The sequence below is a fragment of the Chryseobacterium sp. CFS15 genome (assembly GCF_031118795.1).
Taxonomy (GTDB): Bacteria; Bacteroidota; Bacteroidia; order Flavobacteriales; family Weeksellaceae; genus Chryseobacterium; species Chryseobacterium indoltheticum.
In genome coordinates, this window is the sequence record NZ_JAVHYL010000010.1 from 1 (window position 1) to 57,671 (window position 57,671).

46 protein-coding genes and 1 other RNA gene (1 of these 47 running past the window's edge) are annotated in these 57,671 nt (G+C 34.5%); 15 read left to right on the plus strand and 32 right to left on the minus strand.

The window, feature by feature from the left end:
* Nucleotides 1-104: 104 nt before the first annotated feature.
* The 3 genes from OH814_RS15235 to rpsU all read right to left on the minus strand — a co-directional run bounded on the left by OH814_RS15235 (nt 105) and on the right by rpsU (nt 1,559).
* Complete coding sequence (locus OH814_RS15235) at nt 105-395, minus strand: HPF/RaiA family ribosome-associated protein (protein WP_076560148.1); 291 nt, start codon at nt 393-395, stop codon at nt 105-107.
* Nucleotides 392-1,279: a tyrosine-type recombinase/integrase gene (locus OH814_RS15240; RefSeq protein WP_076560150.1), complete on the minus strand. Its 888-nt coding sequence runs from the start codon at nt 1,277-1,279 to the stop codon at nt 392-394. The genes OH814_RS15235 and OH814_RS15240 overlap by 4 nt, the downstream gene beginning before the upstream one ends.
* An 82-nt stretch (nt 1,280-1,361) precedes the next feature.
* Nucleotides 1,362-1,559 (minus strand): 30S ribosomal protein S21, encoded by a 198-nt coding sequence (rpsU, locus tag OH814_RS15245; RefSeq protein ID WP_034702010.1) that lies wholly within the window; start codon nt 1,557-1,559, stop codon nt 1,362-1,364.
* A gap of 368 nt (nt 1,560-1,927) precedes the next feature.
* Here rpsU and OH814_RS15250 point away from each other — a divergent pair, with 368 nt between their 5' ends.
* Together OH814_RS15250 and ssrA are read left to right on the plus strand one after the other, a co-directional pair.
* Complete coding sequence (locus OH814_RS15250; RefSeq protein WP_308828754.1) at nt 1,928-5,758, plus strand: T9SS type B sorting domain-containing protein; 3,831 nt, start codon at nt 1,928-1,930, stop codon at nt 5,756-5,758.
* A gap of 462 nt (nt 5,759-6,220) precedes the next feature.
* Nucleotides 6,221-6,622, plus strand: a transfer-messenger RNA (tmRNA) gene (ssrA, locus tag OH814_RS15255).
* 175 nt (nt 6,623-6,797) lie between these two features.
* On the opposite strand, the gene OH814_RS15260 is transcribed toward ssrA, so the two are convergent.
* From OH814_RS15260 to OH814_RS15280, 5 genes are all read right to left on the minus strand, one after another.
* Nucleotides 6,798-7,229 carry an energy transducer TonB gene (locus OH814_RS15260; protein ID WP_308828755.1) on the minus strand — a complete coding sequence of 144 codons (432 nt, stop codon included), beginning with the start codon at nt 7,227-7,229 and terminating at the stop codon, nt 6,798-6,800.
* Nucleotides 7,230-8,347: 1,118 nt separating this feature from the next.
* Nucleotides 8,348-8,695: a hypothetical protein gene (locus OH814_RS15265; protein WP_308828756.1), complete on the minus strand. Its 348-nt coding sequence runs from the start codon at nt 8,693-8,695 to the stop codon at nt 8,348-8,350.
* On the minus strand, nt 8,692-9,192 hold the full coding sequence (locus tag OH814_RS15270; RefSeq protein WP_308828757.1) for a hypothetical protein: 501 nt from the start codon (nt 9,190-9,192) through the stop codon (nt 8,692-8,694). Before OH814_RS15270 ends, OH814_RS15265 begins: the two co-directional genes overlap by 4 nt.
* A gap of 183 nt (nt 9,193-9,375) precedes the next feature.
* Complete coding sequence (locus OH814_RS15275; protein WP_308828758.1) at nt 9,376-9,690, minus strand: hypothetical protein; 315 nt, start codon at nt 9,688-9,690, stop codon at nt 9,376-9,378.
* Nucleotides 9,683-10,042 (minus strand): DUF6864 domain-containing function, encoded by a 360-nt coding sequence (locus OH814_RS15280; RefSeq protein ID WP_308828759.1) that lies wholly within the window; start codon nt 10,040-10,042, stop codon nt 9,683-9,685. Before OH814_RS15280 ends, OH814_RS15275 begins: the two co-directional genes overlap by 8 nt.
* Nucleotides 10,043-10,544: 502 nt before the next feature.
* Here OH814_RS15280 and OH814_RS15285 point away from each other — a divergent pair.
* Nucleotides 10,545-10,715, plus strand: coding sequence for a hypothetical protein (locus OH814_RS15285; RefSeq protein WP_308828760.1), 171 nt, complete (start codon nt 10,545-10,547; stop codon nt 10,713-10,715).
* Between the two features lie 158 nt (nt 10,716-10,873).
* On the opposite strand, the gene OH814_RS15290 is transcribed toward OH814_RS15285, so the two are convergent.
* Nucleotides 10,874-11,155, minus strand: coding sequence for a helix-turn-helix transcriptional regulator (locus OH814_RS15290; protein WP_308828761.1), 282 nt, complete (start codon nt 11,153-11,155; stop codon nt 10,874-10,876).
* A gap of 378 nt (nt 11,156-11,533) precedes the next feature.
* On the opposite strand from OH814_RS15290, the gene OH814_RS15295 reads away from it, so the two are divergent.
* On the plus strand, nt 11,534-12,349 hold the full coding sequence (locus OH814_RS15295) for a sigma-70 family RNA polymerase sigma factor (RefSeq protein ID WP_308828762.1): 816 nt from the start codon (nt 11,534-11,536) through the stop codon (nt 12,347-12,349).
* Between the two features lies 1 nt (nt 12,350).
* Nucleotides 12,351-13,445 (plus strand): hypothetical protein, encoded by a 1,095-nt coding sequence (locus OH814_RS15300; protein ID WP_308828763.1) that lies wholly within the window; start codon nt 12,351-12,353, stop codon nt 13,443-13,445.
* A 304-nt stretch (nt 13,446-13,749) separates the two neighbouring features.
* Here the strand turns inward: OH814_RS15300 and OH814_RS15305 are convergent, their stop codons facing one another.
* From OH814_RS15305 to OH814_RS15360, 12 genes are all read right to left on the minus strand, one after another.
* Complete coding sequence (locus OH814_RS15305) at nt 13,750-14,910, minus strand: hypothetical protein (protein WP_308828764.1); 1,161 nt, start codon at nt 14,908-14,910, stop codon at nt 13,750-13,752.
* Nucleotides 14,911-15,207: 297 nt separating this feature from the next.
* Nucleotides 15,208-16,191, minus strand: a complete 984-nt coding sequence (locus OH814_RS15310; RefSeq protein ID WP_308828765.1) for a toprim domain-containing protein — start codon at nt 16,189-16,191, stop codon at nt 15,208-15,210.
* Nucleotides 16,192-16,457: 266 nt separating this feature from the next.
* A complete protein-coding gene (locus OH814_RS15315) occupies nt 16,458-17,696 on the minus strand; it encodes a DUF5906 domain-containing protein (RefSeq protein ID WP_308828766.1) in 1,239 nt (412 codons plus the stop codon).
* Nucleotides 17,697-17,767: 71 nt separating this feature from the next.
* Nucleotides 17,768-18,046 carry a helix-turn-helix domain-containing protein gene (locus OH814_RS15320; protein WP_078674355.1) on the minus strand — a complete coding sequence of 93 codons (279 nt, stop codon included), beginning with the start codon at nt 18,044-18,046 and terminating at the stop codon, nt 17,768-17,770.
* 78 nt (nt 18,047-18,124) lie between these two features.
* Nucleotides 18,125-18,346 (minus strand): hypothetical protein, encoded by a 222-nt coding sequence (locus OH814_RS15325; protein ID WP_308828767.1) that lies wholly within the window; start codon nt 18,344-18,346, stop codon nt 18,125-18,127.
* Between the two features lie 807 nt (nt 18,347-19,153).
* A complete protein-coding gene (locus OH814_RS15330; protein WP_308828768.1) occupies nt 19,154-19,582 on the minus strand; it encodes a hypothetical protein in 429 nt (142 codons plus the stop codon).
* Nucleotides 19,583-19,592: 10 nt separating this feature from the next.
* Nucleotides 19,593-23,213, minus strand: a complete 3,621-nt coding sequence (locus OH814_RS15335; RefSeq protein WP_308828769.1) for a DUF6443 domain-containing protein — start codon at nt 23,211-23,213, stop codon at nt 19,593-19,595.
* Nucleotides 23,214-23,222: 9 nt separating this feature from the next.
* Nucleotides 23,223-26,786 carry a DUF5977 domain-containing protein gene (locus OH814_RS15340; RefSeq protein WP_308828770.1) on the minus strand — a complete coding sequence of 1,188 codons (3,564 nt, stop codon included), beginning with the start codon at nt 26,784-26,786 and terminating at the stop codon, nt 23,223-23,225.
* Between the two features lie 6 nt (nt 26,787-26,792).
* Nucleotides 26,793-28,406 carry a T9SS type A sorting domain-containing protein gene (locus tag OH814_RS15345; RefSeq protein ID WP_308828771.1) on the minus strand — a complete coding sequence of 538 codons (1,614 nt, stop codon included), beginning with the start codon at nt 28,404-28,406 and terminating at the stop codon, nt 26,793-26,795.
* A 389-nt stretch (nt 28,407-28,795) separates the two neighbouring features.
* Complete coding sequence (locus tag OH814_RS15350) at nt 28,796-29,530, minus strand: hypothetical protein (RefSeq protein ID WP_308828772.1); 735 nt, start codon at nt 29,528-29,530, stop codon at nt 28,796-28,798.
* Nucleotides 29,531-29,545: 15 nt separating this feature from the next.
* Nucleotides 29,546-30,787, minus strand: coding sequence for a tyrosine-type recombinase/integrase (locus OH814_RS15355; RefSeq protein WP_308828773.1), 1,242 nt, complete (start codon nt 30,785-30,787; stop codon nt 29,546-29,548).
* A gap of 221 nt (nt 30,788-31,008) precedes the next feature.
* Nucleotides 31,009-31,503: a hypothetical protein gene (locus OH814_RS15360; RefSeq protein WP_115621118.1), complete on the minus strand. Its 495-nt coding sequence runs from the start codon at nt 31,501-31,503 to the stop codon at nt 31,009-31,011.
* A 317-nt stretch (nt 31,504-31,820) separates the two neighbouring features.
* Here OH814_RS15360 and OH814_RS15365 point away from each other — a divergent pair, with 317 nt between their 5' ends.
* From OH814_RS15365 to pyk, 5 genes are read left to right on the plus strand one after another with little or no spacing between them, the layout of a single operon-like run.
* Nucleotides 31,821-32,060 (plus strand): acyl carrier protein, encoded by a 240-nt coding sequence (locus OH814_RS15365; RefSeq protein WP_002976354.1) that lies wholly within the window; start codon nt 31,821-31,823, stop codon nt 32,058-32,060.
* A 31-nt stretch (nt 32,061-32,091) separates the two neighbouring features.
* Nucleotides 32,092-33,336 (plus strand): beta-ketoacyl-ACP synthase II, encoded by a 1,245-nt coding sequence (fabF, locus tag OH814_RS15370; protein WP_076560156.1) that lies wholly within the window; start codon nt 32,092-32,094, stop codon nt 33,334-33,336.
* A gap of 10 nt (nt 33,337-33,346) precedes the next feature.
* Nucleotides 33,347-34,111 carry a ribonuclease III gene (gene rnc, locus OH814_RS15375; protein ID WP_076560158.1) on the plus strand — a complete coding sequence of 255 codons (765 nt, stop codon included), beginning with the start codon at nt 33,347-33,349 and terminating at the stop codon, nt 34,109-34,111.
* On the plus strand, nt 34,089-34,562 hold the full coding sequence (locus OH814_RS15380; protein ID WP_076560160.1) for an IPExxxVDY family protein: 474 nt from the start codon (nt 34,089-34,091) through the stop codon (nt 34,560-34,562). The genes rnc and OH814_RS15380 overlap by 23 nt, the downstream gene beginning before the upstream one ends.
* Nucleotides 34,555-36,000 (plus strand): pyruvate kinase, encoded by a 1,446-nt coding sequence (gene pyk / locus OH814_RS15385; protein ID WP_076560162.1) that lies wholly within the window; start codon nt 34,555-34,557, stop codon nt 35,998-36,000. The genes OH814_RS15380 and pyk overlap by 8 nt, the downstream gene beginning before the upstream one ends.
* A 77-nt stretch (nt 36,001-36,077) precedes the next feature.
* Here the strand turns inward: pyk and OH814_RS15390 are convergent, their stop codons facing one another.
* The 4 genes from OH814_RS15390 to hutI form a co-directional block, all read right to left on the minus strand.
* Complete coding sequence (locus OH814_RS15390) at nt 36,078-37,370, minus strand: aldehyde dehydrogenase family protein (RefSeq protein ID WP_308828774.1); 1,293 nt, start codon at nt 37,368-37,370, stop codon at nt 36,078-36,080.
* Between the two features lie 133 nt (nt 37,371-37,503).
* On the minus strand, nt 37,504-38,418 hold the full coding sequence (gene hutG, locus OH814_RS15395; RefSeq protein WP_308828775.1) for a formimidoylglutamase: 915 nt from the start codon (nt 38,416-38,418) through the stop codon (nt 37,504-37,506).
* A gap of 7 nt (nt 38,419-38,425) precedes the next feature.
* Nucleotides 38,426-39,532: a DUF695 domain-containing protein gene (locus tag OH814_RS15400; protein WP_308828776.1), complete on the minus strand. Its 1,107-nt coding sequence runs from the start codon at nt 39,530-39,532 to the stop codon at nt 38,426-38,428.
* A gap of 232 nt (nt 39,533-39,764) precedes the next feature.
* Nucleotides 39,765-40,988, minus strand: coding sequence for an imidazolonepropionase (hutI, locus tag OH814_RS15405; protein ID WP_308828777.1), 1,224 nt, complete (start codon nt 40,986-40,988; stop codon nt 39,765-39,767).
* A gap of 287 nt (nt 40,989-41,275) precedes the next feature.
* On the opposite strand from hutI, the gene ruvB reads away from it, so the two are divergent.
* From ruvB to coaE, 5 genes are read left to right on the plus strand one after another with little or no spacing between them, the layout of a single operon-like run.
* A complete protein-coding gene (ruvB, locus tag OH814_RS15410) occupies nt 41,276-42,298 on the plus strand; it encodes a Holliday junction branch migration DNA helicase RuvB (protein ID WP_115621113.1) in 1,023 nt (340 codons plus the stop codon).
* 34 nt (nt 42,299-42,332) lie between these two features.
* A complete protein-coding gene (locus OH814_RS15415; RefSeq protein ID WP_115621112.1) occupies nt 42,333-42,704 on the plus strand; it encodes a four helix bundle protein in 372 nt (123 codons plus the stop codon).
* A gap of 28 nt (nt 42,705-42,732) precedes the next feature.
* A complete protein-coding gene (locus OH814_RS15420; RefSeq protein WP_308828778.1) occupies nt 42,733-43,344 on the plus strand; it encodes an FMN-binding negative transcriptional regulator in 612 nt (203 codons plus the stop codon).
* 26 nt (nt 43,345-43,370) lie between these two features.
* Entirely contained in the window at nt 43,371-44,237 is an 867-nt protein-coding gene (locus OH814_RS15425) for an MBL fold metallo-hydrolase (RefSeq protein ID WP_076560188.1), read from the plus strand.
* Nucleotides 44,238-44,245: 8 nt separating this feature from the next.
* Nucleotides 44,246-44,881, plus strand: a complete 636-nt coding sequence (coaE, locus tag OH814_RS15430) for a dephospho-CoA kinase (RefSeq protein WP_308828779.1) — start codon at nt 44,246-44,248, stop codon at nt 44,879-44,881.
* A 118-nt stretch (nt 44,882-44,999) separates the two neighbouring features.
* On the opposite strand, the gene OH814_RS15435 is transcribed toward coaE, so the two are convergent.
* The 7 genes from OH814_RS15435 to OH814_RS15465 all read right to left on the minus strand — a co-directional run.
* Nucleotides 45,000-48,749: a fibronectin type III domain-containing protein gene (locus tag OH814_RS15435; RefSeq protein ID WP_308828780.1), complete on the minus strand. Its 3,750-nt coding sequence runs from the start codon at nt 48,747-48,749 to the stop codon at nt 45,000-45,002.
* Between the two features lie 382 nt (nt 48,750-49,131).
* A complete protein-coding gene (locus OH814_RS15440; protein WP_308828781.1) occupies nt 49,132-52,092 on the minus strand; it encodes a reprolysin-like metallopeptidase in 2,961 nt (986 codons plus the stop codon).
* A gap of 204 nt (nt 52,093-52,296) precedes the next feature.
* Nucleotides 52,297-52,959, minus strand: a complete 663-nt coding sequence (locus tag OH814_RS15445) for a DUF6048 family protein (protein ID WP_076560197.1) — start codon at nt 52,957-52,959, stop codon at nt 52,297-52,299.
* Complete coding sequence (locus tag OH814_RS15450) at nt 52,925-53,395, minus strand: DUF6452 family protein (protein WP_123886805.1); 471 nt, start codon at nt 53,393-53,395, stop codon at nt 52,925-52,927. The genes OH814_RS15445 and OH814_RS15450 overlap by 35 nt, the downstream gene beginning before the upstream one ends.
* Nucleotides 53,396-53,405: 10 nt before the next feature.
* The gene (locus tag OH814_RS15455) at nt 53,406-55,880 is read right to left on the minus strand and encodes a zinc-dependent metalloprotease (RefSeq protein ID WP_308828782.1); all 2,475 of its coding nucleotides are present in this window, start codon (nt 55,878-55,880) and stop codon (nt 53,406-53,408) included.
* Nucleotides 55,881-55,923: 43 nt separating this feature from the next.
* On the minus strand, nt 55,924-57,330 hold the full coding sequence (gene rlmD / locus OH814_RS15460) for a 23S rRNA (uracil(1939)-C(5))-methyltransferase RlmD (protein ID WP_308828783.1): 1,407 nt from the start codon (nt 57,328-57,330) through the stop codon (nt 55,924-55,926).
* Between the two features lie 168 nt (nt 57,331-57,498).
* Nucleotides 57,499-57,671: the final stretch of a TlpA disulfide reductase family protein gene (locus OH814_RS15465; RefSeq protein WP_115622141.1), read on the minus strand. It continues 1,363 nt past the right edge of the window; only the last 173 of its 1,536 coding nucleotides appear in the window; its start codon lies beyond the right edge, outside the window; its stop codon occupies nt 57,499-57,501.

Below are 57,671 nucleotides of genomic sequence, written 5' to 3' on the forward strand. Positions count from 1 at the left end.
ATTAAAAAGATTTCAAAAGATCGATGTTCCTTTTTGCGAGTGCAAATATAGAACAGATTTTTTGAAATCTCAAACTTTTTATTAAAGTTTTTTTACTTTTTTTATTAAGCTAATTCTTTTTTCTTGATTAACAGTTTCTTAGCAGTTTCAACACATAGATCTAAACTTTCTTCAAAGCTTGCAGATGTCTTTTTTACAACGATATCGTCACCTGGAACTACCAAAATCAATTCGGTGGTCTTATTTGCTTTATCTGAATTGTTTTCAACTTTTAGGAAGACTTTGCATTCCTGAAGTTTGTCATAAAACGTACCTAGTTTACTTACTTTCTTGTCTACATGTGACTCTAGTGGTTCGTGTGGAGTTAAGCCGATTGCTTGTACTGAAATCTTCATAATTCTTCTTTTTTAATTGCTCTTGGATGAGACTGATTAAACACTTTTTTCAACTGTTCAATATTGGCATTAGTGTACACTTGTGTGCTTGCAAGACTAGAATGACCCAATATTTTTTTAACTTTTGATATCTCTGCCCCATTGTCTAAAACATGCGTCGCGAAGCTGTGTCTTAAAATATGAGGACTTCTTTTTTGCTTAGAAGTAACAAGACTAAGGTACTTATTAACTACTACATAGACAAATTTTTCCGTTAGTTTTTTTCCCTTTTTATTGATAAAAAAATAAGATTTAAATTCCTCTTGTGGTTTCCGTATCTTAAGATAGTCTTTAAGCAACGAACTCAAACTTTCAGAAATGGGAATATATCTTTCTTTATTACCTTTTCCTACGATTTTCAGTTGGTTTTCTTCTAAGTTTACACTTTCAAATATTAAGCCACAAAGTTCAGATTTTCGAATTCCTGTCTGATATAAAATTTCGACAATAGATTTCTCAAGCAAATCTTCGACTTCAGAAAAAATTTCATTTTGCAAAACTCCCATCTCATCCTGCGAGAGCGGAATTTGTTTTTCAGGATAAAATTTCAGTGATGATACCGTTTCGACCGGAGAAACTTTAATTTCACCCAATTTTAGAAGAAATAAATAAAAACTACGAAGCGTGGAAAGCTTCCGGTTAACCGTTCTCTTTGAGATCCCGTTTTCACTCAGTTCAACGATAAAATTTCTTATTACTTTTTTATCAGCATTCAGAAGATTCTCGGAAGATTCGGTTTTAAGATAAAAAGAATAAAAATCGTCAAGATCACGACGATAACTTGTAATGGTATGAGGCGAATACCTCTTTTCGAACTGCAAATAATCCAAAAATTTATCTCGCATTGTTGTAAAGTATAAAACGAAAAAATCACTTCTCAAATATAACTATTTAAGAAGTGATTTAGTATGTGTTTAAGAAAATTTCTTAAGCTTGCTCTTCCTTGCTTAATCCTCTTTGCTTATAAGCCGCTTTTAATCTAGCTTGTCTAAGAGTTACAGAAGGCTTGATAAACGCTTGTCTAGATCTTAATTGACGAACTGTACCCGTTTTATCAAATTTTCTTTTATATTTTTTAAGTGCTCTGTCGATAGACTCTCCGTCTTTTACTGGAATTATTAACATATATTACATCTCATTTTGGATTGCAAAACTAAAGGTTTTTTATGAAACTACAAAACTTTAAGATTAAAAAAATAAAAATACCCATTGTATATTATTTATTTCATTTAATAAATAAGGTGTTTTACACATTTATTAATCTTAATAAACATTAAAAAAATGTAATTTCATTAAAAAAAGAACCTTAATTAACATTATTTATATAAATTTGTAACTAATCCAAACAAAACACAATGATGAATAGCTATTTACTCTATCCTGCCGACTCTTACGGCAATTAAAAAATCACACCAAAATCACTTTAAGAACTCTTTATTTAACGATATTGAGTTATTGATGGCTTAAAAAAAAAACACTCTAAATTTTTAGATATGATAAAAAAATTACTCTTTTCTTTATTATTGGTTTTCCATATTTCAGTTTTTGCTCAGGAAGACTGTATCTCTGCGATTACCGTTTGTGGAAATTCAAACATCAACTATACTCCTTCAGGAATAGGAAATATTAATGAAACACTTGGCGGTTGCCTTATTTGGGGTGAGAACCATTCAGTTTGGTATAAATTTACTATTGCAACAAGTGGAACACTTACTTTTGATCTTACTCCGACCGGGCCTGTAGATTATGACTGGGCAATTTATGGACCGAATGTCAACTGTAATAATCTAGGATTTCCCATAAGATGTAACGCTTCAGGAAATCTAGGAAGTACCGGAATGAATCTCACCAACATCAATACATCTTCTGCAGGGGGAAACACAAACCGATACTGCAAATATATGGATGTTGTTGCCGGACAAACCTATTTCTTATATATTGACAACTGGTCTCCTACCGTTTTTACATTTAATTTAACTTGGGGAGGAACAGCAACATTTATCTCTCCTTTTACCAATAGTACAACTGCTCCGAATCCCTTTATTCCACCAGGAACGGCCGGACCAAACGCAAACTCACCAAGAGAAATTGGAATTTGTGGAAATACCGCAACTTTTAACTTTAGTACTCTATCTGCAGGAATTCTAAATGGAAATCCTAATTTCACAGTAAATTATTATAATACCGCAAACAATGCTGCAACAGGAACAAATCCTATAACCACCCCAACCACAGTAAATACAACAACAACTTATTACTACAGTATTAGTTATCAAGATCCTAACAACCCAACAAGTACAGCAAGCTCCTGCAAACAAACCAATGCTGTTGTTTTTAAAGACAAGAGTTTAACCGCTTCAATATCCTCACCCACAACAAAACTTTGTCCGGCAGGAAGTATTGTTCTAACCTCTAACAATGCTACAGGAAACACATGGTCAACAGGAGAAACTACACCATCCATCACAGTAACAACTCCCGGTACTTACACTTTAACAAGCACAAATGGAATCTGCACTAGTCCACAAGCTTCAATAATTATAACTCAAGATACCGACGCAAATCCTGAGATTACCGGTAATTTAACTTTATGTGAGGCAAGCTCCACTACTCTTACTGCGACATCAACCGGCACAGGAAATACGTATCTATGGTCAACGGGAGCCACAACAGCTACCATCAACGTGACAGCTCCAGGAACTTACACCGTAACTGTAAAAACTTTAGCAAACTGCCAATACACTAAATCTGTAACGGTTACACAAGGCGTTGTTCCGATAGCTCAAAATGCAACATTAGCAAGTTGTTCCAATACAACCACCGCGGTTTTTAATTTAACTACTGCAGAACCAAATATCAGTACAACTTCAGGAGTAACGTTCGACTATTATTTGAATCAGGCAGATGCTATTGCCGGAAACACAAGCACAATAGCTACCCCGACAACTTTTACTTCAGGAAATGCTACAATTTACGTAAGAGTAAAATCGACAACCTGTGCAAAAGTCATTACACTGCAATTAAATGTTACCCAACTTTCTGCTCCAACAATTACAAGCTCATCTTCCACAATCTGCTTTGGAGGAAGTGTAACATTAACGTCCAGCTCAGCAACAGGAAACACATGGTCAAACGGGGCTACAACACAAACCATCACCGTAACAACTGGCGGAACTTATTCAGTAGTTGTTTCTAATGGAATTTGTACAAGCGCACCTACTTCAGTCACTTTAGCAACGGAAGGCGATCCCAATCTTCAAATTTCAGGGAATCTGATTACTTGCGGATCTCCCTCTAACTTAACCGCAACTTCCAACGGAACAGGAAACACTTATGTATGGTCAACCGGAGCTACAGGAAATATAATTTCAGTTTCTACCCCCGGAACATACACTGTAACTGCTACAACTGCTACAAACTGTCAGTATACAAAATCTGTAACAGTTACTCAAGGAGCTGTTCCGGTAACGCAAAACACATCTTTAAGTTTATGTTCCAACTCAAATACGGGAACATTTAATTTAGTTTCAGCTCAACCAAACATAAGCACCACTCCCGGAGTTACCTTTAGTTATTACCAGAATCAAGCTGATGCTTTAGCAGAAAACAGCAACACAATTACGGTTCCGACAACTTATACCTCCGGAAATACAACTATTTATGTTTTAGTTAAAACCGGTTCTTGTTCTAGAATTGCAGAATTGCAGTTAATTGTTAATTTAAAACCAATTCCTACCATTACAAGTTCATCCAATATAATTTGTAATAACACTCCTGTTACTTTAACATCAAATTTTGCAACAGGAAATACCTGGTCAAACGGCGCAACAACACAAACAATAACCATCACTACGCCTGGAACATATACTTTAATTCATAATAATGGAACGTGTACAAGTGAACCTGTTTCAATAAATATTGTTCAGGGAACAGATCCTAATGTTCAAATTTCCGGAACATTAAATTTCTGCGAAGGCGCTTCAACAACATTAACAGCGACAGCAAACGGAGCAGGAAACACATTTTTATGGTCAAACGGAGCAACGACAGCAACAGCAATAATAAATACTCCGGGAATCCATACCGTAACAGTAACTACTCCAGATGGTTGTCAATACACAAAATCTGTAACAACAATTATAGATCCTGCAATTTTGGTTAATATTAATATGCCGGGAGAAATAAACTGCATCAATACACAGATTACTTTAAATGCAACACTTTCTACTTTTCAACCCGGAGCTACGTTTTTATGGACAGCAACCGGAGGGGGAAATATTGTTTCAGGAGCAAATACACTAACTCCAATTGTAAATAATGCAGGAACCTATACTTTAACCATTACGAGCGCAACTGTAAATGGATGTACAAAACAGGCTTCTGTAAATGTTATTAAAAACACCACTCCTCCTGTAATAAATGTTTCAGCAATCAAAACAACAATTTGTAAAGGTGAATCTACTACTCTTACCGCAATTGGAGCAAATACTTACACATGGACAGGAATAGCAGGCAACGGCAACACACAAACTGTTTCACCAACCACCACCACAACCTACACCGTAACCGGAATAGGAGCAAATGGGTGTGCAGCAGCAAATCCAGCAACAATTACCATTACTGTAGTGCCGGAAATCGTTTCAACATTACACAGTATTGAAATTTGCAAAGGCGACAAAGGAGTTTTGGACGCAGGAGCCGGACCTAACTACACCTACATCTGGAACACAGGAGCAACAACACAAACAATAAATACAACAACAGCCGGAACTTATACAGTTACCATAAACAATGGAGTTTGTTCAAAAACTTTCACCGCAACCGTAGGATATATTGTAATTCCAGAAATTACAGAAATCACATATAATAACAATCTATTAACAATAATTATTAAAAACACCGGAACTTTACCTGTAGAATACTCGATAGACAATGGCGTCACGTGGCAAAATTCAAATGTATTCAGTGTAATGAAAAACACTCAATATTCTATAAAGGTAAAATACCAAGGTGCAACGTGTGAAACTTCAGCTGAATATTACACGTTCTTTATGGCAAATGTCATTACACCAAATAGTGATGGTAAAAATGATGTTATCGATTTTAGTGAAATCAGCAAATATGGAAATTTTGAAGGAGGTATTTTTGACCGATATGGAAAAACAATATTCAAAGCATCACCCAAAACACCTGTTTGGGATGGCAAATACATTGGCAGACCTTTACCTACAGGAACATACTGGTACAAATTAAGCTGGGAAGATAGAGTTACCCAAAAACCAGTACAAATATCTGGTTGGATTATGTTAAAAAACAGAGATTAATGTTCGGTTTAGGATAAAATTCAATTTGAATATAAGTGTCGGAATTATTTTCGGCACTTTTTTGTTGTTCATGGCTAACCAATCTTTCGTTTTTGATAAACTTTCAAAGATTGATAGGAATTTTATATTTTAAAATATCCCGCAGATTTTGCAGATGGCGCAGATTTTTTTTGATTTATTCTGTAATAATAATAATAATAATAATAATAATGAATATGTGTTAAAATAATCTACACCAAACTTTGTAGATGCTGCCAAGTATTTAAATTACATACTAATAACCCTAGCCCCGATTGCAATGAAAATCCCGCAATGGAGCGGCGGAACGAAGTGGAGCCGCGTAATGAGGAATTATAATGAAAAGCGGGATAAAGCTCCAAATAAAAAGTTTAATTAAAAAAGCTTTCATCAATATTAATGGAATTTAAACAAAAACCGTATCTTTGCATTCACTTTAAACATGGGGTTGACTGGTTTCGACAGCAAGACCAATGGGTAAGTAAGCATGCAGAGAACCGTAGCGCGATCTCTTAAATCCCTTGCTACAAAATTTTAACTGGCAACGAAGAGTTCGCTCTTGCAGCTTAATATCGAAGTATAGTAGATCAAGCGTTTTCCCGAAGATTTCAGTAGGGAAGCAAGATATTCCACAAATGCTCTGTTCTGCGGCGTTTGATTCTGGGATATAGTAATGCGGAAATAAGGTTTTAGACGCTTCGGCTAAAACTCGAAAACCTTAGAAGATAAGCTGGAAGTTGGGCGTCTGCTCTCTGCCTCCAGTCGAAAATTAATAGTAGAATAAGCATGTAGAAATCTTATGTATTGCTTGTTTGGACGAGGGTTCGAATCCCTCCAACTCCACACGAAACCCTGTAAATTATTAATTTACAGGGTTTTTTATTTCAAGGTGCTAGTTTAGGTGCTAGTTTTAAATAATTTTTTTTTGAAAAAAACTTTAGACCAATAATTATAACCACTTAAAGAAAAATTGTTTTTCTACTATACATATCTCTTAAAGTATTTCTACCTAATAGCAACATCACTCAAAAGCCATTCTCAATGGCATTTTAAAAGTAGAACGAACATAACCTCCATCCATCTTACCTGGAATCCATTTCATTTTAATCGATTTAACTGCAGCTATAACCGAAGAATTAAATTGTGCATTTTTTCCTTCAGCTTTTAGATCAGTCAATGTTCCATCTTTTTCAATAGTAAAACTAAGTTCACTTGATACTACTCCTTTAGCTTCGATTTTAGAAAGATCCAGATTCTCAGCAAACTTCTTCCTGAATGCATTAATTCCTCCTGGAAACTCCGGCGCTTGTTCTACGTCAGTGTAAACTTTGTTGTTATTAGTTTTTGATTCTTTTGTATTTTGGGAATATGTTTGAACTCCAGTTGTTGGCAGTTCCTGAGCATAGGAAATGATTGATAAAAGCAATCCTATAAGTGTTATTTTTATTTTCATTTAAATAATTTTTACAAGTAATTGATCGTTTTTTGAGACTTAGTTATATCTATTACAATAGGAAAAATTATTGCCGAACGTTCCGCGGCTTGTCGCATTGGTGTCTTTTTTATTGATTTGTTATGAAGATAAGCAAAAGTTCACTTAGTAATTTCTGACTAAGAAAAACTAAACTAGCCATTGAGCCAAACTACTGTTATAAGCAGTTTTTATTTTAGATTATTTTCCTTTTTCAAATTTTCAATATGACTGTGGACTTTTGTAAATGTTGAATCAATTTTCACAACTTTATCACTGCTAATATTTGTCAATTCTGTTATCATTTTATACTGCGTTATGATATGCTCCATTAAAATGTTATATACAAAACAAATCGCAATTATTATGAAAAATCCAATATTCCGAAAACTTGGCTCTGTTTTTTCGATCAACATTGAAGCCATACTCATGACTGGAATCACATAAGCAATAACGAAGCGAAGAATTTGAGAAAAATTTGAATTAAAAAATTTGAATTCTTTTTAGCTTTAATAATTGAAAATTTGATTGCGTCGTAAATTCCGCAACCAACAACACTTATAATACCAGAAATTATTATGTCTTCTGTGGTCATTTTATCAATTTTGATTGTAATTTATCTTCAACATGTCGGTAAATTACTCATAACATCCAAATTTACACATTGCGTTAATACTAATCATATAAAAGTGTGCTAATCCTTTTTTCAATAAAATGTAATTACCTTAAATTATCACACCGACTAATTTAAACAGTTGGACAGCATCCTTGTCCTCCACTATATTTTTTTTTCTTTTGAGCAATAAGTGAAAAATTCAAACAAAGAATTATAAGAATTGTTGTTTTTGTTATGAATAATTATATTTTTTTTTCATTCATATCGATTAACTTTTTATTGGTTTAAAAAGAATGGGAACTTTAGAAATTACTTTATAAAAGAATTTATTTGCATTATACGTTTTTTGAGATCTTAGTTCTATAAAATTAGCTTGCCGAATCATAGCTACCATGATATAGTATAATATTGTGCAAAATATTAAAAGAATATTATTTAAATGCTCGCTGATAATTAAAATTGACTTCAAATCTTACTTTTTCATCTAAATTATTAATCTTTGCTCTGCTTCCGGAAACTTTTTGACAATATTTTTAATCATTATATTAGTCATTAAGTAGGAGTAGAAGAGCATAAGATATAATGTTTCTTTCATAAAAGGATGATCCTTCAGATGTTTTGCCTGTTTTAACTGTAGAGCCAGAATTCCTTCAGAATGTGCATAAACTGATGCAATAAAATATATTTTTGAGAATACCCCTTTAGGATTAAATTTTGATTCAGTAAAAAGAGTATCCCACGTTTTAAATAGTTTTCCTGATCCGTTTTCTAGTAAACTTATCTGCTGTTTCTCACTGAGTGTTTTAAAGATTGGATTGCTTGATATACTCACTTTAAAATTATCAATTGCTTTTTTTTCATCAATAATCCTCTCATTATCAATTTTTCTGCGTCAGAAAAAACTTTGGATCTTAATATCATTGAAGACATAATCCAAGAATCAAAGCGTAATTTATGCTCTTCCTTAACATCTGAATTTAAATATAAATGTTGATACATTAACAATGACTCATATTGCGATCTTACAATAGTTATTATAGAAGATATATCGAGAAACTTAATATGAGCTGCATTATTTTTATAATACTTTGACTTTATCGATTTTCCTTCAGATAGATTGATTAAACTTAAATTTTGTAGATGTAACTTTAAGACTAATTGTTCAGAATAGATGTCATTTTCTTCAAGTTGCACATTTTTCTCAGCTAAGATTTCGTGTAAATAAACTAAAAGATCTGTGCTATCAAACAACTTATATTTGATTTCATTAATATTTTTTGTTGTATACAACTTATAAAGTTCTGTAGCCCATATATTTTCTTTATCCATTATTCTTTTTAATTAAATTTACGAAAAACAGGTGTAGCTGATCAAACAATGATCGTTTTTTGAGATTATATTATTGTTGTAATAGTAATTCCACCCCAAACATTCAGCAAACAATTTAAAAGAATGGATTCAGGCACTAATAATTTACATCAAATTCCAAGTTTTCTTAAAATCTAAATCAAATTATTTTTTTAAGCGTTTATCACCAAATAAATAACCTATCGACAATGTTATCAATGGCGTTATGATAGCCCAAAAATCTTTTATAGACAAATTTAAATCTTCGTTTTTCATTTGAGAAGTTGAAATTGTATAAATTATACCTACTAAGATTAAACATATTACTGTTAAGCCAGCAATATTATTTGGAGCATTTGAAGAGTTTCCCCAAATTTTCCCTAGCCAGCCTTGATCAATTGCTTTAGCAGCAGCTTCACTTTGCGATTCAATCACCTGCTTTGCAAGTTCTTTATCTTTTGGTAGAGTAACGTTATTCATTGCCTGTTGATTCTCTTCGGTACCATGTATAATTCAAAACTCTTCTATCATTGCCATATATTGAGACATAAAAGTTCAAATATATATTTCGGCCATCAAGATGTCCTAAGAGTAAAGGTTCAGCATTTCCTCCGCCAAGAGTTTCTGCAAAATTTATTAATAATATTGACATACAGGTTTCATCTAGTATTTTAAAGTCCATCCTTTCGCTTTTATCTTCGAGGTCTGTGACAAATTTGAGTCTATATTTTAAATTTTCAGCAAAATCAAAGTTTATAGTTTCATCATCATACGCAATTACTGTCCCTGAGGAAATAATATCAAAATTATTAATACCTGTTGTTATTTTCATGATTATTTTTAAAAGAACTTTTGTAAAAAGTTAATTAAAGCAAATATAATAAAAAGTAAAGTTATCATAATATCTTGGGGATTCAATTTTCAGATGGCATAATTGATATGGAACTTGGAAAGGAGAATTTTGGAGGCAAAGTTACTTTTGCTGACGACATTATCAAATTTAAAAACACAGAAGTATTTAAGCTTTATAATTCCATACGCTAATTCCACAATAATTTGTAATAAATTGTCAATCCTATAATATCTGACATAAAATATCCAATTTAGTTTAAATTGGTTTGAAGGCGTACAGGTGTACCTTTGCTAGAGTAGCTATAACAATAAATTATAAAACTAGTGCAGCAAAAAAAGGTAGTATCTCATAAACTGTGTAAGTATAAAATTTATTCTGAAAAATATTGAGCCCTTAAAAGCTCAAAAAAATTTTCGGAAACCTAACGAAGTGGTTCGGCGAAGCCAAATAACTTTTTACTATTTTTAAACCTTATATAGTTATGATCGACAAAGAAGATTTACTAAACAACAAGGATTTCGACAAATCCTTCAAGAACGGAAGATTTAACATCGTTCTTCAAAGAACTGCAAAAAAAGCAGTAGAACATATGCTTGATGCCGACTTAGACAGCCATCTTGACAATATAAAAACACGAAAAAACAGTAGGTGAAAACTACCGTACTTCTTAACATGTATTATCAAATTTCTTAACCCATTTCCTCACTAATATAATCTCTTCACCAAACACTAACTCATTTTAAAAACAAAAATCCCAACACTGGACTACCCCCAAAAAGTGTCTAAACTTTTGGGTGCAGTCTACACACGTCAGGATTTTTTACTTTTAATTTCTTTAATATCGTATTTTTTATCTCGAATCGGTTCGTCAGGAAGGAATTCCTTAATGGAACACCCTAATGCGATTGCAATTAAATTTAAATGAATTAAATTATATTTTGCTTTTTTGGATGGAGCTTCTATTTGTGAAATAAATCCAATGTTCTTCCCAATAGAAAGAGAGAGCTCCTCTTGGGTAATACTCTTAGATTCTCGTACTTCTTTAACACGTCTTATAACATATCTTTCTATTTCGTCTAATGATTCATTCATAAATCAAAGTGAATGAAAAACATCAAAAAACATTATGTACTATGGTACATATTTTAATAAACTTTATTATATTTGTAAAATAAGTTATTGAAAACGTAACTTTGCAATACTTCAATATTAATAATCGAAGCTATTGCTTAGATTCTCGACTAGAAAACTGGTAATTTTATGTGTACGAGAAGATAAGTAAGTTAGCTCACGACCGCGGCGTGGGCTCTCTTATCGTACACGGGTATACCAGTACCTCTAGTCAATAAGTTGAGTTCCACGCTTTTTCATTTACGCAATTTATGTAGTGATTTAGCATTTTAAGCAGAGATTCATCTTTTTTATCTAAGCAGTTCCTTCCAGCAATAATTTTGCTTAAACACACTGCTTATGAAAAGAACAAACACTTTGCCTCGAAAGTTAACCGATTTTCAGCTGTACAAATTGCTGAAAGAAGGTAATCCCGTTGCTCTCGAACATCTTCATTTACGCCACAAGAGACTTCTTTTCTGGCTTGGATGGCAAGTGCTTAAGGATGATTTTGTAGTTGACACTATTGTTCAGGACACCTTCCTCAAATTGTGGCTGCACCGCGACACCATTGAGACACCTGATCATATTACCGGCTTTTTACGATTTGTTATGAAAAGGGATTGCATTGCGTATGTCAGTTCTTCCAGAAATAAATTCAGCCGCTTAATGGCTTCTCTTGACAGTTTTGAGAATTATCAGGATTATCTTGCAGGCTATGATCCGTTGAAAGATAAAGAGTATTTAAATAGCCAGGAATCTGATCAAAACAAATTCGATGAAATCACAAAGGTTTTACCTGTTCTGAATCCCAAAAGAAAACACCTGATAGAACTCTGCCTTGAATATGGCTTTCAGTACAAACCCATCGCAGAGGCTATGGGAAGCAGTGTGACAGGCATCAGCACGGAGATAAGCAAAGCCATAGATGATCTTCGGAAGATTCTTAAAGTCACTTCTTTTGAGCAGCCACAGGAAAAAGTTTTTGATAAACAAGAGCAGTCCGAACAACTCAGCAGTCAACAGCTTGAGATTATCAGAAGAAGGTTTGAACAGAAATCTTCATTTGCAGTGATTGCAAAAGATCTCAAACTACCTGAAAAGGAAGTCCATCGGGAATTTCTTTACGCCTATCAGCATCTGCAAAATAAAAACACTTCTCAAATACCCCTGTGATATGGAAAAATTCACGATAACCCTGACTCGGAAAATTCAGCTGGTGATTGATGTTCCATCCGACGATAAAAGCCAGATGTGGGAAAAGCTCTACCGTTATCAGAACCGCTGTTTCCGTGCAGCTAATCTGATTGTTTCCCATCTGTATGTACAGGAGATGATCAAGGATTTCTTTTACCTCACCGAAGAAATCCAATATAAGTTAGCTGATGAAAAAAAGGATGAAATGGGAATCTTCGACCGTTCGAAAACAAACACCACAGCACGCCTGGTCTTTGACCGTTTCAAGGGAGAAATCCCCACAGACATTCTGGGATGCCTGAACAATACGATACAATCTACCTTTTCCAAAAACAAAGCCGACTACTGGCAGGGCTCAAAATCACTACAGAATTTTAAAAAAGACATTCCCATTCCGCTTCCGGTCAAGTGCATCAGCAAAATGAAGTATGATGCGGAAAAGAGAGCGTTTAGCTTCAATATGTTTGCGATCCCGGTCAGAACCTATTTAGGGAGAGATTTCTCTGATAAACATTTGATTCTGGAATGCCTCCTAAGAGAAGAGATCAAGCTATGCAATTCACAGGTACAACTGAAAGACGGTAAAATATTTTGGCTGGCCGTCTTTGAATTTCAAAAAGACAACCACGGTTTAAAACCCGAAATTATTGCTGAAGCTTCTTTGTCATTAGAACATCCTATCGTGGTTAAAGCCAACAATGTGCGGATGACTATTGGTTCGCAAGAGGAATTCCTCTATCGCAGATTGGCCATCCAAGCCAGTAATAAAAGGATTCGAGCGGGGGTCGCTTATTCCCGTTCCGGACATGGAACCAAACGGAAACAAAAGGCACTGCATAAAACAGAAAATCTGGAAAACCGTTTTGTCAGTCATCATCTTCATCTGTACAGCCGTAAGCTGATTGATTTCTGCATCCGGCAGCAGGCGGGCACACTAATTCTTAAAGATCATGAAGACAAGATAGGGATTGCAAAAGAACAGGAATTTGTGCTTCGCAACTGGAGTTATTATGAATTGCAGACCAAAATAAAATCCAAAGCAGAGAAAGCCGGTATCGAATTGATCATCGGATAGCTAAAAAAAATGAGGGTGCTTGTAAACCCGTAGGGTGAGGTTTTGAACACTCACTAAATACTGGAAACTGAATACTTTTTCTGGTGTATACAACGGCGTGGGTTTCTTTTTTTTCAAAAATGAAGAAAGCATAACCAAAAAGGCAAAGTATAGCAATAGAAATCCTACACTAAAAGGTATCATCAATCAATCTAGCGAGATTGCTTGCCTGATTGGCTGCTGCCCTGACTCCTTGCTTTCCTGACTTCTTGCTTCCTTGATTGCTGTCAATCAAAAGAGATTACTCTGCAATATGTTGCGGTTATTAGAGTCTTTTTCTCTTTCTTTTATTTTGAATTGGAATATCCTCTGCCTCATAAGTTGAATTGTTATTACCGAATTGCAACAGAGAGAAAAGCTGATTTGTAATCTCATTATCTTTAAAAATCTCATTGAAGACTGAAAATGGAACCGTATTTTCTTGTGAAATTTTTTGTGCTATTTTTTCCATTTCTGATATTAACTTTTGCTTATCTGTTCTGTCGACATGTGGACTTCTAAATCTCGCAAATTTGATTTCCCTTTCAACAATATTAATAACAGAATCCAGATATTTTTTCTTTTCAGATGCAAAGACTGTCGGGTTGGACAATAGAACAGCGTTTTTGTTTTTGAATAGATGTACCTGCTTTTGTAAATCAATAACCTTTATATTGAGCTCAGTAATTTGCTTTGACTTAGATTCCAACTCCGTTTTATTTTTTAGAATTGTGCTTTTGTAATTTCGAAATGCTTTTTCATAATTCTCAATGGTCTTGTCAGTCTTAATTTTTTTAAAACCTAAAAAATCATTTTCCTTAACAACCAGCTCCTCCGATTTCTTCGAACTCAATTCAGATTTCATTAGGTCGTACCTTTCTTCCAAAACTTTGAGATCCTCTTCTTTCTGCTGAATCTTAAACTCAATGGCTTCCAATCTTCCCCTGGAACCAGAGATACCTCTTTCCATATTCAGGCATTCTGCTGTCAGATCCTGCATTTTTGAATAATGAAAGGATTGGTGTTTAAGTGTTTTTCCTGTTTGCAGATCCTGCCAGTCAGCAACCAAATGAGCGTGGTAATTTGGTTTCCATTCTTTCGTATCTTTGTCGGTATGACCTTCGTCTTTGTGAATAGCAATTTGAAAAACACGGATTTTCAATTCTTCTTCTAGCCTCTTCGCCAAGTTTTGAAGTTCCAGCATCGTTGTATTCTCTTTAATAACAACAACTGCTTCCCGAACTGGCATTGCATTCTTCTGTAATTTTCTTCCGGACTTTTCTTTACAATACGCTTCAATCTTTTGGATCCTGTCAGCTATCTTCTGTTCCATCCAGTATTCATTCTTTGGCGTCAGGTCTTTACGGATGTAATCAAAAGTTTTCTTCCTGAAATTATGGGTTTCAGAATCGGACTTAACAACTTTGAAATTGATAGAGGTCTTCATTGCTTTTACATCTTTAAAGTTTTACACTTTTATTGTTTTACTCTTTTAAATTTTTGTTGAAGGTTGCTGTAATTAAATTACGAAGCATTATTTTTTACCTGTGTTTATTTTACACACCTTCGATAAAAATAGGCCTAGTATTTTTTACACAGGTTCAAGAAGCTAACCTGATATTATTTTACTAAGGTTAAAAGCCTCGCAGAGCGTATTAGAAACTTTGTTGGGAGGCACGACCTTCAAAGTTGCGAATGCGCTCCTAACTTCTGCGGGTAGTTGGTAAAAAATACAGCACGCCTATCAACGTTTCCTTTTAAAACCATTTGAATTTTTGATTTCCGGCTCCTGATTTCTTACGTGTTGTTTATCCTGTTGTGGAAATTTTTCAGATTGTTTTGCTGTCTTATTTGATACATTATTTTTCATTCTGTGAATCAAAAATTCGTTGAGATCTTTATGGTTTGAATAGATACCGGAATGATCTTTTGCTTCCGGAAAAGATTTTATGATCTCTGATTTACATTTTATTCCGGCAGTATCGTTGTCCAAAAACAGATTGATATGATGATAGTTTTTCAGATGTTCTACAGATTTATTTAAAAGAGCAATGGAATTCATCACAAGAATATCTCCTGCAAAAGACTTTTGCAATTCAATAAAAGACAGTGCATCCATAAAACCTTCAAAAACGGCTATAACTCTGACATCTCTATCTTGAATGTTTGATTTACCCTGACCATTGCTGCTGAGATTTATTAGTGAACAATCCTTTTTCAATAATGAACCTTTGTAAAAAGCATTACGCAATTCAAAACCGCCAGATAAGTTCTCAAAACCAATGGCGTAGAGTTTCTTGCTTCCTATGGTAAATCGTACTTCTTTTATGTAATCATAGACTTTAGGACTTAATGCTCGTCCCTTCAAATATTGTTTCAGGTTAAGATTCTGGAGATTGAGTATTTCATCGATTTTGTAATTTGGTTCAGGCTTTTTGATCTGTTGTTGCTGATGAAAAGAAGAAAAATTTTGCTTCGCTGCCCAATCCAGAACTTCATTGACCGAAGTGTTCAAATATTTTTTCATAAAATCGGTGTTGTTACCACCTAGACCCTCTGAGTGAAGGTACCAGGCATTAATTCTTTTATCCAATTTAAAAGAGGCTTGGGATTCGCTGGCAAAGGGGTTGAGATACCAAGCTTCTTTTTCATTTTGTTTCGTTGGATGGTGTCCGAGAGAAAGGAGGACTTCTTCCAACGATATGCTGTTGAATTGTTTGCAGTTCATTTTTGTAATTTTTACTGTTTTTAGTAATAAATAGTACTTGTCCTGTCGGTTCAAGTGGACGGGTTTGGTTTTGATTAACTATTGATGAATTGATGAGAAAGCCTTATAATTATTTGAATTGTAACATTTTACATCCTCATCAAAGTCTCATCATCTCATCAAAGTTGAAATATTCCTTTCATCACTCACTCATCAAAAACTAAGGTTGAAAAGTTTGATGAGGCTTTTGATGAGATATAACTAATTGATTTTATTTTGATTATCAATTAATTCATCATTTCATCAAATCTTTGAAGAATAAAATTTCTTTCTATTGTAAAATACCGTCCTGTTTTGTTCTGTTGGAAAAAACTTAAACCATAATCGAGGTCGTATTTGATATAGGAAAGAGAATTACTTTGAGGTTCGAGTTTCCAGTTTTCTTTCAGTATTTTCCGGACATCATTAACCGTCCAGTATTGTTTGCTAAACATCTTACCAAGCATATTGAAAATATCCTGAGGAATACAGTTGATAATTTTATCTTCGGTATTTTCGAAAAACTCATATAAAAGTTCGATGATCTTAGTTTCCAGTTTATTGTTGTTTTTCCAAACCAATTTCTGAAGGGCTTTTGTTCTGATCTGGGAATCAGTGAACCACATTCTTGTTTCCTTACGGCTGTGAAAAGGTCTTTGGATTAGGTAACGAAGGAAATAGGGAATCTCCTTGTTGAGATTGTGCAGAAATTCAGTGTTCTCGCTTTTGATTGATTTCACTTTGATGATCCAGAATCGAATTTCATTTTCATCGATCTGAATGAAGTTGTCTTCATTATTGGAACAGAGAATGAATTTGCCAAAGAATTCTACCTCTTCACGGTCTTTTCCTTTGGCTTCCTTCTTGTCTTTGTCGGTCGTAGAAAGGTATTTTAAGCGTTCCGTAATTTCCTTTTTGTCGAAGAATACTTCATCAATAGCTACTATCAGCATCGAAGTCCAATCTGAATTAAACTGACTGCTGAATGAGTCTCCTTTGATGTAGGTCATATTTAATCCAAAGATGGATTTCAGCCATTTAATGAATGTAGATTTTCCGGTAGATCTTTCTTTGCTTACAAGACAAAGTATTGGAAGAATCTGTGTTGGATATTGCAGGAGGATTTTAATATAATCAAGACCCAATTCCAATTGCTCTCCGAAAATATGTTCCATAAATTTTAGTGAGAATGGAATTTTGTTTTCTAAAGCTTCAGAACTTGTATTTTCATTGATTGGTTGATAAGGAATCTCATTGTACATATTGTAGAATCCGTCGATGATTTGCTTATAGTCAAGATGAGAAGGAATACAGCAGAAACCATCGTACTTTGAAACTTTTGAAACGTAGATTTTTCCGTGGTCGCTAATAATAGTTTCACGATTCCATCGCACCAAAATTGAGATCTTGTCTCCGGAGATCAATGGTTTCTCGATAGTTTTATAATACGTAGTGCCTACTCTGAGATATGGGATTTTTTCGCTCATATTTTTAAGGTTTGATTCTGTACAGGAAGTACAGAAAGGTGAATTAGAATGCTTGATAAATAAAGTCTGATCTATCTTCTATACTTAAGCGATTTGACTTCATTTAAAGCCTCCATCAGATCAAAATGGTTGACCCTGTAGAATCTTCCTATTTGTTCTGCTTTAATGTTACCTTTTAATATGTGTGAGCGCACGGTTTGATAATCAAGTTTTAGAATTTCTGAACACTCTTTGATAGAGTATAGTTTCTTTTTCAACTCAATTTCAGGTTCTTTTTTTAGGGAATAGAGTAAGTCTTTAACTTCTCCTAATTCGTCGAGAATGGTTTGGAATGGATTTGTTGTCTGCATAATCTGTGATATTTATTTGCAGACAAAATTGAATGATTGAAATAACTAATGATGCAATTCTACTCAATTGCGTGAAGTTTAATGCTTGATATTAAACAGCTTAGATAATTCGTGATAGATAGTTTCCTCAAAATCATTAGGTTTCACAGTTTCTGCCCTTGAAAATATTCCTTTGTCAAAATTGGTATTATATTCATTTTCCATAGCCTCAATAATTGTGGTGTCTTGAAAATCTTGGTTGATGATGTGTTTGTCCTCCAGAAAACGGTGAATTCTTATAAATGAAGATTTCTGAGTCACGATAAGATTATGATTTTATCGTGGATTTTTTATACTTCAGAAATATAAATATGGAAAATAGATTTATAGAATATAATCTAAATCCGAATCATGAATTTAAGGTAGCTTCGAAATCATGATAAATCGTGTGCTGCCTAAATTTGCCAAGCGATATTAAATAATTCAATCGAAAATCATGGTAATTTGGAAATATTTTGACTAATATTAAACTAATTGATTACACTATTCAAAATTTTAAATAACCAAACAACCCAGCGCAATGCGCTGGGTTGTTTGGCATTGATTACGGATTGCAAATCCGCAACATCTGGTTATACTATTTATTGTAGCCGAATGTTATTGTTTCATTAAAGAAAGGAATTATCTTAATAGAATTTTAACAGCCAAAATTTACAAGAATAGCTCTTTTTTTTTATTAAATAATCCAATTCTCTTTGATTAATTATTAATAATTTACTCATAATACTTATTTTGTAGGTAACTTATAGTTTAACCCATAATTACTAGGATTAACGATGAATTTCTTTTTCCAATCGTGCTAAGTCTGATAATGAAATCCATATTTCCGAGACAATTCTTTTGCTGTTTGTCCCGACTCATACTCCTTTTAAAATAGCCAAAATTTGGCTGTCTGTAAATTTGCTCGTTCACATAAACTAAAATTAATCGTTTTTTGTTAATAATTTTAGGATTATAAAAAGTCCGGTTCTATAGGGAGACTTATATTTCCAAAAAACGTTTTAAAGATTATCTTCAGAAAAATATTGCTGCACTATAAAAAAAACCTCGCAATTTTGCGAGGTTTTTTTATCTATATTTACTCCAATCTATCTGCATCATAAGATAAAAGGAGAAAATTAAATTTAGTATAATAAATACTGTTATCCCAAAAACTATCCAACCTCCTTTTTTATTAACTTCTGTGGGTAAAGCATCAAACTGTTGATGGTATGAAAACCATTGTTCTTTTGAAGAAAAGTTTTTCCATTTTAATAAAATAATAACTATAAAAGGAATATATATCAAAGGGTTTTTAAATGATAAATGCAGATTCTGTTTTGTAATTATAGTATAATAATTATAAATGGATAGAAGTGACCATATTTCAAAGGCTATAACTGTAATTCCTGCTTTAAACTCCGTGAGAAACTTACCACCCATTTGTTCCGATGTATATTCTATAAAGCGGTAAATTTTATAATAGAAGTACTGATAATATCTTTTTATTTTTTTCATAATATTATCTTTATTTAGGACCTCTTGGGATTATATACACCCTGTTAGGACCTGCTTTATTCACTCCGTTATCTAATTCTGACTGAAATTTAGCATTGTCATTCAGCGCTCCTTCAACACCTCCAGGATATAATGCTTCCATTCCACCATAAGCAGCAGACACCATAACTCCATAAGGACCGCCTAATATTCCCCAAGCTGACATTCCTGTGTTGGTGGCAGCTTTTGTAGGAGTAACTGCATCCGGTGCATTTGGATTTTGACTATAGTTGTAAACACCAATACCATCGATTAGCAAGCCTGCTCCTGCCGCAACATATCCTATTCCTGTTCCAACTTTTCCAATATTATAAGTACTAATCCTTGCACGGCTTCCGCCAGCCCAACCGCTTCCATAATATTTAGGACTAAACGCACTTCCGTTAGCTAATCCATTGGTTAACCTAAATGAACCCGGCGCTTTTTCTGTTGCGATACCTCCTAAAATTGTTCCATAATTAAGAGCACCATAACCTCCTGTTGAATTTGAAGCCATAATGGTTGTTCCTCCTCGAGTTGTATGGTCGAATCTATTATCTAAAGCTCCTATATCACTACTTACCGTTCCGTTATTATGGAATGTATACTTTGAAGTTGTTTCTCCGTTTACTTTTGTAGTTAGCGTACTACCTTCTCCCAAGTGTTTAGCATTTTCTCCATAAGTAGCTGTTGCATGTGCTTGAGATTTAATTTTATCATCAAAGAAAATTTGACTACCTCTTTGAACCCAATCCATTCCCTCCCTTCCATCTGGATCAATAAAGCGAATCGGATTATTAAAAGCATAATTGAAAGGACTATGACGAGTCATTTTCTCCGCCAATGGATCAATCACCCCCCATCTACCAATATCCGGCATATACATTCTCGCTCCATAATCATACATCCCAGTCTCCTGGAGTTCTTTACCGTTATACTTGTAGTTGTAATAACCACCCAAGTTCCCTTTTAATCCTCCAATATGATTAAGACCGAATGCATAATAATCATTTTTATCAGTGATTTCCAATGTTCCATCTATTTTTTTTGTATAGCTTAATCTGACATTTCCTAAATGATCCTTATATTGGTAAATATATCGATTTTCTGCAAAGCTGTAAAAGCCCTCTGCTGTAGGTACAAAATTTAATCTCCAGATTGGTGTTAAAGGAGGTTTGATACCACCACCAGGATCAAAGATGATGTCTCTCTTCTGATAAGCCTGCTCCTCAAAAGCAAACTCGGTACGACACCAGGCACAAGGTGCTACCGTTTGTTCGGAACTGTAATTGAAGCCATCCAAATAATCAGTCATACTTGTAGTCGTAGTCTGCCCTCTTCCCCCTCCACTAATATAAGATTTACGAAGTTTTACCCCATCTGATCTATAAAGGTAGTTAATATAAATAGGAACCATCAGTCCAGACATATTGGTTTGAGGAGCAAAGAAACTATTAGGTAGATTGAGATAGTTGTAACTGATACTTTGGATACTTTTATCTTTCATATTGGTCATATTACCATTAAGGTCGTAATCTATCATATTATTTCCACCTTCATAACCTGTACTGTTCTGCTGGTTTTCAATTATCTGAGTCAGACGGTTTCCTTCATAGATATAATCCAGATTATCTACCATTGTTGCCGTAGGTGAAAATACCTGTGGAGCATTTCTCTTCAGGCTGAGGATATTTCCGTTTAAATCATAGGTCAGATATTCATCAAAAAAAGTACCGTTCCCTGTCGTTGGCTCATTATAAAAAGCGTTTTTTAGCCTGTTCAAATGATCATACTCATAGTTATAGCGCTTCAAAAGATCTTCGGAAGAGTTTTTCCAATCGATCTCTGCAATATTGCCATTGTACTTTCCTGATGCAGCATTGTTATTGGCTGGGTTGTTATATTTGATTTTATATCCAAAAAGATCCCCATTGCTTAAATCTGCAGGATCATTGATATTGGTCATCCAACCACGGATGTTGTAGGTATAATCTACTTGTTGAAGCCCGCTTCCTAAGCTTGTACCGCCCACTTTTTTGTTTTTTAGCTGTGAAAGCTCGGTATACTCATTCTGCGCAAGGTATTCCATAGGATTGCTATCAACCTGATGTGTATGGGTTTTTAATCTGTTCTGATGATCATAGGTGAAATTTTCTGTAATCACTCTTTCCGGATCACTATCCAGTCTTTTATGTTTTGTAACAACCATCTTTGCCATTCCTGAAAAATCAAGCTCAGATTCTGTCTTTGTATAACCTCCCAAATGGTTAATGGACTGACTTCCGATCGGTCTTCCTTTCTGATCATACCAAGTGTAATTCTTTGTCCAGTTGTCGTCCTCAATGTTTTTTACATATGACGCTACCGGTAAACTTTTGGTACTAACATTTAAACTTGAATCATCGGTCAACAAAGGTAAATTAGTAACTGTAGGGATAAATGACGGCGTAGATGGAGGATAGGTGTCGTAATAATTAACGGATAATATACTTTCTATATTTTGAGGATACGCAGTATTGGCATAATAGATTTGTAAACCGCTTTGAGTGTATGTTCCCGCAGTTTCTATATTGTGTCCGTAGGTATTTGTAATCCATTCTTGTACTGCATTTCTGTCGCCGTTATCAATTGAAATTCCAGTGTATAAAATTCTTCCAAACTTATCATATTTTGTAAAAAACCATTTATTGAAAGATTTTTGATTGGTATCCTGCGTTGCGACTAATCGGTCTGCTTTGTCATACACCATATACTCCCAACCTTTTCCCGGAAGCTTCTTCTCAACAAGACGGTTTCTACCGTCGTATTTGTATTGATAGCAAAGATTGTTTAATGTTACATCAGGAAATGTACCCGTAGTTAAACTTTTAACCGCTTCTACTGCTAAAGGTGGGATGACATAAGCCAGCTGGTTATAATCATTGTAAACATAATAAGTATCGGCATTTTCTGTGGCACTGATTGCCTTTCTTACCATTAAAACCTGGCCCTGACCATTTTTATATTCAATGGTCGTATTTCCGTCTTCATCCGTTACCGTATTTTTGTATAACCGAGCACTACCATACGAAGGTGATAAAGTAAGTTGAGATTCGAAAGTTGTATAGTTAAATATAGCTGTAAACTTTCTCACCTCTCCGTCAACATTCGCATCGTAATTAAACGTCACAGGATGGGCTTGCCAGTCCGTGCCGGGCTGTACCTGAGATAAAACCCTGTCTAAAGGTGATGCTTCCAGGTTGGAGTGACCAAAGGCAAAATTATCACCATAATACGTCGTGGCTGAAGATTTTACTCCTGCTTGAATGCCGCCATTCAAGGTATTCATCGGGGCGGGAAGCCAGGAATCGACCTGTCTGCCGAAACCGTCATATTCAATATGATTTACCATATCTTTTCCTGTAGGTGATGCTTTTACATTCACAACCTGTTTAGCTCTGCCTAAACCGTCAAAATACTGTACTGTTTCTGCTGTCTTTGAAGCGCTCGCTCCATTATAATCTAAATAGGTTTTAGAATAAACATAGTTTTCATTTGTGCTCAGGTTCAAAGTCTGACCGTAGGCAAGCCCCACGACAAACAATGAACTGATCGGAAGGATTATTTTTTTCATGATTTGTTTTTATTTGTCGTATTCAAAATATAATGTTACAGAACCTGAAGGGGCGCTGCCGCTTGTAGACATTAACGTTACACCTCCACTTGGTGCTATAGATACGTTCCATGAACCATTAAAAGTAGATACACTAATACTTTTATAAGAATTGGGTCTGCATAATGCATCTAAAGTCCCGATGAAAACACCGGAAGACCAACTGGGCGCTGCTCCACCACTAGTATTTGTTAGAGGAAGACTTAGGGTTACTTTAATATGATTTGCTGAAATTTCTTGGAATGAAGAGTAATATATATCTGCAAGATGAGTAGGTGTTATTGTACAAACATATGGAGTACAACTAACGTTAGTATTTACATAATTTTGCCCATTAGCATAAACGTCGTCTTGTGCTTTCTGATCGGCATCTGCCTGGCTTATTGTAGATGAATATGTACCCATAGGAACAGCATATTCTCCAGATGCTGGAAGGGTTCCGGGAGCACAATTATTTGTCATGAAAGCCAGTTTTTTTCCATTATTATAATAGATAGTAGGAGCATAATTATATTTATATTCCTTCACTTTTTTACCATCAAGATCTCTTATTTCTTCTAATCTGTTTGCAGTATCATATTTGTAACTTTCCTTTTTCCCTGAAGGAGGATTAATACTTTTGACACCAATAAGAGGAGCATGAGTATAGGTTGATATGTTAAAATCTTTTAGTTCTGTTTTACTTCTAAACTCTTTAATTTTTGAAATGAACTGAGTCTCAGAAGTGTCATCAAAATGTAAATCAGATTTTTTTACAATTTCTAAATTGAGATAAGCATTATTGTCATTTGCATTCAAGCCAAAAGCCTGCATTACCTGAGAATAGGTTGCACCTTCTATTTTTGCTATCGGCTGGCTTTGTCGGTATCCCCAAATAACAGTTACAGGAATATTATCTTTCGCTGTATACTGCAACAGGTTGCCTTTAGCATCATATTTATCATAATTAATTTCCGTTCCCATTAAGCTTGTACTTATATCATATGACAATTCGGAACTTGGAAATATATTTGAACTATTTTCGTATTTAACTTCTTGCTTGCTTAATGTCTTTCCATTTTTTTTCTTTTCAACTTCAACAGGCTTATCTAAGATGTTTGCATCGATCAATTTCTGTATAGATTTATCTTTTGCATTTCTGTAATATTCCTCTACTATTTCACCACTTGAAATAGTTTTCTTATATGTTAATCTTGCATCATCATAAGAGAAAAAGTTTTCTTCCTTTACAATATTACCCGAAAAGAAATCTTCTTGGCTTTTGGAACTTGTATTATTAAAGTATCTCAATAAGTAGTTTGATGCTGTATAGCTATTAGCAATGTCATTAGTAAAGGTATCATAGGAGCTAAAAATCTTTTGAACTTTTAAAGAATCCTTTACCTGATAATTATATGAATATTTTACTTTTCTTATAGGATTAGCAAGCCCTTCTTTGTAATAATTTTCAACTATAGGCTTTCCTCTTCTTTCATCAAGAGACTGAACATACGAACTTGGAAATTTGAGAAATTTCAAGAAATTTTTTGTTCCTTGATCAGAGAAATTATGATCTGAGGTCATCAACTTATCTGGATAGTCATTAAAATTCGTATATTTTCTTTCTATATAACCTTTCCCCGTGACTTCTTCAAGAATTCTCGAATAGCCTACGATTGCGTCTGAACCAAAACCTATTCCTGAAGAAATTTCAGTACGGGCTGAATTAGCAGGAGTTTTAAAGAAATTAATTTGTCCGGAAGACTTATTATCCTCATTAACATATTTGTAGTTAATTTCTTTACTTACAATATTTTGTGAATCATATAATTTCATCTTACTAACTCTAGTGCTGCCCAGTATATATTTCTCTCCTTCATACATAAAATCATCATTTTCATAATTTATTTCTAAAAATCCATTGGTAGGGTACACGATCCTATGCAATAGTCCTAATTGAGAAATACTTTTTGACGATCTATCCACTCCATTTGTTATTTGATAAGCCTGTTTATTAGTTAATTGAAATGGAAAAAGTTGATCCTTTATAAGATCTGGATAAAAATAAATTTTAGTCCCAGGATAATAATTCTGACTTTCATGAAAATTATCTTTCGAAAAAACAATATTCGAATCATTATTATTATAGTATCCTAAAAAATCAACTTTTGATGAATTTCTAGATGGGAAAGTATTGGAGTCATAATAAAGTCTATAGGTTCCTAAATTGGAGTCTGTTACTGAATTTAATTTCAAACGTTTACATTCATAATCTCCTGAGGAGCAGTTTAAAGAATTAAAATAATCATAACTAAAGCCTGTTTGTTTAATAATACTGCCATTTTTGTTTTTTACCTGAATATTTGTCAATCCATTTCCTGGATAATCTATTCTGTTAAAAGAATATTGGAAATCTACAACTTCTTCATCTGTCGTTATTTTTTTTATTCTTTTTGGATACAGTTGAGAAGTAGTGACTTTATTATACACATAAGGATATATCATGTTAGAACCCATCCTGCCTAATTCATAATTATAAGCCATAGGATAATTTCCAAAGTTAACATCTCCTAATGTTGTTAAAGAGGGGTGCTCATAGTTATTGTAATAACTTTCATATTCAAAATTCATCTCACGCCCAGAATATGGATCTTTAATTTTTGTGAGATACCAGTTGCTGACTTGAAAAGCATCATGACTTACCATATATTGAGGATATTCTCTCAATCTAGCATATTCAAAATCATTAAATGTATAGATATATCCGTTTTCTCCCACAATCTCAAATTTATCAATTTGATAATTTACACTTGCACTCCCTTTATTACCAAAACCGGTACTTTCAAAACCGGTGCAATTTATTCTTGGTATAAGGTTAATTGTATTCTTAAGTTTAGCATTCGTAGAATTTAAAAAATGAGCAGTATATCGTGGTACTTCATCATATATTAGTATCTCATTTTGAGTTAAATAGAATTTGTCATTAAAACCGGGGGCATTAACATAATAAAAATCGGGTGCTGCATCTTTAAAAAAATCATCATTTGCCCCAACTTTAGTATTTATACAAAGTCCCCAACCACCGTTACTACTATTATTAGCAACAGCAACCATAGAGAAATCTCTCGTTAAATACCCCTTTGACTGCCTATACCATTCCAATGATAATTCAGGTTCAAAAGTTGCGGTGGTATAATAACTATATGACTCGGTAAAGTCATTCATATCATTTACTTTTACCGTAAGATTTCCGCCTGCATTTAAGCTCCAGCCTAAACCAACTGATGTAGCAATATCTGCGACTTTATTTCCTTTAGTATTATAAGAAAGTCCTATAGGCAATTGAATTTTACCAAAATTGATAGTATATATTGGAATAGATACATCCGTTTTTCCTATATATCCCAATGATGGAAAATCACTATACTTCATCAGACTTGCTACTTCAGGGGTAGCGACATTTTGTGTCTGATTATCGATTAAATTTAGCTGTGCGATATATTTTGTACTTATCAGTAATGATAAGAACAGTGATATCTTATATATCTTCTTCATTTGTTTTTATTTTTTAATCAATTTAGCATTCGCAGTTTTCTCAGTATCCGTTTTTATCACAATCAAATAAGCTCCTTGGATTAGATTCTGCGTATTTATTTTAGTTACTTTATTCGTGGTTTTCAAGCTTTGCAGCTGTCTTCCACCCATATCATAAAGGATAATATCCGCTTCTTTAAAGTCAAATCCAATTTCCACATAAGCATAATCTGAAACAGGGTTAGGATAAATCTTGATATTCTGCTTTTCGATTAGCTGATCAATCTGTTGATCACCAAGCTTCACAATCTTCCAATTTTCTTTTCCTAATTCTTCAGCGCTTGTTCCTGCCAAAACAATCGAACCATCCTTATTCATCTTAAGATCAGAAAGCCTTTCCTCCTTCTTTCTCGATTCTCCTTTCACATGTTTTCGCCACTGCTCATTTCCATTATTGTCGATATAAAGCATCCAGAATGTCTCATCATCAGCTTCAATTCTTCCTTCTGCCTGAGTGTAACCGCCTAACAATACACCTTTAGAATGTCTACCGTCTCCGGTACTGATCACATTCATTCCCATCAGGATATCTCGATTCTTAAAGTTGTAAGATTTCTGCCACTGTTCTTCGCCTTTTGTGTTTAAAGAAATCAGCCAAACATCAGTTCCTTCTTCAATTCCGACGGTTTTGTTTCCTGACCTTTCCGATCTCGATTCTCCACCGATAATATATCCCGATGAAGTAAAAACCATCGTTCTTAAATGATCATCACCCTTGCCTCCAAAATTCTTTTCCCATTCTATTTTGTTGTCTTTGCTTAGTTTGATCACCCAGAAATCACCTTCACCAAAGTTCTCAGTGGACTTGGAATAATTGATAGATGATAATTGATCGTTGATTTTATTACTCGATGGTTTATCATTGATCATTGATCTCTTATCATTAATAAACTTTCCACTTCTAGAATAAACTCCAAGCAGCGCTCCTCCGTCCGGTGTAGGAATCATTTTTTCCACTTCATCCAATCCTCTTCCGCCTAATATTAATTCGGAAATAACCTTTCCGTTTTTATCGAGCCTTGTGACCGTCACATCTTTAGAGCCAAATCCGTTGGCCGAATTCTGAACATTTCCTGCAACCATAAAACCAAAATCTGCAGTCTGAATCACAGATCTTGCTTCTTCATCCTGTGATGTTCCTAATGTTTTTTGCCATAGTTCATCTCCGAATTCGTTGATTCTGATCAACCAGATGTCCGATCCTCCCTTTGAATCATCTTTTTTGTCTAAAGCTTTACCCGAATAAGAAGTTCCCGCCAAAAGAAATCCGCCTTCCTGCGTAGCAACTGTTGCTGATAGAAAGTCATGGTTCTGTCCCGAGAAATATTTTTCCCAGACCTCTTCACCTTGTTGGTTAAGTTTGACTAGATGAAAATCGTAACCGTTGTTTTGTTTGTTTTCGGAAGTGATCTTTTTCGATTGAATCGAGCTTCCGCTAATAAGATATTGCTGATCGACTGTTGTGGTGACCTGCGAAAGAAAATCCTGAGTGGAAGATTTAATATCTTTCTGCCATATCACCTCCTGAGCATATACAATTGCACCACTTAGCAATAATGCACTCATGTAGAGTTTTTTCATGATTTGGTTATTAATTTTAACAATGTGCGAATTTAACTTTTTTTAACGTAATAAATCACTAGTTTGATGAGAATTAATATGATAATATTCATATAGTTTTGACAAAAGTAATTCGTCTTAACGACAAAACTTGACGTATTTAAAATCACATTTAAATTTACTTGAAATGTTTTGTAATTAAATTTGATATTAAAGAAAAATATTTATCATTAGAATTTAATAAATAAATTTCAATGGGAACTAAATTAGAAGTCAAAAGAAAGTATTAATGAATGATATTGTACAAAAAAATACAAACAACGAATTGATTTCAAATTCAGTTAAAAAAGTTGTAAGATTAACAGATAAGTTAAGAAATAAGTAGATAACCTTAATCAATGATATAAAGCCTAACTCTTAACATTAAACAACTTTGATAATTCTTGATAGATAATTTCTTCAAAGTCACTTGGTTTAACTGTGATTGCTCTTGAAAATGTTCCTTTGTCAAAATTCGTATTGTATTCATTTTCCATCGCTTCAATAATTGTGGTGTCTTGAAAATCCGGATTTATAATATGATGATCTTTTAAGAAACGATGAATTCTTATAAATGAAGATTTCTGATCTACAAGCAGATTTTGATTTTCATCGATGAATTTTTTGCCTGTGAGAAAAGCAATAAAAATTTTAGAACTATTTTCACCAACCATAATATCTGATAAGCGAATATCTCTTTTTGTTTTTCTCTCCAAAGCAAAATATAGAAAAAGTGTAATTTCAGCACCGCTTAAAAAATTGCCCTGCAACTTCATTAAATTACTCGAACTTATAAGACTTGTAGATTCCTTTTTATATTGATTTAAACAGTATTGGATTTTCTCTTCAAAGTTGTGATTTCTTGATGCATCAATATCTTTGAAATGAAAACTGAAGAAGTTGTCCAACTTTTCATATTTGATCAAAAACTCATTTTTTATTTTTTCATTGAGAACAATTTTAGAAGATTTATGCTCAGCTTTTTCAATTCTCCTTTGTAACAGCTTCTGAATTTTTTCTCCTTTTAACCAATAATAGATCATCATGGGATATCCTACAAATTCTTCCCAAATATTCCAACGTCCATAAAGCTTTTTTTGATCCATAATCTAAAATAGTAATTATTTAAAAACCTCATTCATATAGTTGATCTTATCATCTTCACTTGGTCTATAATATGCATTAAAGACCTCCAGACTAGTATGACCAGTGTAGCTCATAATTACTTTATCCGGAACTCGTTTGTTCTTCATTATCGTGATGAAACTTCTTCTTGCAGTATGTGAAGAAATTCTTGTCCAAAATTCGGCTTTGTGATCTACCAACTCATCACCATATTTCATTGTCTTCTTTATTTCATCAGTAAATTCTAACTTTTTAAAAACCTCCTTAATATATTCATTCATCTTCTGATTTGTAATACTGGGTAGTTTATAATCATACTTTTCGAGTATTGATTTAGAAATACTGTTTAAAGGAATTGCTAAGTTTTTAGATTTACTTTTTAAATCGATAACTCGTATAAAATTACCATCAACATCACTTCTTGAGATAGTGCTGTAATTGCCAAACCTCATTCCTGTAGTGCATCCAAAAACAAAAAGGTCACGTACCCTTTCCAATCTTTTATTATTACTGAAGTCATAATTATATATGAGCTCAACTTGTTCATAATTTAAAGCTATTTCATCAGTTGTGAATTTCGCAGGTTTTTTGAACGTAATAAAATTGTTATTATATGTATATTTTTTATTGAGAGCCCAAAGAAGAAAAGTTTTGAGCAGACCGACATTTCTGTGTAATGTATTTGCAGAATGCTTTTTTTCTTCGATACAATATTTTAAAAACTTATTATAAAGTTTATCATCAAATTTTCCCAGTGTGATCTTAACTTTACAATTGCTTTCAAAATCTTCGAGTAGATTCTTATTGCATTTGTAACGCTTTAAAGTAGAATTTGAAATTGAATTCCCAGTATAGTCATTTTCTTTCTCATCTAAAAACTCCTGATAAATTCTAAAGAAATCACTTTTAACAGTAATTTTTTTGAACTTTTCATCAAATCTTTGTTTAAGAATATCGACGGTAAGTTCTTCATTTATGTTCTTATATCGATTAACGATCTCTGTAAAGAAACTGCTGTATCGATCTAATTGCATTTTGACGCTTCGATGAATTTCTGCTTTTTTTGTCCTTCCGTTTAGGTCATTTGGTTGCCTGGCTTCAAAATCCCATTCGCTTGGTTTTATTTTCTCACCAGTAGAATAGATGAAATTCTTATTTTCATTGTTGAAAAAAGAACGAAAATAAATCAGAGATTCCTTCGTACCATTGGGTTGCTTTAGCTTGAAAGTATAATTCATCAGGTGCCAGTTTAGGTGCTACTTCTTCTATATTTAGACATAAAAACTAAGTATATTAGCTTATACAAATATAGTTAAAATACTGATAAATAGATACATTACATGTTTTGAGATATGTTAAAATATAATAGGTTCAAAAACCTCCAACTCCACTTAAATACAAAAAAAACAGGAACCTTAAAAAGTTCCTGTTTTTTTGTTATTATTTCAAAAATTCAAATCTAAATCTTTAATCCAATCTTTTTCAAGGCTGTTGTTGAAAGAAATACAGTATCAAAAGCCAGAAGAGATTCTATAGTAACGTAATGTTGAAATTTACCTTCAACCTTATTGAAAGACAATTCAATAGCATTATTATAAGCAGCCACGATTCTAACAACTGAAAAACCATTGTACGCAACCTTAAAATCATCAAATAGACATTTACTCTCTGCTTTATTATAATATTTATATTCGTCAAGCATCGAAGGAGAACCATTCTCATCCAATATCTTATTGTGAGAAAGAGATTTCCAATCAGAATAATTTTTAGGCTCCTTCAAAACAGTACCAAACTGATCTGTTGGCACAAACATTTCCAAGGACAGAGGCATTTTCAGAAATTTAGCATAATTATTCATCACCTTAAGGGTATGAAGATCTGCATATCCTTCATGCGAATAGTATTCTATTACAAAATCTGTCATCGGAAGCAGCATATGAGAAGCAGTTGGCATTGATATTTATTTTTAAAACGCAAATATAAAATATAGAACAAACGCTTTCGAATAAGAGAGCTATTTTAAAATCAATCAAAATAACAATAATTTCTTTACAAGTAAATCACCTATAATATAACGGTACCACAAGCAAGATCAGAGATAATTTTAAAACTCTGCAAAAACATAAAAACTATAAAACCCTGATTACGAAAAGACTACCAAAAAATGCAATAAATAATCATTACTCCACCGACAAAAAAGGTTAAAAAAATGTTTTATCGTAAAGAATTTTATATATTTGCACCATCTAACAATAAAAAAAATAATTTACTATGTCAGACATTGCATCAAGAGTAAAAGCTATCATCGCTGATAAGCTTGACGTTGAAGAAACAGAAGTAACTCCTGAGGCTAGCTTCACAAATGATTTAGGAGCAGACTCACTAGATACAGTTGAGTTAATCATGGAATTTGAAAAAGAATTTAACATTCAAATCCCTGATGACCAAGCTGAAAAAATTACTACTGTAGGGCACGCTATCGCTTATATAGAAGAAGTAGTAAATAAATAATATTCTTCAACAAAGGAAATTTACAAAGTTTATGGAATTAAAAAGAGTAGTTGTAACTGGTTTTGGCGCAATAACACCGGTCGGTAATAATGCGAATGAATACTGGGAAAGTCTTTTAAAAGGCGAGAGCGGTGCCGCTCCGATTACTCTTTTTGATGCCACAAACTTTAAGACTAAGTTCGCTTGCGAGGTGAAAAACTTCAATCCATTAGACCATTTCGATAAGAAAGAGGCAAAAAAAATGGATAGAAACACTCAGCTTGGGATGGTTGCTGCAAGAGAAGCAGTAAGCCATTCAAGAATCATGGAAGACAATGTTGACAAAAACAGAGTCGGAGTGATCTGGGGATCAGGAATTGGTGGTTTAGAAACTTTCGAAACCGAGGTTTTGGGTTGGGCAAATACAGACATCCCAAGATTTAATCCTTTCTTTATTCCTAAAATGATTGCGGACATCACACCGGGACATATCTCTATTGAATATGGTTTCCATGGTCCCAATTATACTACAGTTTCTGCCTGTGCATCATCAGCAAACGCATTGATTGATTCTAAAATGCTAATTCAGCTTGGCAAAGCAGACGTTATCGTTTGTGGCGGATCTGAAGCTGCCGTTACGGCAAGTGGCGTTGGAGGATTTAATGCAATGATGGCACTTTCTACAAGAAATGATGATCCCACAACAGCTTCAAGACCTTTTGATAAAGACCGAGACGGTTTTGTTTTAGGCGAAGGTGCGGGTACTATTATTCTTGAAGAATACGAACACGCTGTGAAGCGTGGTGCAACAATCTATGCAGAATTATTGGGTGGCGGTATGAGTGCAGATGCACATCACATGACGGCGCCTCATCCTGAAGGTTTAGGAGCTTATTTAGTAATGAAAAATTGTCTTGAAGATGCAGGTTTAACTGCTGATGAAGTAGATCACATCAATATGCATGGTACATCTACTCCATTAGGGGATATTGCAGAATCTAGCGCAATTTCGAGATTATTGGGTGAGCATGCTTATGACATTCAGATTAATTCTACAAAATCAATGACGGGTCACCTACTGGGTGCAGCCGGAGTTATTGAAGCAATTGCTGCTTTAGGAACTATTATTCATGGTATTGTTCCTCCTACAATCAACCATTTTACTGATGATGAGAACATCGACAGCAGATTAAATTTCACATTTAATAACGCTGTAAAAAAAGATGTAAAAGTTGCCATGAGTAATACTTTTGGATTTGGTGGGCACAATGCTTGCGTTCTTTTTAAGAAAATCTAATTATTACTGAATGGAGTTACAGAAATACTTTTCTAAATTCCTTATCAAAAAAAGAAAAAGACAACTTACGGAAAGAGACTATTTCCTGAGCACAGAACTAAATAAAATTTTAGGGATTGAGGTTCAAAATGTCAGCTTTTACCGTGAAGCTTTTTCAATTAAAACATCTTCTAAAAATCAGGAAAGCAACTATGAAAGGCTTGAGTTTTTAGGAGATTCTGTTTTGGGTACAATTGTTTCGTGCCATCTGTTTCAAACTTATCCTAAAGCAAATGAAGGATATATGACACAGATGAAATCTAAAATTGTAAATAGGAAGAATCTTAATAAATTAGGAGAAGATTTAAAGCTTACCGATCTTTTACAAAAAAATAATCATGCTGTCGCTTTAGGAGAAAACATTTCAGGAAATCTCTTTGAAGCGTTAATTGGTGCTGTTTATTTGGACTTCCAATACGAAATTTGCAAAAAAATCGTTTTGGATAGACTTCTTACGCCAACAGAAATCAATAAGCTTGAGAATAAAATTGTAAGCTACAAAGGTCTCTTGCTGGAATGGAGCCAGAAAAAGAAACTGAATATAAAGTACGAAACCTGTGAAGAAATTCAGGTAAACAAATCAGTCGTCTTCCGATGTCATGTATGGCTGGGAAGCGAAAAAATTTCGAATGCCGCAGAAACTTCAAAGAAAAAAGCAGAAGAAAAAGCTGCACAAAGAGCATTTTATATTTTAAATAAAAAAGAAAATATACTTGGAAATCCAAAAACTTTATGATCTTGATGATATAGAATTTGAAGATATTGCCATAGCCTTGGTAAGATTAGTCAAACATATACCAGATCATGAGTTTTTTTTTAAGATCAATCAATACAACGATCTAAAATTTTCGAGAATTAATGATCTTGTTTATCATGGGACTCATTATGATTTTTATTTTCCACGGTTTGAAGGCTATCATAAGTACACCAAGACCTGCTTTACATTTATCTCTAACCGATCTTCAGAAAGTAGTCAAAAAAAACTACAAACTGAACTCTTCGCAGAAGAAGAAAACATTAAATTTTTATTAAATAATCATCCAGATGTAGAATATATTCTGCACAGTTCGGAACAGTTTCCTGATTTTTCCGTAATTTTGCTGGCTGAAAATCTTGCGTTTCCTATTCAAGATTACAATTTGAGTTCTGAAGAAGAACTCTATCAAATAATACAGTATTATGAATAAGTATTTAAAGAAGACAAAAATTATTGCAACACTAGGACCTGCTTCCTCTTCAAAGGAAGTAATGTTGGGATTGATGAGAGCGGGTGTTGACGTTTTTAGAATTAACTTTTCTCACGCCGACTACGATTTAGTTCGTTCCAATATAGAAATTATTAGAGATCTTAATAAAGAATACGGTTATTCCGTAAGTATTTTAGGAGATTTACAAGGTCCAAAATTAAGAGTGGGCGTTGTAAAAGAAGGTTCTTACCTTAATCCGGGAGACATTCTTACGTTTACCAACGAAAAAATTGAAGGAGATTCTACTAAAGTTTATATGACTTATCAGCAGTTTCCTCAGGATGTAAATGTGGGTGAAAGAATCCTTATTGATGACGGAAAACTACTGTTGGAGGTTATTGAAACCAACAAAATAGATACCGTAAAAGCAAAAACAATTCAAGGGGGACCTTTGAGTTCTAAAAAAGGAGTAAACCTTCCTAATACCAACGTTTCTCTTCCAGCTTTGACGGAAAAAGATATTCAGGATGCCAATTTCATGCTTGATATGGAGGTTGACTGGATCGCTTTATCATTCGTACGTCACGCACAGGATATTATTGATTTGAAAGAATTAATAAAAAAACATCCAAACGGAAAATTCAAAACGCCGATCATTGCTAAAATTGAAAAACCGGAAGGTGTAAAAAATATCGATCAGATTCTATTGGAATGTGACGGTTTGATGGTTGCACGTGGAGATCTAGGGGTAGAAGTTCCTATGGAAGAAGTTCCGGCTATTCAGAAAAATCTGGTTGAAAGAGCAAGATTTTATTCAAAACCTGTAATTATCGCAACCCAGATGATGGAAACGATGATCAACAGTTTAACACCTACAAGAGCTGAAGTAAATGATGTTGCCAACTCTGTACTAGACGGAGCTGATGCGGTAATGCTTTCAGGTGAAACTTCTGTTGGTAGATATCCGGTTCAGGTAGTTGAAAACATGGCGAAAATTGTGAAGAATATTGAAATGACAAGTTTCTATCAGAACAAAAACGAGCCTATGGAAAAAGATTACAACTGTATTGACGAACGTTTCATTACAAACAGAGTTTGTCTTGCCGCAGTAAGAATTGCAAAAAGCACTAATGTTGCTGCGATTGTAACGCTTACAAGTTCTGGTTACACAGCGTTCCAGTTATCGGCACACAGACCAAATTCTCATATCATTGTTTACAGTGGAAACAAGAGAGTCATTACGATGCTTAATTTACTTTGGGGAGTTCGTGCATATTATTACGATATGAACAAACCGACTGATGAAACGATTATTCAGGTAAATATGTTGACGCACAATCACGGTTATATAGAAACCGGAGATTTCGTAATCAACATCAACGCAACACCGTCTTACGAAGGTGGAAAAACAAATACATTGAGATTAACAACAATTTAATTATTGTTTTTTGACATAAATGAAACCTCCCGAAAATTTTCGGGAGGTTTTTTTATAATTATTGAGAAAATTTAAAACTATTTCCCCAATATTGTTTTCGCTGTCACAAACTCTTTTAAAGCCAACAAAGAAAGCTCGGTTCCATATCCTGAAGATTTGGTTCCGCCAAAAGGAAAACGTGGGTCAGAACTTGTCATTCTGTTGATATTTACTGTTCCCGATTCTAAACCATCAATAAAAAATTGCTGACGTTCTTCATTTTTCGTCCATACCGAATTGGATAATCCAAACGGAATATTATTGGCAATTTCTAATGCCTCTTCATCATTATGAGCAATCAGCACCATGCCCAATGGACCGAATAATTCTTCCTGTAAAATAGGATTTCCTTCTTCCACTCTGATCAATCCCGGAATAAATTCATTTTCAGAAATTCTTTCAAGAGGAATAATAGCTTCAGCACCATGATCTAATGCTTTCTGATATTGTTTTTCAAGATCATCTGCCAAATCCGGTCTTGCCATACCGCCCAATTTTGTTTCTTTCAATTTCGGATCTGCAGGAACATATTTTTTATATTCTTCAATAAATTTTGGAAGAAAATCAAACTCTACTTCTCTTTGGATAATAAATCTTTTTGCTGCAACACAGGTCTGTCCGCAATTTTGTAATCGTGCCAAAGCTCCTACTTTAGCTGCTTCATCCAAATCAGCATCATCCAAAACGATAAAAGCATCGCTTCCACCCAATTCAAGAAGAGATTTTTTGATATTTTTTCCCGCAGTTGCAGCGACTTCAGCACCGGCTTTTTCGCTTCCTGTAAGACTTACCCCTTTAATAGTTTTATGCTCTAAAATTTCTTTCACGTCACCATGCCCCACTTCAAGATTCTGGAAAACTCCTTCCGGAAAACCGGCTTCAACAAAAACTTTTTCTATCGCATTTCCGCTTCCGAAACAGATGGATGCATGTTTTAAAACCACTGTATTTCCAGCTAAAATTGCGGGCGTTGCAAACCTTAAAACCTGCCAAAAAGGGAAATTCCAAGGCATCACTCCCAAGATTACTCCTTTCGGAACATAATGTATTTCTGAAATTTCATATTCAGATTCTATTTTTTCAGGTCTTAAAATATTTTGAGCATCCGCATAATAATTCATCATTAGCGCACATTTCTCAACCTCCGAAATAGCTTGTGAAATGGGTTTATTCATTTCATTGGTAATCAATTCACCAAAGACTTCTGATTTATTCTTAAAAATTTCGGCAGCTTTTGCAATAAGTTTTTGCTTTTCTTCAAACGGAACTTTTTTCCATTCGTGAAAGGCCTCGTCAGCTTTTAAAAGCTTGTTTTCTATTAAATTTTCCATGTTACATTTCCATTTTTAAAGATTCAGAATCTTGAATCTTCTGCTTTTGGATAAAGCATTTTTAAGGCAACAAATAGTGTTCCTTATACCCTATTTAATTAATGATAAATTCTATGAAGTGTATTCACTAATGCTAAATCATAAACCATTCGTTCGCCAGACTTGCAGCCAGTCTTGCGGTATGATCCTGAATATCAAAACTTGGGTTGACTTCTGCAATATCTAAAGCAATTAGTTTTTCATTTTTAAGAATATGTCTGTACAAATGCATGAATGCTGAATCTGAAAAAATTCCGTTGTAAGCTGATGCAGAAACTCCTGGTGCAATCGAAGCATTGAAGACATCCATACAAATCGTTACATAAAGAAAGTCGACCGACTCTGCCAATTCATTGACTCTTTCATATATTGACGGAAGGTTTTCGAAAAACAATTCATCCGCCAAGATATATTTCATCCCAAACTGGTGTGCGGTATCAAAAAGTTTTAATGTATTTGAATTTCTCTGGATTCCGATATGTAAAGAATTGATCTCGCCTTCCTGAGCAATTTGCCAAAAACCAGTTCCCGAGCTTGCTCCTATCCCATCTTCAGGCTGTCTATTATCAAAATGAGCATCAAAATTGATAATTCCAATTTTCTGTTCCTGAAAGGCAGTTTTCACACCGCGATAATGGCCAAATGTGACTTCATGGCCTCCACCAAGAACCAAAGATTTACCTCCTTTTAGCAAAACTTTAGAAACATTTTTCGCCAGTTCATTCTGTGTATTTTCCAGATTTCCGTCTTCACAGGTAATATTTCCAAAATCAAGAAGTGAAAAATCCGGACGAATCACCGGAAAATTGCTCATATTTTTTCTGATGACATCCGGAGCATCTTTTGCACCTTGTCTTCCTTTATTTCTGCGAACACCTTCATCAACGGCAAATCCGTGTAAAACGAAATCATTAGTTGAAATAGTGTCGTAATTATTCTCTTCCTTTACTCTCTGAAATATTCTGTGATGAAGCAGTTCTTCACCGTCTAATCTTCCTTGCCAAATCATGATTTATTTAATTTTGATTTACATTATAGCGTTCAAAACTCTGCCAATATTTGTCTTTATAAATTTCGAGTGTCATTTTATATTCAGGATAATTCTCCATTGCTTTTTTCAAAACTTTTGAAGGTTTTCTGAAATCTTTGCTTGCAAAATAACTCTCTTTCAAGTTGTCTGCATTTTCTCTTCCTATGTATAGATGACCGTCTTCGATCTTCAATTCTTCAATAATCTTTTCCTCAATATCGCTTAGCTTTTCGTAATCTTTCTTTTCGGGAAGTCCGTTATTATTGGCTCCGTCATACTGAACTTTCAAAATAGAAATCCACGGATATGAAGCTTTAGAATCATAGTTTAACAAAGACGTATTGATTGTTGCAATAAGAGGTAAACCGTTTTTTAAAGTGGCTTCAAAAACAGAAAACCGATCTTCTTCATCAAAGTTTTTCACATTTTTATATTTCTCTGTAAACTCTCTTTCTCGCCAAGACAAAAAGTCTTTCAGTTTCGTAACCGGTACCAATTCTTTTTGGGCATCACTCTTATCAATTACATTAAAGGTATCAATTTGAGTGGCAAAATTCAGCTCGCCTAAAAAATTATCCAGAAAAACGCAAACTCCTGTTACAACGGAATCTTTGTTTTCATCAATTGTATTTTCGTAGACAAAAGTGATGTCTATTTCGTCTGGGTAACCTTCGATTTCATTTTCGTAGAAAAAAATATTTTCACTTGAAAATTTCTTCCCGTCCATTTCAATTCCGCTTGTAAGATTCATTTCAGGTTTCAGCGCAGTAAATTTCCAATGGTCAAGTAATGGAGCCGCCGCACTAATCTCTTCAGCAAAAACTATATTTTTAATATCACCTTCTACCGTAATAATTAGTTCTGCGATAGCATCATCGCTCATTCCTGCAAGGAAATAATACCCGCTATTAATCTCCTTAAGCTTTGGTGCTATAACATCAAAAAAATTGGCTTCGATATTATTCTGGCTTTTTATAACTTGAAAAAATTCTTTTTCTTTAGTTATAAACCAATCCCAAAAATCTTTATAGGTTATGATTTCAGATTCTTTCTGCTCTTCATTTTTACCGAAAATTTTATTTAAAATTCCCATATTTTGTTTTGCTTTTATTTGTGTCTGTAAACAATTATCAAAAATTTAATAATCATATAGATTATTGAAACAATTCCCGATAACTAAATTATTATAATTAAAACATCCTTAAAACCAGATGACGTATCTCCCACTCTTTTTGTTGCAATTTGTAAAACTAAAACAATTGACAAGAAATACTGAAGGACAATTAATGCAATTATTGAGATAAAATAAATAAGTATCCTTTTCATTAAATCTTAGCTCCGTCGATATAAACACTATCGACCTTCAAGCTCCCCTGATTATAAAGAACATTCTGGAAATTGTTGGTTTTATAGGTTACAAAGTCGGCCTTTAATCCTGACTTCAGTTGCCCTCTGTCTTCCAAGCCTAATCCAAAAGCAGAACGGAATGTCATTCCTGCTAAAACTTCTGCAGTGGTTAACTTTTCAAATGTTGCTAAAATTGAGGCCTGTGTAATTAAATTTCCCATCGGTGCCGATCCTGGGTTCCAGTCACTCGCAATGGCAACAATAGCACCTGCATCCAATAATTTTCTTGCAGGAGTAAATTTTTCTCCTAAACCTAAACTAGCCCCCGGTAAAGCCGTCGCCACGGTTTCAGATTGTGCTAAGAACTCAATATCTTCATCAATTGTAGCTTCGAGGTGGTCTGCAGATTTCGCGCCAACTTCAACAGCGATTCTGGAACTTCCCGGAGTAAACTGGTCTGCATGAACGGTAATTTCAAAACCTAAGTCTTTAGTTTTAAGCAAAAATGCTTTACTTTCCTCTGGCTGAAAAGCAGATTTTTCAATAAAAATATCTACTCGTTTTGCAAGGTTTTCTTCTTTTACTTTTGGTAAAATTTCGGTTAAAATATAATTTAAATAGTCTTCATTGCTACCCGAAAAATCTCTAGGCTTCAAATGCGCCGAAAGACAAGTTGGGACTAAAGTAGCCTTTGTCTGTTCCTGAGCTTTTTTAATCATCCGAAGCATTTTCAGCTCGTTTTCAACATCCAAACCATAACCACTTTTTACTTCAATAGTTGTAATTCCAAGAGAAATCAAAAAGTCTATTCTTTCCAGTAAAGTTGTCAATAATTCTTCTTCCGAAGCGTTTCGGGTATGTTGCACAGAGCTCCAGATTCCGCCCCCACTTTCAGCGATTTCAAGATAAGTTTTCCCGGCATTTCGCATAGCAAAATCATTAGCACGGTTTCCGCCAAAACAGATATGAGTATGAGAATCTACAAACGCAGGAAGTACGATTTGTTCGTCTTCTACATAATCAATCTCTATATTTTGATTTTCAGATTTTAAGGTTTCGAAATTGCCAATTTTCTCAATTGTATTTTCATTAATTAAAATTCCGCCATCAACAATAATTTCGAGTTGTTCGTCAGATAGTTTTCCTCTTAATGGAAGATTAGCAAGTGTTACAACTTGCTTGAAAGGGCCTATAAGTTTCATTTATTTAGTTTAAAAGCTAAACTTTTCTTTTAATGTACAGTGCTTAGATTCGTACGGAATGACAAAAAGAACGTGTAGTTTGTCATTCCGTTCGAATCTAAACGATAATTAGAAGCTAAGTAATTTTTATATTTAAAATTCTCCTTTCAAAAATACTTAAAATATATCAATCTTGTAAATGATGAAAGGTCGAGCGTACAATCTTAACCTAAACCTTAACCTCAGCCTTAAATTAATCTAAATCTTAACCTAAATTTCCTATCTTTACGGTAAATGAAACTGAATTAATGCCCGATTTTTTACATCCAGATAAAGACAATTTTTCCCACGAAGAGCTCATGCAGGAAGAGCAGATTCGTCCGCAGAGTTTTAAGGATTTCGCCGGACAGCGAAAAACCTTGGAAAATCTTGAAGTTTTTGTTACCGCTGCCAAAAGACGTGGCGGAGCGCTCGATCATGTTTTGTTGCATGGTCCTCCCGGTTTGGGAAAAACAACTTTAGCAAATATTATTGCGAACGAGCTTGGCGTAAGCTGCAAAATTACATCAGGTCCGGTTTTGGATAAACCCGGAAGTTTGGCAGGATTACTGACTAATCTGGAAGAAAACGATGTACTATTCATTGATGAAATTCACCGTTTATCGCCTGTAGTTGAAGAATATCTCTATTCTGCAATGGAAGATTATAAAATCGATATTATGCTGGAAACCGGCCCGAATGCGAGAAGTGTTCAGATCGGATTAAATCCTTTCACATTGGTCGGAGCAACGACCAGAAGCGGAATGCTGACCAAACCAATGTTGGCAAGATTTGGTATTCAAAGCAGATTGGAATATTATACGATTGAACTTTTGTCTACCATTATTATCCGAAGTGCAAGAGTTTTGGGCGTTAAAATTTATGAAGATGCCGCCATTGAAATCGCAAGAAGAAGCCGCGGAACGCCAAGAATTGCCAATGCACTTTTAAGAAGAGTTCGTGATTTTGCAGAAATAAAAGGAGACGGTGAAATAGAAATAGGAATCACCAAATATGCTCTAAATTCTTTAAATGTAGATGAATTCGGATTGGATGAGATGGACAATAAAATCATGCGTGTAATGATTGAGAATTTTAAAGGAAAACCTGTTGGGATTTCAGCATTGGCAACATCTATTGCAGAAAACCCGGAAACATTAGAAGAAGTTTATGAACCGTTTTTAATTCAGGAAGGATTTATTATCAGAACTCCAAGAGGAAGAGAAGTTACGGAGAAAGCGTATAAACATCTGAATATTGCGATACCTAGAAATCCCGGTGAGCTTTTTTAATTAATAATTAAAAATGAATAATTAATATCGGAAAATGCAGAGTAATTTTCAAGAAAAGGACAATATTATTCGAAATAAATCTTTTGATTTTTCAATTAGAATCATCAACTTGTATAAAGTTCTTTACAATGAAAGAAATGAAAAAACTCTATCAAAGCAATTACTCAGAAGTGGAACTTCAATCGGAGCAAATATAGAGGAAAGTATTGCCTCTTTTAGTAAAAAAGAATTTATCTATAAACTTCAACTATCATATAAAGAAGCTTATGAATCTTTTTATTGGATTAAACTTTTACATAGAACAGAGTTTATTAATGAAACAGAATTTAATTCGTTAAAAACAAATATTGAGGAAATCATAAAATTATTAACTACAATTTTAAAAACTTCCAAACAAAATTATTAATTATTCATTCTCAATTTTTAATTATAAAATGTTTATTCCTAAAATATATAAAAGTGAAGATTACAATTTGATGAAAGAAATCATCAGAGAAAATTCTTTTGCTTTACTAATTTCTTCGGTTGATAAAGTTCGTGCGACTCATTCTATGATGATGCTGAATGAAGATGATGCGGAAAATAATTATATCGAAACTCATATTTCAAAAGCAAATCCACAAGCGAAAACTATAAAGAACGGAGATGAAGTTCTTTGTGACTTTTTAGGAGCCCACACCTACATTTCCAGTAGTTGGTATGATCACATAAATGTTTCGACATGGAATTATGAAGCGGTACAGATTTATGGAAAAGTTGAGATCATGAATCAGGAAGAACTGTACAGTCATTTGGACAAGCTAACTTCTAAATATGAACAAGCACAGCAATGTCCGATGATGGTGAAAGATATGGGAAAAGAGTTTGTAGAAAAAGAAATGAAGGGTTCTTTTGGCTTAAAGATAATCCCTACAGATATCTTCATTAAACAAAAATTGTCTCAGAACAGAAAAGAACATGATTTTGAAAATATTATTTCAAATCTTGAAAACGGCGATGAAAAAGGGAAACAAATAGCCGCCAAAATGAAACAATTAAAAAAATAAACAACATTATAAAAACCTAATATTATATGAAATTATATCCTATACAATGTGGGAAATTTAAACTGGACGGAGGCGCCATGTTTGGAGTCGTCCCAAAGAGTCTGTGGGAAAAAACAAACCCGGCAGACGAAAGAAATTTAATCGAACTGGGAACCCGATCTCTTCTTGTGGAAGACGGAAAAAAATTAATTTTAATTGATTGTGGCCTCGGAAATAAGCAGGATGATAAATTTTTTGGACATTATTCGCTTTGGGGTGATGATAATTTAGATAATAATTTAAAAAAATACGGTTTTGTAAAAGAAGATATCACCGATGTTTTCCTTACTCACCTTCATTTTGATCATTGCGGAGGAGCTATTGAATGGAACGATGATAAATCTGGATACAGACCGGCTTTTAAAAATGCTCAGTTCTGGACGAACGAAAATCACTGGCAATGGGCAACCGAGCCAAATGCAAGAGAAAAAGCAAGCTTTTTAAAAGAAAATATTATCCCGATCCAGGAAAGCGGGCAACTTAACTTTTTGCCACTGCCTGCAAACGGAAACTATGGTTTTGCACCAGAACTGAAAATGGATGTGATCTTCGTAGATGGCCATACAGAAAAACAAATGTTACCCGTAATACAATATCAGGAAAAAACGATTGTTTTTGCAGCCGATTTAATTCCTACAGCAGGGCATATTCCTCAGGTTTACGTGATGGGTTATGATACAAGACCTCTGCTGACGATAGAAGAAAAGGCTAAGTTCCTAAAACAATGTGTAGACAACGATTATTTATTGTTTTTTGAGCACGATGCTCACAACGAATTGGCAAGTTTAAAAATGACTGAAAAGGGCGTTCGTCTTGATGAAACCTTCAGTTTTAATGATGTTTTTGGATATTAATATTTATTATGGAAGAAATGTATTCAGAAAGTCAGAAAAGTGAGCCTGATTCGACACCGGAACCCAAGATTATTGGTTTAACCGGCGGAATTGGTTCCGGAAAAACCACCGTTGCAAAATTTATTGAAGACTGTGGTTTTCCTGTTTATTATTCCGATGACCGGGCAAAAGATATTGTGAATGATAATGAGGATTTAAAAGTGAGAATAAAGGAGCTTTTAGGAAGTGATTCTTATGACGAAAATGGTCTTTACAACAGAAAATTTGTAGCAGAAAAGGTTTTTAATAATAAAGACTTGCTGCAAAGTTTAAACGAAATCATTCATCCGGCTGTTCGCTTAGATTTTGAGGATTGGGTAAAAAAGCAGACTAAGTATTTAATATTTAAAGAAACAGCTTTACTGTTTGAGTTACAGCTCAACAAACAATGCTACCGATCTATTCTGGTCACTGCAGAAGACAATATCAGAATAAAAAGAGTGATGGATCGGGACGGAAAAACCTACCGTGAAGTACAATCTGTAATGGAAAAACAAATGCCTGAAAAAGAAAAAATAAAGTTAGCAGATTGTATAATCTACAACAATACCAACCTTGATGACCTTAAAGATCAAACTGAAAAGACCATTTTTGACATCGAATAAATAAAAGAACAAAGATCCCGCTGAAGAAATTTCAGCGGGATCTTTGTTTTAAATACTATTTCTAAAATAAAAAAATAAGCTCTCATTTCTGAGAGCTTATTCTATATAAATTAATTGATTATTCTTTAATGAATTTTCTTTGAGCTGTGCCCTGAACATCATCAATGTCAATCACATATACACCGTTTATCAATCTGCTTACGTCAATCTTATTATTTAAGATTATTCCGCTTGAGACTAGCTGACCAGCAGCACTGTAAATCTTGTAATTGGCTTTTTTACTAACGTTCTTCACATTCAGAATAGATTTAACCGGGTTTGGATAAATTAAAATATCTGTTTGATTAAGAGTATTAGTTGCTGGTAGTTTAGAGATTCTCACTGTGTAATCTTCTACCTCACCATCAGTAAAGCTGATACAGTTTACAGGAATAGCGTCTTTAGACATTGCCACTCTCATTACAACATATTTTTCTGTAGATCCTACGAAAGCATCAGCAGGTACAGTGAATGTAGCACTTGCTGTAGGGTTCGTATTCGGACCGTCAGCTAAAATTCTTTCATTAAGATCAAAAGTTCCGCTTCTGTCGAAGTCAATCCAAACAGCGACTCCGGCTTTAGCTCCCGAGCTAATTGTTTTATCTACAATGATCTGATTACCTACAGAACCTTGAACCATATCAATAAACTTCAATGGAACTGTTGTATAATCTGAATAAGCAGAACCTGTTGTAATATTAATCATCTCAGGTTTACCTGTAGGCTTCGCTGTTACTTTTGAAATAAATTCTGAACCAAAGTTGGTCGACTGCATCTGACAGTAAACAACTGTTGGTGTTGTAAAGTAATACTGAGGTGTATAGTTCCCCGGTGTACCTGTACAAACATTTGCTACCTGCATTTCATATTTCGTAAGTTCTAATAATCCTGTTAATGTATAAGTATTATTGTTTACGTTAATAGTCGTCCAGCTCGGTATCCCTACCTTTCTGTATCTTAATATATAAGTATTGGTAGCTCCAGTACCTGTATAAGCATCCCAAACTACTTCTGCAGTTGTAGGTGTCAACTGAGTGATCGTTAATCCCGGAGGCGGAATTTCACAAACTCTAACCGTAGTAAACACTTGAGATGTTGACCATGGATTAGGAGTAGTAGAACCTGTACATGTATTTCTTACCTGCACTTCATAAGTTTTATAAGAACTTAAACCTGTAAGAAGGTAAGTATTCGCTGGAGGTTGAGGAGTAGAAGGAGTAGCAGATATCCATGGGATTGTACCCACTTCTTTCCACTGAAGTTCATAAGTAGCGCCAGCTGCAAGCGGGCTCCAAGTTACTAAAGCTGATGTAGAAGTAATGTTAGTTACCGTAATATTCGGAGGTGTAGGATCACATCTCGTCATAAATTTGTTATTTGAGAACACTCCTACATTGGTTGTATTACAAACCGCTGCAACCTCAACTTCATACTGTGTATATGGCAGTAAGTTTTGCGGGAAAGTATATGTATTTGTAGTTCCCGGTACAGCCGCTACAGTTATAGGACCAGCTGTTGGTAACCAAGTAGTAGAGCCAACAGGTCTGTATCTTATCTGATAAGAAGCACCACCAATATCTTGTGGCCAGGTAATCGTAGCAGAATTATGCGTAATAGAGGCTGGCGTTACTGTCACAACCGGCGTATCTGTACTACAAACTCTCAATACAATATTATCAATTGCAATCGAAGGTTGAGTACCGCCACCACCGTCATTTCTCCATTGGAATACTAAACGCATTACACTATTGGCGAAATTGGTAAGATTTAAATTGGTATTAGAATAAGACTGCCAAGTACCCTGAAGGTTATATTGTCCTAAAGAAACTCTTCCCGCCCCTGCAGTAATTAAAGTTCCCGGTACCGGCAAGTATGAAGATGGTACTAACCAAACTTCTAAATAGTCATACTTGAAATTCGTACCCTCACCTTGACCTTTCCAGTCGAAAGAGAATGAAGCAAGTGTAGTAGATGCAGGAATTTGAATATCTCTAAATGCATGTACAGTACTTGTTGTATGTACATATCCATTTGTTACACCATTATCATTAGATATATATAATGATTGGGCAGGATTTCCTGTTACATTACCTCGTACCCATTTATTAGCCTGTGTACCATTTAATATTCCTAAATCATTTCCTCCAGTAAAGTTTTGAGTATAAGGAAGTGTTGCCGGAATCTGAGTTGTCATTATAGATACAGGATCTGATAAATCACTCTGATCTGTTGAGCTACATATTGCTCTTACCCAAAAATAGTAAGTTGTACTAGGAGTCAACCCAGGAATTGTATAGTTAACAGCCGTTCCTGGAACACCAGTTACCTGAGGAGTCCCCGGAGGAGTGGTTGTCGTACTATAATATATTTGATATCCATTTGCAGGCTGCGTTGTTGGCGCATTCCATGATATAGTAGCTGTATTTCCTGTAGAACTAACGGCTACAACTCCTAGTGGCTCAATACAAGTAGGAGCAACTCTTAATCTGAAATCATCAACACCCATATACCAAGGAGTACTGTTAGCTGACGCATTTACGGCAAAATTATATATTCCTGTAGCTGTAGGTGTATAATATACTTTATACTGTGTATAATTAGCAGTACCTTGAGTCGCACTAATGAACGCTCCCAAATTTGTAGCTCCTGTCGAAGATTGTGAAGTATTTACTAAGACATTCCCTGAGAATCCTGTATTACCACTATCTGTTCCACCAGTATGATAATAAAATGAAAACTCATAAGTGATTCCTGCTGTTAATGTAAATCCTGGTGTCCATAGCTGGCTTGCGTTTGTATTACCCCATTGAATTCTAACATAATTTGGTGTCGATCTTGGTCCCGGAGATGTCGAAGATGCTGTGGCATTTGAAGACGTCCACGCATTAGACCCGGTAACCTGTTTCCAACAAGATGGAACAATATTGGCACCTAAAGTAGTCATAGCATCAAAATTTTCTGTCCAAGGAAGAGACGCTACAGGTACACATAGAGTCATAAAAGACTGCATTGGAGTCCATGTACTTTTGTCAGTTGCACTACATATAGATCTTACCCAAACATAATATGTTGTGATAGGTAATAACCCTGATATCGTTGCAGTTGTAGTTGCACTTTGTACAGAATTGGTTGCATTTAAAGGTGTGGTGCCTGTCGGTGCAACACCCGTTGTGTTATAATAAACATCATAACCGTTTGCAGGTGGTGTTGCCGGAGCTGTCCAAGAAATATTTGCGTTAGTAGCTGTAGTATTTACCAATGTGATAGCAGACGGAGCCAGACAAGATGGAGCTGCACCTTGAGTCATTGTGACATTATCAAAATAATAATAATTATCTCCACTCGCTGCCGATATCACATAAAACCTTACAAATAAGTTACCGGCAGACGGACTGAATGTTACAGTTCTCGTTGCACAGGTATTTGCTACTACGTGATTTGTAGAATTAATGGTGTAAGCGGTAGTCCAAGGCCCTCCCGCACTGCTTGAATATTGCACTGCAATAGTACCAAGATTTGCGGCAGTAGTTGCGACTGTTCCGGCAGACCAATCTGTGACTTTATAATCAAAAGACATCGTTACAACCCCCTGATTATTCCCCGGAATATTAGGAGAGATAAAACCTCCTTCATTTCCGCTATATCTATTTCCTCTTATCGTTCCTCCTGTAGTACCACAAATTTGGTTTGCAGTAGTAATTCTAGAGAAAATAAAATCTGTAGTTGTCCAGTTATTAAGTCCCGTGGCTGTCCAGTCTTGTGTATAGTTAACCTGAGCCATGAGAAATGCACCAAAAAGTAATTGGCACATAAGTAGAAGTTTCTTCATAAAATTAATTATTAAAATGAATTGAATACCAATGTAATTTGAATCTATCTGTAATATTTTTTGTACATCTATTAATATAATCCCTTATTAATAAATACATATTTTTCTGAAAACAGATTTGCTGAGAATCTATCAATTGTTTTAAATATTGGGCCTTTAAAACACCAATATTAGGTACACTTTGCAGATTTAATAAACAAGTAAAGAATTTAATCATAGGCATATTATGTTATATTAACTACAAATCTAATCATTTTCTATAATTAAAATATATAATAAATATTTTTTTTTACAATTACTACATTAAAATCACGCTTATGATTCCAAATAAAAAAAATCCTCAGGGTTTTCCTGAGGATTCATTATTATAAAAAAGAATTTCTTATTTCTTGATAAATTTAGAATTGAAACTTTCTTTTCCTTTATCTTCAATAGATATTACATAAGCACCTTTTATTAATGATGAAACATTAATTTTTCCATTGCTTATATTTCCATTACCAACTAATTGTCCAGCTGCACTGTAAATCTTATAAGTAGCTTTATCAGATACTTTAGTAACGTTTAAGAAATCAGTTGCAGGGTTTGGATAAATTTGAATTTCATTCTTTACTGCACTTGATTCTGAAGTAGACAATACGTCTGTTACTACCACATTATAATCTTCATATTCTCCTAAAGCATTTATTGTTCCACATGATGAATTATGTATATATCCTGGAGTGTTGTAGTACAATAATCCTATTCTCATTCGCAATCCCTGGTTTAAAACTGAACTCGAAGGAACAGTAAAGTTTGCTGTCGTAGGGTTTACCGTAGTAGAAGCTACCGAATTTGAAGCTTGCATAATTCTTTCACTATCTTCAAAAGTTCCGTTTCTGTTAAAATCAATCCACGCACTTATCATTTCAGGGTACGCAGTAGTACCTGCCCAACCTTTAGTAACTGATAATGTATATGTGCCATTTTTAACAAGATTTACTTGTAAATTAGAATTAGCCACATAGCTTGTGTAAGTACTTGGTCCCGATGTATTAGTCATATTTGCTACAGAAACTCCTGCAATATGATCATCAGTACCATCCACAGTCGCAACTGTACAGTAAGTAAGACCTGTCGTTGTAAAATTTGAAGAAGGAGAATATGTACCTGTAGTACCAGAACAAACTGTAGCTACTTGTACTTCATATGCTGTACCATCAATTAAATTAGATAAAGTGATGTTTGTAACAGAACTTGTAGTCTGTTGCCAAGCAGCATCTGCCAATTTTTTATAACGAATTACATAAGTGGCACCTGTAACCGGAGCCCAGCTTACATCCACAGATGATGTCGTGATATTTGATGTTGTGATCGGTGTTGGAGCAGAGCCATTACATGCAGCAAATGTACTTACTGTAGCTGTTCTAACAGCATAAAACACATTACCTATAGAAGATACTCTAATAATAACTGCTTGGCCGTTAGTAAGAGAAGAAAAAGTAAAACTTTCGCTACCATCATTTGCAGTAGAATTAGATAATACCACCCAAGTTGCACCATTATCAATAGTATAATCAATTTTCACATTAGCAACATTATAAGGTGCTGCCGTAGTATTTGCTACATCCCATGTTACTGTTGTAGCACCATTACTTGCAACAAACTGTGTATTAACTTTGAAAGGGCCTTCATTTCCTACAACAATTGTTTGTTCAGCAAATTGCGTTTGTTGTTGATTAGCAACGGGGCTATTATCCCTAACTGTAACAGCATATTTTGTAGTTCTAGCTACTTTTGAAACTGATTCCCAACCGCTATTTGAATTATCGAGTACTCCACTTAATACAGAAGCCAGTTTTGGAAAATATCTCGTAGGACTTGCTGTTGGAGTAAAAGATCTAAATGAAGGTCCTGTAGCTGTCGAACCTAAGTTTGTACTATTAGTAGTAACTGTTGCATTATCTACCTGTTCCCAAGTATAAGTCATAGGATCATTTTCAGCGTCAGTTGCAGAAGCTGTTAAGACAAAAGCAGTTCCTTTCGGTATATTATACGTCGGTAATGCTGCTATAACAGGAGGATTATTAGCCACTGTAGCTTCTACATCACAGGTTTTATTGTTAAGGTTTGTCTGAACCTGAGAGATACTTGCTTTATGAAAATAAGCATTTGAGTGTGGTTGCACATCAGTAGCAGCGCCACCAGTAATCCCAGCATACCCCATAATGGTAGATCCTGAACCCGGTTCCACGTTAACCTGATAAGGCTCCAAAGCATGAGAGAAAGTGTGGTTCGCTCCTAATTGATGACCCATTTCATGAGCTACATAATCAATATCAAAATTATCTCCCTGAGGTATATTGTCAGCTGGCGATGTATAGCCAGATCCTTTCCCTGGAGAATTAGCGTCTGCAGGGTTTATACAAACACATCCTATACAGCCCGCATTTCCACCTCCTCCAGAAGCACCAAATAAATGGCCTATATCATAATTACCATTTCCTACATTATTGGAAAGTGTCTGCTGCAATTCTAAGATCCACGCACCACCGGCTCCTGCCTGAGCACCTGAATACGGATCGGTAGCAGCATTAGTGTAAATTACATTAGGGAAATTTTGTAAATTTAAATGTAAAGCAAAATCTTTTTCAAAAACACCATTAACTCTGGTTAATGTAGCATTAATTGCAGACAAAGCTCCGGCTACGGTACCTCCATGAAAGGCTGTATACTCTCCAGTAACAGACATCGCCAATCTCATTGTTCTGTATTTCTTATCAGACATTTTTGAGAAATCTGTTGGTTGATTTGTAAATACTGAACCTCCTTGCAACATTTCATCTATCTGCTGTTTAGCTGCTGGACTTTCAGAAGTACTACAAATAAAGCTCTTATCGCCTGTATTGATAGTCTTAGGATGCACCCCATATACCGATTTATCTGTGTTTTGAGGTTCTATAAATTCATATTGTCCATTACTATTAATGATCATTGATTGAAAATCAGTTGGAGAAACCGAAAATCTAAGAAATTTATTAGGATCATCAATTCCTACTCCTACATACGAGCCTAGCTGATATTGATCTGCTAGTTCTTTAACTACTACTGGAAAACTGTAAACAGCAAATCGCTCGACTTTACCATTTAGTGTTGGTAAAGAAATTTCAATTGCTTTTGCATTTTTACCTGTCTCTTGAGCGTTTTTCAATTTTTCTCTTACTTGAGACAGATCTAGCTTGTAATAACTTCGTACAAGCGATGGTTCAAATTTTGAACTCTTCTTTAAAGTAGTTGGTGTCCATTGCGCAAGCGCAGATCCCCCTATCAAACTACAAAATAAAGCAGTAATGAGTTTTTTCATATAATTGAATTATTTTTAATTGCCAAATATAAGTGTTTTTAGCAAATACATATTCAACATAACTATATTTATTTTGTTAAAATCGCAATCACTTTACTTAGAATTATTGATAATGAAAAAAACTCCAGAAAAATCCAGAGTTTTATATATTCAAAAAAACATTTTTAGTAATCTTCTACGAAATTAAATTTTAAACTATTTATATTAAAACTTATACGCAATATTCCAGGCAAAGCCCATATTAAATTTATTGGAACTTCTTCCAAAACCGGGAACAATCATTGGGACAACGTCATCCTGCTTTGAAGTTACCATCAGATAGCGTGGCTGCATACTTACGTCGATGTAAAAATTAGATTCAAACAGCTGTACTCGTCCACCGATATTTCCTTCTAGCCAGAAAGATGACTGCGAAGATGAGGGCATTGATACAGAAGAACTGTTTCCACCAAAACCACGAATAGGAATAGCCATATATTCCTGAGTGTAAAATGAACCCCCAATTTTTCCGCCTCCATAGAAACCGTTAAAATCATTTTCAGGGTCTCTTGCCAACATATAGAAGGCTCCAATCTTTAAAAATGGTCCGTTTGCTTTTGCATCATACCCATTATTTTGGTAAACATTTTTATCAAAACCTGCTTCTATAATACCGTGAAGATTATCTTTTACTTTAGACGAAATAAATCCCTGAAAGATCTGTCTGTCTGAAAAAAATGAAGCTCCGGCATTCAAAACATCAAAACCAACAATAAAATTGGGTTCGTATTTCCATTTTGGTTTCTCAACTTCCTCTTTTTCCTGTGCAGAAAAAATAAGCAACCCGAAAACACTAAAAATTAAAGAATAAATTAGTCTTGTCTTCATTTTCTATAAAATTTTGCCCTTGTTCGACACTTTTCAGTGAGTTTGGAGTCGATAATACTGAATTTACATTTTCGTAATTCCTTTTCACCCCACAACCCGGTGAAACGTAGATAGATTTTGTGGTATAGTTTACTCTTACTTTTGTAGGATCTTCTTCAGTCGTTGTCTGCACATAAATATCTGTAAATGGAGAATCATCAACACGTAACGGTACAAATACAGAATCAACCTTGAGCTTCCAACCCAAATCTATAATCCCGGTTCCCAGATCTGCAGACACTTTTATAGAATCAACAACTGAGATTTTATTATCTCTTTTAAATGTAATTTTCATTCTCGGTGTACCTTCACCGTTGTCACAGATATCATTATCGCCTCCACAAGAAATGACCGTCGATAACGCACAAATGAATATGATGAATTTAAAATATTTCATACTTAAATCTTTATTTTGGATCTAAAGCTTTCTCAATACGGAAAACCAAATCTTCATAATGATATTTGTTTACCAAATCATTAGAAGCTGTTTTTGCTATAAGATCTTTTTTAATGGTGTTTAAATTTCCCCTTACCACTGCAGAAACATCAGATTTATCAGAATTTTTGGTATCAATCAATCGTATTAAAGTATCTACATAATTTCTCTGAAGATTTCTTCCGTAAATATCTGTATTATCTTTTTTAATAATTGAATCATTTAAATCTGAAAAAAGCTCAACCAATGGATAAGAATTTTGATCAACTGCTTCAGATTGATACAAGCTTTGAAGCACCATCGGACTTAAAACTCTTCCCAAAACGCCATTCTGAATGTCTTCAATGGTTTTCACAGGAGTTTTTCCGGTTTTCTCAAAGACTTCTTTTTTGATTAACCACTGCGGAGTGGTGAAGGCATTTTCACTTAAAAATTTCATAGCCTCTTTTTGATCTTTCTTGGATACAACTTCGTAAACAGCACCAGATTGCTCTGCCGTTTTTGGAGTTTCCATCTGCCCGCCGATATATTTTGAAACGTGACCTAAATATCTTTTGAACTGTGTCGTCACCTGATCGTACATCATGTCAAGATTTTTGTAATCTTCGTTTGGTGTTTCCGTCCATTTATCCAGATTATCAACAATTCTTTGCAGATTTTTGATTCCGTAAGTACTTGCAATCATTGCGTTGTCACCAACCTGCTCACTTTGTGATCTTGGGTCTAAAGGATTAGACTCAGTACCGAACCAAAGTCTTTCGTTTTTAAGATTTTTGATCACCCATTGATTCAGATATTGTTTTTCTGCATCCGGAGTTTTAAACTGATTAAATCTTTTATATCCCCATTCAATTGCCCAATCGTCATAATCACCAATTCTAGGGAAAATTCCGGCATCCCCAATTTTATCTTCCGGCTGTGCAACATAATTGAATCTTGCATAATCCATAATTGAAGGAGTGTGACCATTTTTCTCAAGCCATTTTTTATCTCGTAATTTTTCAACAGGAACCGTAGAACTAGATCCGTAATTATGCCTCAACCCTAAAGTGTGCCCTACTTCGTGAGAAGATACAAAACGAATCAATTCACCCATTAATTTATCATCAAACTCAATTTTTCTAGCACGCTCATCATTCGGTGAAGCCTGCACAAAATACCAGTTTCTCAAAAGCATCATCACATTGTGATACCAGTTGATATGACTTTCTAAAATCTCGCCCGTTCTAGGATCGGCAATTGAAGGTCCTGAAGCATTCGGTACATCTGAAGGTTTATAAACAATTGCTGAAAATCTTGCATCTTCCAAACTCCACTCTGGATCAACTTTAGGATCCGGAACTTTTGCTACAATTGCATTTTTAAATCCGGCTTTTTCAAAAGCTTTTTGCCAGTCATTAACTCCCTGAATCAAATAAGGAACCCATTTTTTGGGAGTTGCAGGATCTATGTAGAATACAATTGGTTTTGCCGGTTCTACCAATTCACCTTTATTATATTTTTCTAAATCCTGAGGTTTTGGTTCAAGACGCCATCTTTTTACTAAAGAAATCTTTTTTACACCTTGAGGATCTAAATCGAAGTCGGTATACCCAACGGTAAAATATCCTACTCTCGGATCAAAATATCTTGCCTGCATTTTGTTTTCAGGAAGAAGTACGAATGAAGAATTGATTTCTACCGTATAATTTCCGCTGATCTTCGGAGCAGGCATTCCCGGAATTGCAGGAGTTGTAGGTCTTCCTAAAGTTCTTGCAAAAGTTTTTGTGGTATTGATTTCAATATTGCTTGGAAAAGATTTCACAAAATTTACAAACGACATATCTTTCTGGAAAGTCCCGACTCTGTAAGAATCTTTAGACCAAACAGAAAAAGAAGTCAGTTCGTTATCAGAATTCAAAACATCTGTAACTTCAATTACAGAAGAATTTTTATTGATTCCGTAAGCTTTTACATCAAAAGATTTAATAATAGACTGCACATTATTTCTCGTCACCGAATTATACATCTGCGATGTAGAATCTTTGGCATAATCGACGTGAGAAATAGAACGCAACAAGATTTTATCTTTCGGTCCTTTTTCAAAAGCAATGACTTGCTGCCCGATTTGATCTCCTGCGTAACCGGAAGTTCCGGAACGCATTCCTGCAGCCGCTTTCGTTAATCTTGTCACCAAAAGAAATTCCTTCTTCAGCATAGAATCAGGGATTTCAAAATAATATTTGTCGTCTACTTTATGAACTGTAAAAACTCCCTGATCTGAAACCGCTTTATCGGTAATGATTTCTTTAAATGGTTTTATCAGACTTTTTTTCTTATCGTCTTTTTTTACGGCCGCAGTATCTTTTTTTACAGCTGCAGTGGAGTCTTTTTCCTGAGAAAATAAATTTTGTTGGGTAAAAAACAATGCACCAACTAAGAAAAAAGCTTTACAGTTCTTTATCATGTTCCTTAAATTTTTGATATTTATCTTTTCAAATTTAAATAAATTATTTCTTTATTAATAACGCAATGTTTTCAACATGATGCGTTTGTGGGAACATATCTACCGGTAAAATTTTCACCAAAGTATAATGCTCTTTCATTAAAGCCAAATCTCTAGCCTGCGTTGCAGAATTACAGCTTACATACACTACTTTTTCAGGAGCCAGTTTTAATATTTGCTCAACAACTTTCTGGTGCATTCCATCTCTTGGTGGATCGGTAATCAATACATCTGCTTTTGGATGATTCTCTAAAAACTCGTCATTAAAAACGTTTTTCATATCACCACAATAGAAAGTTGTATTGGTTAAGCCGTTCAATTCTGCATGTTCAATTGCTGCGTCGATTGCTTCCTGTACAGACTCGATACCAATCACATGTTTTGCATTTCTTGCAACATACTGAGCGATTGTTCCGGTTCCTGTATATAAATCGTAAACCACTTCATCACCTTTTAAATCAGCAAATTCAAGGGTTTTTCTGTATAATTCTAAAGCTTGCTTATAATTTGTCTGGAAGAAAGATTTCGGACCGATTTTAAATTTCAGGCCATCCATTTCTTCCATTAAAAATCCGTCTCCGTAGTAAATATTAACATTCAAATCGTAGATTGAATCATTTTGTTTCGGATTTATAGCATAAACCAACGTTTTTATCTGTGGGAATTGCTCCAATAAATAATCAAAAAGCTGCGTGCGATTTTCTTTTTCTTCTCTGTAAAGCTGGAATAAAACCATCCATTCTCCTTTTGAATTTTGTCTCATCATCAAAGTTCTCAGGAACCCTTTCTGACTTTTCACATCGAAGAAATCTAAACCTTTATTTTCTGCAAATTTCTTTACTGCTAAACGAATCGCATTCGATGGATCTTCCTGAAGGAAACATTCTTTTAAGTCTAAAATTTTGCTCCACATTCCCGGAATATGAAATCCTAACGCATCTCTGCTTCCGAAATTTTCTTCAGAACTGATCTCATATTGACTTAGCCATCTTGCGTTAGAGAAAGAAAATTCCATTTTGTTTCTGTAGAAATACTGTTCTTCTGCACCCAAAATCGGAACGGTTTCAAAATCATCGATTCCGCCAATTCTTTTAATATTATTGTAAACTTCTTCTTGTTTAAAATCAAGCTGTTTTTCGTAGCTCATATTTTGCCATTTGCAACCGCCACAAGTTCCGAAATGGATACACTTCGGCTCCACTCTGAATGGTGATCTTTCAACAATTTCTTTTACTTCAGCCTCAAAATATTTTGATTTTGACTTTTTCACTCTTGCATTTACCACATCTCCGGGAATTGCTCCGGAAACTAAAACAGTTTTCCCTTCTTCAGTCTTTCCTATCGCAACTCCTTTTGCACCCGCTGCAAAAAGCTTTATATTCTCAAGAATTACGTCTTTCTTCTTTCTCATATCAATTCAAGTATGATGAAGATAGCTTTCTACTCCTACGCTTCATCTATTTCTATTTTTTCTAATAATTTTAATCTGAAACCTTTCAGTTTCAATTTTGTCTGCAAAAATACAATAAAAAAAACCTTATCCGAAGACAAGGTTTTTTTTATATTTTGTTTAAGCCGATTATTTCGCTTCAACCGGAGCTTTCTCAACCTGCGGAGCCGCTTGTTGCTGTAAAGCTGAAGGATCAATCTGCAACTGAGCTGCAGGATCTACTTTTGGAGCTGAAAGACCTGTTTGTTTGTCTAAGATTGTAATTAAATCTTGATCACCAAGATTTACAAAAGATCTGCTTG

Coding starts and splice junctions, on each gene's coding strand:
- OH814_RS15235 (WP_076560148.1), bottom strand. CDS start 395: ATGAAGATTTCAGTACAAGCAATCGGCTTAACTCCACACGAACCACTA.
- OH814_RS15240 (WP_076560150.1), bottom strand. CDS start 1,279: ATGCGAGATAAATTTTTGGATTATTTGCAGTTCGAAAAGAGGTATTCG.
- rpsU (WP_034702010.1), bottom strand. CDS start 1,559: ATGTTAATAATTCCAGTAAAAGACGGAGAGTCTATCGACAGAGCACTT.
- OH814_RS15250 (WP_308828754.1), top strand. CDS start 1,928: ATGATAAAAAAATTACTCTTTTCTTTATTATTGGTTTTCCATATTTCA.
- OH814_RS15260 (WP_308828755.1), bottom strand. CDS start 7,229: ATGAAAATAAAAATAACACTTATAGGATTGCTTTTATCAATCATTTCC.
- OH814_RS15270 (WP_308828757.1), bottom strand. CDS start 9,192: ATGGATAAAGAAAATATATGGGCTACAGAACTTTATAAGTTGTATACA.
- OH814_RS15275 (WP_308828758.1), bottom strand. CDS start 9,690: ATGAATAACGTTACTCTACCAAAAGATAAAGAACTTGCAAAGCAGGTG.
- OH814_RS15280 (WP_308828759.1), bottom strand. CDS start 10,042: ATGAAAATAACAACAGGTATTAATAATTTTGATATTATTTCCTCAGGG.
- OH814_RS15285 (WP_308828760.1), top strand. CDS start 10,545: ATGATCGACAAAGAAGATTTACTAAACAACAAGGATTTCGACAAATCC.
- OH814_RS15290 (WP_308828761.1), bottom strand. CDS start 11,155: ATGAATGAATCATTAGACGAAATAGAAAGATATGTTATAAGACGTGTT.
- OH814_RS15295 (WP_308828762.1), top strand. CDS start 11,534: ATGAAAAGAACAAACACTTTGCCTCGAAAGTTAACCGATTTTCAGCTG.
- OH814_RS15300 (WP_308828763.1), top strand. CDS start 12,351: ATGGAAAAATTCACGATAACCCTGACTCGGAAAATTCAGCTGGTGATT.
- OH814_RS15305 (WP_308828764.1), bottom strand. CDS start 14,910: ATGAAGACCTCTATCAATTTCAAAGTTGTTAAGTCCGATTCTGAAACC.
- OH814_RS15310 (WP_308828765.1), bottom strand. CDS start 16,191: ATGAACTGCAAACAATTCAACAGCATATCGTTGGAAGAAGTCCTCCTT.
- OH814_RS15315 (WP_308828766.1), bottom strand. CDS start 17,696: ATGAGCGAAAAAATCCCATATCTCAGAGTAGGCACTACGTATTATAAA.
- OH814_RS15320 (WP_078674355.1), bottom strand. CDS start 18,046: ATGCAGACAACAAATCCATTCCAAACCATTCTCGACGAATTAGGAGAA.
- OH814_RS15330 (WP_308828768.1), bottom strand. CDS start 19,582: ATGAAAAAAATAAAAAGATATTATCAGTACTTCTATTATAAAATTTAC.
- OH814_RS15335 (WP_308828769.1), bottom strand. CDS start 23,213: ATGAAAAAAATAATCCTTCCGATCAGTTCATTGTTTGTCGTGGGGCTT.
- OH814_RS15340 (WP_308828770.1), bottom strand. CDS start 26,786: ATGAAGAAGATATATAAGATATCACTGTTCTTATCATTACTGATAAGT.
- OH814_RS15345 (WP_308828771.1), bottom strand. CDS start 28,406: ATGAAAAAACTCTACATGAGTGCATTATTGCTAAGTGGTGCAATTGTA.
- OH814_RS15350 (WP_308828772.1), bottom strand. CDS start 29,530: ATGGATCAAAAAAAGCTTTATGGACGTTGGAATATTTGGGAAGAATTT.
- OH814_RS15355 (WP_308828773.1), bottom strand. CDS start 30,787: ATGAATTATACTTTCAAGCTAAAGCAACCCAATGGTACGAAGGAATCT.
- OH814_RS15360 (WP_115621118.1), bottom strand. CDS start 31,503: ATGCCAACTGCTTCTCATATGCTGCTTCCGATGACAGATTTTGTAATA.
- OH814_RS15365 (WP_002976354.1), top strand. CDS start 31,821: ATGTCAGACATTGCATCAAGAGTAAAAGCTATCATCGCTGATAAGCTT.
- fabF (WP_076560156.1), top strand. CDS start 32,092: ATGGAATTAAAAAGAGTAGTTGTAACTGGTTTTGGCGCAATAACACCG.
- rnc (WP_076560158.1), top strand. CDS start 33,347: ATGGAGTTACAGAAATACTTTTCTAAATTCCTTATCAAAAAAAGAAAA.
- pyk (WP_076560162.1), top strand. CDS start 34,555: ATGAATAAGTATTTAAAGAAGACAAAAATTATTGCAACACTAGGACCT.
- OH814_RS15390 (WP_308828774.1), bottom strand. CDS start 37,370: ATGGAAAATTTAATAGAAAACAAGCTTTTAAAAGCTGACGAGGCCTTT.
- hutG (WP_308828775.1), bottom strand. CDS start 38,418: ATGATTTGGCAAGGAAGATTAGACGGTGAAGAACTGCTTCATCACAGA.
- OH814_RS15400 (WP_308828776.1), bottom strand. CDS start 39,532: ATGGGAATTTTAAATAAAATTTTCGGTAAAAATGAAGAGCAGAAAGAA.
- hutI (WP_308828777.1), bottom strand. CDS start 40,988: ATGAAACTTATAGGCCCTTTCAAGCAAGTTGTAACACTTGCTAATCTT.
- ruvB (WP_115621113.1), top strand. CDS start 41,276: ATGCCCGATTTTTTACATCCAGATAAAGACAATTTTTCCCACGAAGAG.
- OH814_RS15415 (WP_115621112.1), top strand. CDS start 42,333: ATGCAGAGTAATTTTCAAGAAAAGGACAATATTATTCGAAATAAATCT.
- OH814_RS15420 (WP_308828778.1), top strand. CDS start 42,733: ATGTTTATTCCTAAAATATATAAAAGTGAAGATTACAATTTGATGAAA.
- OH814_RS15425 (WP_076560188.1), top strand. CDS start 43,371: ATGAAATTATATCCTATACAATGTGGGAAATTTAAACTGGACGGAGGC.
- coaE (WP_308828779.1), top strand. CDS start 44,246: ATGGAAGAAATGTATTCAGAAAGTCAGAAAAGTGAGCCTGATTCGACA.
- OH814_RS15435 (WP_308828780.1), bottom strand. CDS start 48,749: ATGAAGAAACTTCTACTTATGTGCCAATTACTTTTTGGTGCATTTCTC.
- OH814_RS15440 (WP_308828781.1), bottom strand. CDS start 52,092: ATGAAAAAACTCATTACTGCTTTATTTTGTAGTTTGATAGGGGGATCT.
- OH814_RS15445 (WP_076560197.1), bottom strand. CDS start 52,959: ATGAAGACAAGACTAATTTATTCTTTAATTTTTAGTGTTTTCGGGTTG.
- OH814_RS15450 (WP_123886805.1), bottom strand. CDS start 53,395: ATGAAATATTTTAAATTCATCATATTCATTTGTGCGTTATCGACGGTC.
- OH814_RS15455 (WP_308828782.1), bottom strand. CDS start 55,880: ATGATAAAGAACTGTAAAGCTTTTTTCTTAGTTGGTGCATTGTTTTTT.
- rlmD (WP_308828783.1), bottom strand. CDS start 57,330: ATGAGAAAGAAGAAAGACGTAATTCTTGAGAATATAAAGCTTTTTGCA.